Below are 56,128 nucleotides of genomic sequence, written 5' to 3'. Positions count from 1 at the left end.
GGCTCTAAGCAACCCGACCCTACCGGAAATCACCGATGGCTATGAAATCCAGCTACACCACTCCATGGGACACGATCTGCTGTTGAATCGCCGGCCAAGCACCATTATGAGCCATATGATATAGCCGCGGGTACAACGAGATGAGTTCTTCTTCGGTCATTTCCATTCTCTCAGGTCGATTAGCCCAGCCACTCCGAAATCCTTCGAGATCAAGGACACAGACACGCCACAAACTCGCTCAACGTCTCTGACAAATTGTTGCGCTTTCTCAGATAGGTCATTGAAAGTTTTTGCCGATCGGTTTTCGACGCCAAGATAGTCAACGAAGGTTAGAGCGATGTCGGTTGCGCCATTGACGTAGACGGACATCCTGATCTTTTCCCAGTCGATTTCGGCGATTCTCCGGGTCTTGCCGGATACGCTACCTTTCTCCGTTTTGTCGATCTCGTTGAGCGGCACGCCTGAGATCTTGGCGATTTCGCTGAGTGTCATCTCCACACCCATCGGGCCGGAGGGACCGCCTACGCGAATAGGATAAGTGCGTGCAACGAGCACAGCTCTGCGCACCCTGTTGTACGGCACACCGGCGTCTGAAAGGCAGCCTGCGACTGATGTTTCTCTCGAAGTGACGTGTGGGTAGCTTCCATGATGAATACTTAACTCGGTGCCCTGGGTGCCCTCCAACATGATGCGTTGCCCGCCTGCAAGGGCACGTTCGATCTCGACTCGAACGCTTTTCAGGTAAGGTTTAAGCTCTTCGACATCGCGTGCGAGTCTGACCTGCGGGCCCCATTCAAGGGTGGCGCCGCGGCCGAGGACCTTCCGCGCAGTTGCAGAGCCGACGCCTTGCTTAGTCGAGGAGATCTTCTCAAGAAGCTTCTCTTCAATGTCAATGTCGCCCTGTTCGATGATCATCGCTTGAGGGTCGACGGAAAGCCATCCTTCTGGCTCTAACCAAGGATGGTCATTTAATTCTTTGAGAAGAGTTGGCAGCGAGATAGTTGAGCCTGCTGCGATAAATATTCGCGCATTTTTGTTCGAGCCGGTCCCTGACGGAAGTTGACGGTAAGTGTAGACAGGGTCCGCAACTTTGTGTCCGGCGTTCGGGTCCGCCAACACGCACGAGGACGTCGTATTCCGTTGCCAGCAATGCGCAAATATTTCCTTTGCCTTCGCTCCCCCACTGCCCGCCGACGAAGACATCAACATAGCCGGCATACTTTGAGCTCGCGCTTAAGCGGCCAGCGGTTGCATAAGTCACGCACGACGATGGATCAGACCTTCCGGTGTCGACGATCACATCAGCGATTGCCTGGAGAGTCTCAACCGAGGCCTCGGTTAGATCTTCGGACGCCTCAGCATACGTTTCGAATTCCCTGGTTTCTCGAGAACGCGAAAGGTAGCGCTTTTCGAGAACAGCGCGAGGAGCTGTGAGATGAAAATGATGGACGCGATCAGTTCCAAAGCGCTCTCTCAGGCCATCGACTTGCCCTGCGATACGGGCTGAGTCCACAAGCAGGTATTCTCGCGTTGTCATTCGAAGCGCGTCTTCGACGACATCGGCAACCCAGCGGCCATTTGTTTCAGCGTCCAGTTCCGCTCCGGCTTTCTGAAGTTCTGCACGATCATCCGCAACACCCTTAACCTTGAGAATATAATTTCGCGTGGAAACTTTGTCTGCGGGGTAGCGTTCCCTTAAAGCATCGGAGAAAGAAGTTTTTCCAACGGCAATTGGGCCTGAAAGAACTATTATCGTTTTCAACTCTTGCTCCTCGACTCAGAGTGAATGATTATCACCATAGGTAGCAGCGTTGATGTGATTCGCTCAAGGGGACATCATGAATTCAAACATCGCTATCAAAGTAAAATCCGGCCCCAGCATCATGCTCGCCAGCGGCAATTGGTTCGATCTATTAGATCCATGGGGCAGTGCGTTTACGATCTTCGATATCGCCCAAGGACTTTCAAATATTTGCCGCTATGCCGGTCAATGTAAGAAGTTCTACTCTGTTGCAGAGCATTCTCTTTACGTCTATGAAACAGCTGAAAATTACAAGCTTGAGGCACTTCTCCACGATGCAACTGAAGCATTTCTTGGAGACATAACGCGGCCGTTAAAGCAGTTGTTGCCTCAATACAAAGAAATCGAGTCGAACGTGGAGGCGGCCATCTTTGAGCGCTTTCATCTTGACTTAAATGCTAGGCCGGAGGTTAAGCAGGCCGACCTTCGAGTTCTGGCGGCGGAACAAGCTCAACTGATGCCTGAAGGGACTGATTATTGGACGGTGCCCTCAAGAATCAAGCCCGCAGCTATCGACGTTCAATTCCTGTCGCCGACGGATAGCTCTGAGAGATTTTTATCGAAATTTTTCGAGCTAACAGATGAATCAGGTGCGATCTAGGTTTCAGATCGCGAGTGTAGATCGGCGGATAGTCTCTTTCCACACAAGTGCTTGCGTGATAAAACCTCTGCTTTAATCTGCAAGAGCAGAGGAAACGTCACCGTCCATGCCATCCACTAACGCCCAGCGGCTTCGTGCGCTGAAGCTCCTAGAAGCCCGGGGTATGCTCCGGCTGAAGGAGTTCGTTGCCGAAGGCATCGGCCCGGAGACGCTTGCGCGCCTTGTCCGGGAGGAGGCGGTCATCCGCCCGGCACGGGGCCTCTATCAACTCCCCGACGCACACGTCGAGGCTGCTCATACGCTGGCGGAGGCGGCGGTTCTGGTTCCAAAGGGCGTAGTCTGCCTAACCTCAGCCCTCCAATACCACGAACTGACGCTGCAGATGCCGTCGGCTGTATGGATGGCGATCGACCGTGCCGCCTGGCGGCCCAAGATCGATTATCCGCCTATTCGGTTCGTGCGCTTCACTGGGTCGGCACTGACCGATGGGGTCGAGCGTCACCGCATCGAGAATGTCGACGTTCCCATCACGGATCCGGCGAGGACAATTGTCGATTGCTTTCGCTACCGGACGAAGATCGGCCTCGACGTCGCGATGGAGGGACTGCGCGAGGGTCTCCGCCGTCGCCGATGCAAACCGGATCAAATCTGGCGTTACGCGCGCAAGGCGCGGGTCTGGTCGATCATGCGTCCTTACGTCGAGGCAATGGTGTCTGATGCCGCGTGAGCCTCGCAACATCGGCGCATCAGTGCGAGCGCGGCTCCTCGATCGGGCACGTGCCGAGCGATCGGATTTCCAGATTCTCCTGACGCGATATGCGCTCGAGCGTCTGCTCTACCGGCTAAGCGCGTCGCCGCACCGCGACCGCTTCATCCTCAAAGGTGCGATGCTCTTCGTGACCTGGGTCGCCGATCCGTTTCGGCCCACGCGCGATCTGGATCTGCTTGGCCACGGCGAAAGCGACGCCGAGGCAATTGCCGAAACCTTCCGGGCCATTTGTGCGCAGCCGGTCGCCGATGACGGTGTGACGTTTGATGTCGCCGCGCTGATGGCGGCCCCGATCCGTGAGGAGGCGGAATATGGTGGTGTGCGGGTCCGCACAACGGCAACCATCGCCGGGGCGCGTATTCCGATCCAGGTCGACATTGGTTTCGGCGACGCCATTACACCTGCGGCCGTCGAGATCGACTATCCCACCCTGCTGGACACCCCAACGCCGCGCCTTCGCGCATATCCGGTCGAAACGGTGGTGGCCGAGAAATTCGAAGCGCTCGTAACGCTCGGCGTGGCCAATAGCCGGCTCAAGGATTTCTATGATCTCTGGGTGATCTCCCGAACATTCGAACTTCGCCAGGCTCCCCTTGTCGAGGCAATTCAGCGGACCTTCGAACGACGCGGAACGGTCCTCCCGTCTGTTGTTCCGGTCGGTCTGACCGATGAATTCGCGGAAGCATGGACCGCTCAATGGCGCGCCTTCCTGGACCGGGACCGGATGGCAGCCGCACCAGATGCTTTCGCCGCTACCGTCGCCGATCTTCGCCTCTTCTTGATGCCGCTGGTCGTCGGATTGAAGGAAGAACGAATTTGGCCGCCGAGCGGGCCGTGGTCGCCGGGGGAAGCAATCAATGAGGCGTAGCGGAACGAGAAAATTTCTCCGTCCCGCATGGCGCGACTGACGAAGAAAGGAGCCGCTGTCGCGGTTGGGGGGAAGTATGGATAAGAAGCACTTTTATCGCGTAGGCAGCCACTCTGGCGCCTGGGACGATCTACCCACTGACCCAGATGAACTGGATTCTCTGACCAATAGTGCGCGAAAGCACATCGAGCCGTGGCTCTCTGCTGTCTTCCAAGCAGAGCACCTCAACCTACTGCTTGGCAGTGGGTTCACCGCAGCGATTGGTTATCTCGCGGGCGTAGGGGCCACAGGCATGGCCAAGGTTACATTTGGCACGTCTTATGACGCCGCCATCGATGCGCACGCCCAGGCCGGAGCGACGGCCATGAAAAGAGGTGCGGCAAACATCGAAGATCAGTTTCGAAGTGCGCTTGCTCTGCTCGAGGGCCTGGGGGTCATAGACAAGGGAGCGGAAAAAACTCTCAAGGATGGGATTGATGCCCAGATGTCTGGCTTCCTCACTTCATTATTGAAGACGGAAAGCGGGATTGTTGCTGGAAAGGATCCGACATCGAAAGATGCTGCCCAGGGCGCTCTGCAATCATTCCTGCTGAGTTTTGCGAGCCGCGCTGCATCCCGTGAACGTTTGCACGTCTTCACAACCAACTACGACCGCCTGATCGAACATGGTTGCGACTTTGCGGGTCTTCGGATCATCGACAGATTCGTCGGCGCGCTGAATCCGGTCTTCCGCGCGTCGCGCGTTGAAGTTGATGTCCACTACAATCCACCCGGCATTCGGGGAGAACCGCGGTTCATGGAGGGCGTCATTCGCCTGACTAAGCTCCACGGCTCACTGGATTGGTTTTTTGATAAGGACGAGCGGCGAATCTATCGCAAGGGCATCCCATTCGGAGCGCCTGCGGATCATACCGACATTCCCAAAAAACCCGTCGACACGGTGATGATCTATCCCAATCCCGCGAAGGACGTCGAAACAACACAGTATCCCTATGCGGAGCTCTTTCGCGATTTTGCGGCAGCAGCTTGCCGACCTAACGCCGTTGTCGTGACCTATGGCTATGGTTTCGGCGACGATCACGTCAATCGAGTGCTGCTCGATATGCTCACGATCCCGTCGACCCATTTGGTGATCATGGCCTATTCGGCTGACGATCGCCTCAAAGCATTCGTTGAAAAGACGCGAGATGCGCAAGTCTCGTTGCTGATCGGCCCTCATTTCTCGGATCTTGCAACGTTGGTTGCAAGCTACCTGCCGAAACCGGCGCTCGACTACATATCGGGCCGAATGACAGAATTGTTGAAGCATCGTCCAGGCGATCCAAAACTCAGCGACCCGCCTGCCTCACCGCCTCCAGCGACTGCAACCGGGCCGGTATGAGGCGATCATGACAACTCCAATCGAACGACTGTCGGGCCTTGTTGTCGGTGTCGTCGAGTCGGTTGCGCCGGATGAAGTTCGGGTGCTCCTTGAACTGGACGCTCCGCACTCCACAGCATTGAATACCGGAGTGCCGGCGGGGTTTCCGCGCCTCAATGGGTATGTGATCATCCCAAATGAAGCCGGTGCGACAGTCGCCTACATAACCTGGATTGGGATCGAACGCTCTCCTTATCCAAAGCGCTCTGGCCTGAAAGACTTTGGCCTGATCGATCTTCCATTTCCACTACGGAAGATGTCGCTATCGCCAGTGGGTACATTGACATCTCGGCGCGACCGCGCCTCGGGAATGACCAGATACGAACTCTCTCGTGGCGTGGTCGCGTTTCCGTCAGTGGGGGACCAAGTCCTTATCCCGACACCCCCGCAGGTCGAAGCCATCGTGGGCGCGAGGGACGACGATAAGAGAGTCAGAATAGGCTCCTCTCCGATGGCATCGAACGCGGCCATCATGGTCGACCCTGACAAGCTTTTCGGCCGGCACCTGGCGGTATTGGGAAACACCGGCAGCGGTAAATCATGCACGGTAGCGGGCCTGATTCGATGGTCCATGGAGGCCGCCGAGAAGGCCATCAAGGATGCCGGCAAGACGGGGGTGCCCAACGCGCGGTTTATCATCCTCGATCCAAATGGCGAATACGCCAGGGCCTTCGCTGATCGCGGAGACGAGCTACGGTTGTTTCGCGTTCCACCCGTTGCAGATGGAGAGCGGCCGCTCGATGTCCCTGCGTGGCTCTGGAGTGGGCACGAGTGGACCGCGGTCGCTCACGCCCAACCAGGGGCGCAACGCCCGTTGCTTATGCAGGGGCTGCGGGAGCTGAAGGCCGGTCAAACGGAGGGAGTGCCCAGGGAGGCGATGATCCGCCGCTACCTTGGTTCCTATTCGATCCGGATATCGGCGATGTTGAACACCGGCACGCAGGCCTTCGCGGGGGCTCCGAGACCGAGATTCGAGTGCGCGCGGCTCCTTGAAACGATCGCGTCAGATTGTTCGCAGTTTGGCGGGGAGGCCCTCGCTACAGCTAGCGGCGCTCTTGCCGCGATTTCCACCACGATCACAGGGATTGTCGATAGCCGACGATCTGGAAATTTCTTCAACGATTTTGCGATTTCCGACCTGGAAACGATCCGCAGCGCACTGGATACATTGGCTCAGACGCTGCCGGATATCGGTCACGCAGCCCTCATCAGTGAGGACGCTCCACAGTTCTTTGACGTAAACATTCTCGCCGAACATCTTGATCGGGTGGCAACCGAGCAGGGAGGTAACCTCGCAGGGTTTATCTCGACGCTCGGACTTCGGATTCGCGGAATGCTCGCCGATCAGCGGCTCGGCGCCGTAATTGGTCGCGACCCGCCGACTTCCTTCGAAACCTGGCTGAAGGATTATGTCGGCGACGATGGCGCGAGTAACGGCCAGATCGCGGTCGTCGATCTGTCTCTCGTCCCATCCGAAATCGTCCACATCGTTGTGTCCGTTTTGGCGCGGCTGATCTTCGAATCGCTTCAGAGATACCGCCGCGGCCATCCGAAGGGCCAGACCTTGCCGACAGTCCTCATTCTTGAGGAAGCGCATACATTCGTTCGGCGCGGCAAGGACGATGACGGCCCTGCCTCATCTCCGACCCAGCTCTGCCGCGAAGTGTTCGAGCGTATAGCCCGCGAGGGGCGCAAATTCGGGCTTGGGCTCGTCCTTTCGTCGCAGCGACCATCAGAGCTTTCTCCAACGGTTCTCGCCCAATGCAACACGTTTCTGCTGCACCGTATCGTCAATGATGCGGACCAGAATCTCGTCGCACGCCTCGTCCCCGACAATGTCGGTGGACTCTTGCGTGAGCTGCCGAGTTTGCCTTCCAGGCAGGCCGTTCTCCTTGGTTGGGCAGCGCCGATCCCGGTTCTGGTGGAGGTGGACGAATTGCCTGACGCACAGAGGCCGCAGTCGGCAGATCCGGATTTCTGGAACGTTTGGACGCTGGCCGAAGAACGGAATGTCGATTGGGACTCAATTTCGAAAGCGTGGTCGGGCTCTGCTCCGGTGCAACTGCCGGAGGAAGAATGATCCGTATTCTGCACACGGCTGATTGGCATATCGGTCAAACTTTACGTGGGTTCTCGCGGGAGCACGAGCACCGTAAGGTGTTTGAGCGGCTTGAAGAGATCGTCGTGGAGCGAGATGTCGACGCCCTCGTTATCGCCGGTGACGTGTTTGACAGCCAAAATCCCTCCGGGGAAGGGCAACAGCTCTTCTACAATACGCTCGTGCGGCTGAGACGCGCACATCCGCGCATGGCTATGGTGATCGCTGCCGGCAACCATGATGCCGCTGGTCGGTTGGAAGCGCCGCGGCCTCTGTTGGAGGCATTCAACATCCGCGTCGTGGGCAATGTTCGGCGGCGTGAAGGGCGGGTCGAGGCCGTACGCCATCTCGTTCCTATCGCTGACGCAAGCGGTGCGGTAGCTGCTCACGTGCTCGCAGTCTCCTACCCAACCGCAGCGTGCCTTCCGAATTTGACACGGCTGGATGGTGAAGCAGGCTCGCCCGTCATCGCTGGCGTGCGAAGCCTCTATGCCGAATTGGTCGATACGTTGCGAAGACCGATGGATGGTCTACCGTTCGTCCTAACGGGACACCTCCATGTCGCGGGAGGTATCGAATCGGAAGGCGCAGAGCGGCGAATTCTGGTCGGTGGCCAGCATGCCGTGCCGCATGACGTGTTCCCGGCAGAAGCGAGCTACGTGGCGCTTGGCCACTTGCATAAGGCTCAGGCTATCGGTCGTGATACCGTCCGATATTCCGGTTCACTGATCCCCTTGTCCGCGACGGAGCTGCCATACGCGCATGGGGTCACTCTTGTGAGCCTCGACGGTACAACGGTTCTATCTGAACACATCTCGATTGATCGGCCAGTTCCCTTCATCCGCCTTCCTGAAACGGGCGATATGCGGTTAAGCGAATTTGGCGACCATCTGACAGCAATGGACCTCTCATCGGACCTACCGCTTCATGAACGGCCATTCGTCCAGGTCAGGCTTGCCCGCGAAGGGTTATCGCCCGGGTTCAGAGAGGAGGTCGACCGCATCGCAGAGAGCTTTCCAGTGCGCATCGTCGATACCCGTGTTGCGGCAATGCTCGGGGCGTTGAATGACGTGACCCTCGCCGATCCGATGATGCGGTTGGCGGAAAGAGATCCGGAGGATCTGTTCAAGCTCGCATTTGAACGCACCCTCGGCGTCGCCCCGGATTCTGCTCACCTCGATGTCTTCCATCGGGCACGGGCGGAGACATAGCCATGCGGATCTTGGCTATCCGCGGCGAGAATCTGGCAAGTCTTGGCGCTCCCTTCGAGATCGATCTTGCCGCAGAGCCGCTTGCAGGTTCCGGCCTCTTTGCCATCACTGGCGAGACCGGCGCTGGGAAATCGACCATCCTCGACGCGCTCTGCCTCGCGCTCTATGGCGAGTATCCGCGCGTCTCTGTTAGCCGTCGTGAAAATACCCCCGATCCCAGCGGAGAGGCGATTTCAATTCATGATGGCCGAGCGATCCTGCGTCGCGGGGCTGGGAGCGGATATGCCGAGGTGGATTTCGTCGGGCAGGATGGCGAACGCTACCGCGTTCGCTGGGAGGCCAATCGGGCGCGGGGGCGAGCAAATGGGCGGCTGCAGAATGAGCAGCGCTCGCTGTATCGACTTGACGACGGCAGTGCGGTCGCGACCGGCAAGACTCTGGTCCGCGAGGCGGTGGAGACGAGAACTGACCTCACATTCGATCAGTTCCGGCGAACGGTGCTCCTCGCGCAGGGCGAGTTCGACGCCTTCCTGCTCGCCGCCGAGAGCGAGCGCGCGGAATTGCTCGAGAAGATCACAGGCACCGAAATCTACGCAACGATCTCGGTCCGCGTTCATGATGGCACCGACGCACGACGAAGAATTGTCGAGCAATTGGAGCAGCGTCGGAACGACATTGGACTTCTTAATGACGAAGCCATGCAGGCGCTGCTGGAGGAGCAAAGCCAGCTTGCTTCGACCATTGCTCAAAAAGGAGCTGAGCGCGATCAACACAGCGAGCGGTTGGATCATTTCAGGCGCGTCGCTGCTGCTCGCGGCGATCTCGCACGGGCTGAGGCCCAGGCGGTCGCAGCGCGCGCCGCACGCGAAGCAGCCGCCAATGAGTATCAATCTCTTGCCGAGTTCGATCTCGTCGAGCCGCTGCGTCCGCTAGCGGCTGATGTACAAAATGCACGACGGACGGCGGCGGAGGCCAAGACCCGTCTCGACGGCTTGCTCATTGCGCGCGAGGAAGCGCGGACGCTGGATGCAGTGTCTACAACGCAACTGGCGGACGCTGTAACCGCCAACGTAGCGGCAGTAGACGTCCTCAAGAACTTCGGTCCCCTTTGGAGCGAAGCCGAGAGGCTCGACGCCGAGCTGACGACAGCTCGGACGGAGTTTAATGATGCGGTGGAAAAATCGCAGCAAGCGGAAGCTACACTGCGCGATAAGGCCGATGCGCTGGCCATAATTGATCAGGCTCTCGGTCAGACATCAGAATCGTACCGCACAACCGCGGCGCAATTAAGCAATCAATCGGATCGCGTTCTTCTTGCTGATCGTCTTGGCGATGCGATGGACTTGTTGGCGAAGCGGGGAGCGCTCCAGCAGGAACACGCTACAGCCACGGTGGCGGCCATTGGAGCGGAAGAAACAGCGACGCGATTGCAAAGTGAAATAACCACCCTGTTGGAAAAGCTCACCGAGGATCGTGAGCGAAAGAATGGCCTAAGTCGTGAAATCGCTGATCGTAGAGCCGGTCTTGCCGGCATCGACGAGGCGACGCTCCACGAACGAGACATCGATCTGCAGCGCGCGCTCGAGGCTCTGCGCGAGGCAAGTACCGTCTGCGACCGGCATACTCGAGCATCGGCAGATCTAACACGGCGAGAATCGGAACACATACTGGCGGCGCAAGAGGTAAGCACGGCGAAAAGCCAAATTGTTGAAGCCGAAGCGGACCAGCTCCGCGATCGGACCGCACGTGGGGAAATTGTTCCAATCGCAGAGCTCGCCGACGAGGCTGTCTCATCTGAGGCCATTCATCTGCGCAGCCTGCTGGCCCCAAATTTGGCCTGTCCGGTGTGCGGCAGCACCGACCATCCGCATCTTGCGCATCCCAGCGCGCTGAATGAAATTGCTGCTAGGCTTCGCCGCCGACGCGAAGAACTCGATGCCGCGTTGACCACGACGGGCCAGCGTTTGGACGCCGCAACGCGCGCGCTCTCCGCTGGAGAAGCTCGCCAGGCGGAGACAAACCGCGGAATCGATGTGGCGCGCGGACAAATTCTGGCTGCCAACAGCGCTTATGGCGAACAGTTGTCGTCCTTGAACGATCTCTGCACGAAGGCTGGGATCGAGGAGGGTGTACCTCCCGTTCTCGATGACCAGGCTGCGTCGAAACTGGCGGCCCATATCTCAGTCGCGATCGCAGAACGATCAGCCATTGCATCTCCACTCGCGAACGCGAGCCGTCTTCGGACTGAGATTGACGGTTTGCAACGGGAGCATGACGCGCTCGGCGAGGCGATCGAGACGACCGCGCGGTCCATCGACCAAAGACGTTCTGATTTCCACGCCAAGCAATTGAAGGCAACGGAGTACACGGTTCAGGCGGCGGGCCTTGCTGAGCGCCTCATTTCCATTCGCCGTGAAATCACGCCGTTTCTCGCTGCAGCAGGTCTGGCCATCGACGACCTCGATGTCGATCCCACCGGTGTCAGCCTTACGCTGTCAACAATCGCGACGGAGTATGCTTCCCTGCGCAAACAGGTTGGCCAACTTGAAATGACGCTCCAGCGTTTGGCGCCCGAGCGTGCGGCGGCGGGCGCGTCGCTTGAGCACGCGCAGGTGCAGGTTACGACGACGGCGCTTCTTCTTGATCAACGTCGCATGGCCGAGGGAGAGAAGGCGGACGCCAGAGCTAAACTTCTCGATGGCGAGGCGACAGCAAGCCACCGGACTCGGATCAATGAGGCTTGCCGAACCACCCGTGAGGCGCTAGCGCTCGCGCGCGAGACGAAATACGCCACCGATGCAGCGTTCCAGGCGGCCGGCGCTCGTTGCGACGAGGCCGCCGCTGGATTGGAAACCGCCAAAGGGCGCAGTGCTTTAGCCGAAGAGGCATTCAACGCTGCGTGCCTGGATATTCCTCGCTCTTCAGACCAGGTTGCCGCGCTGATCGCAGCCGACCCAGCTTTGAGCAGAGCGTTGCGGGTCCGTATTCAGGCGATCGACCGAGGCGTGAACGATGCCGGCACCGCAGTGCTTACGCGCCAGAATGACTTACAGCGGGCGTTGGAAGGTTTCGACGAGACCACTGATGGAGAGGCGTTGGTCGCAGTCGTCGTTGCGTTGGCAACAGAAATCGGAGACCTGCAACAACGGACAGGTGTGCTTGCTGCTACGCTCGCGCGGGACGACGAGGCACGCCGTGCCGCCGCAAACCTATCTGCGGAAATTGACGGCGCGGAAGCGGAACTCGCAATATGGCAGGCAGTTGACGATGCGGTCGGCTCGGCCAGCGGTGATCGTTTCCGCCGCTTTGTGCAGGGCATTACACTCGACCACATGGTGCAACTGGCGAATGATCACCTCCGTGCATTGACCCCCCGCTATAGGCTCGCGCGGGGGGCAGCGTCCGATCTCACGCTGCATATCATTGATCGCGACATGGGCGACGAGGTCCGTGGGACCCGAAGCCTGTCAGGCGGTGAACGTTTCCTGGTCTCCCTTGCGATGGCGCTGGCTCTGTCAGGTCTCGAAGGACGATCGTCCTTTGTCGACACGCTGTTTATCGATGAAGGCTTTGGATCGCTCGATGCGGAGACACTCGACTTGGCAGTAGATGCGCTGGAGACCCTTCAGGGTAGGGGTCAGAAGGTTGGTGTCATCACGCACGTCGCTGCCATGATCGAGCGGATCGCCGTGCAGGTTCGCGTCGAAAAACGTGGGGCTGGGCGATCGGAGATTAGTGTTTCAGACGGGTCGACGCCGACGTGGCCTAAGTAATACACTGACACTGTATTTTCAAACATATCAATAGCTTGCTAATTTGACCGGAGTGTTTGTGGTTCGATTCCTATCAAGGCGTTAGATAGAGCCGGTGGATGGGTAGGCGTCTGCAAGGCTGGGCATGCTCAGAAGACGCCGAACGAGGATACTACTGGACGGGGAGCCGGTTATCGCTTCCGGTCGCAAGATATCGTCGACCCACCAGTCGAGCAGTTTTGCCACCGGACTGACACCGACAATTGATGCGCGCCGCAGGTCGTAGCCGAAGCAGACACAGTAATGTTGCGGCACGAGTTCGGTCTGATTGAAGACGGCAATACGGCTCCGGCAGGATGGGCATCGGTCACCCAACCTGCAGCCATGCCTTGTGCATATAACCCAGGTCGCAAGCCGCCGTCGCGGCCAATCAAAATCGCTCCGAAGGGGCCAAATTCAGCCACCCGTGGCAAATAGTTTTCAACACGCCGAGTCACAACTATGAATGCTGAACACGAAATCCAGCTCCTAAGCTGAAAGAGGAATTGAATATGAGCGGGACGGCTCACGAAATCTCAGACGTAACGCGGCGCGCGATCATCGACCATTTGAGCGTTGCCCACATATTTTGGTCCGGCCGCCTCTCGGATGATGAATTCCTTGCGCGACTCTACGATCTCTCGACCATGCCGTCGTACGACTATCGCTACAGCAATGCCGCCGGCGATATCCGTCAGCATATGGTTCGCAATCGAGATTGGGACGATAACTGGGTGTTCTTCGACGGCCGCTTCAATCTCCTTCATGCCTCGGATGGCGAGTTTCTCCGATTTTTATGCGAGACCCTCCATCCGGTCGTTCGTCTAGACGAAGAGCAGGTTTCGGAGTTGCTGAACATCTATAACGAGGCGCTGGCCGCCGATGGCTTCGTCCTCGTACCCGGAAAAACAATCTCAGGAAGGTCGCTTTTCGTCGCTCAGGCGGTGCATCGCGCGGTCGTCTTCGAAGAGCCGACCGGATGGCAAAAGGTTGATCGGCAATTGCAGGAGATGCGATCGAGGCTCGATTCCGCGGAGACCGAAGAGCAGTTTCAAGGCGTTGGCTTGCTTTGCCGCGAAGTCCTGATCACGGTTGCGCAGGAAGTCTATAATCCCGCCAGGCATCCCCAGATTGACGATCGCGTGCCTAGCCCGACAGATGCCAAGCGCATGCTCGAAGCTGTTTTCCAATCGGAATTGCAGGGCTCAAGCAATGATGAAGCCCGGGCGCATGCCCGAGCCGCCGTCAATCTCGCGCTGGCCTTGCAACACAAACGGCTGGCGGACTTTCGCACAGCCGCACTTTGTGCAGAGGGAACTTGGTCCGTTGTAAATATGTTGGCAATCCTTGCCGGCCGTCGCGGCCGCCGTGATCGATGACGGAAACTTAAGAACCCGCACCTAGCCCTGACTCCCGCATCTATTTCTATTTCATTCGCCCAACCGGAGTCCAATAGATTGAAGGTCAGCGTTCCCCATCAGCGTTGTTTCGAATAGCCGCTTGACCAATCGCCCAGGGCGCAGAGGAAAACGCGGCTCATGCTGCAGGAATCTCGACCTCCAGCTTGTTCTCAATCGCGGTGTAAATGTCGATGTCCGCACTAGGCGCCCTGACGGATACGACGAGCGCATAGCGTGCCGCTCGGTCCCAACGCTGCAAACCGGGCTTCTCCTTCCACCAGCCGCTAACCGGAAAGACGCCGATCGCATCGCGTTCAGCAAGCGCAGCAGCACTTCCGCGCCAGATGTCGGAATGAACCGACCCGCGATCTCGTATCATTCCGAGAAACCAGTTGTCGCCACCTGCAGTTGCGCCCACCGCGCCCCCTTCTTCTGCCTCGGCCGCCTTGTTGATCCTCGTTCGGAACTGCTGCAGGCTCTCGAGGGAGCGTTTGACTGCAAACCGCAAGGAGTGTGACGAATAGCGATGGCGGCGCGTCCATCCGCGTTCACCAGGATTCGGTTCGACGAAATATGACAGCGTGACGCGAAGTTCGACGTCGGCAGCACCAAGCTCCAGCAACTCGTCACGCGGCCACGGCAGCGCGTGCAGGTTCATGCTTCTAGTCTTGATTACCGATTTTTCCTTTTTGAACGGCAGTAGCACGTCCTCTACCACCAACGTGGCATCATCGGCGGCACTTTTCAGGGCACGAGAGAGGTCCGGCACGCCCCAGCCGTAGCGCCGCAGCATTGCCATTTTCATGGCTTGCGTCCCCGCGCCGTCGAAATGGTCTCGCATTGCAGGCGTCCACTCGGCAGAATGGATGGCGAGACCCCGTACCGTCTCCGGCCAAAGCGTTGGACGAGCGGAAATGATGTTTGCACAAAGGTTTGCGCCGAGTGCGGCGGCGGCGCTTGTATCGCCAAATGTATCAAAAAGTCGAATGTTTGGCCGGTAGTATGTGGTCAGCAGTTGCAAGTCGTCCACATGTGAGCTCGGATTCACCCCGTCGTGGGCGAAGTTTCCACCTTCGAAAACGACATCCGGTCTAACGGGCCATTGACGATCCCAAGTTCCCGAGGTTCTGCTTGCCGGTGATAGGTCGCCGGCTGGCGCGACCGGAGCCCAATCACCAAAGGCCGGATCAATGATGTTGACCTTGTCAGTGTAGGCTCCGACGACGAGAGCGTTCCAGGCCTGTGCCGGGCTTTCTGCCTCTTCCAAATCATTGCGATCCGGATACTCCGCCGCATGGATGTCCCCGCGGAGATTGCCAGCGGCGATGACAATCAGACGACGGAGAGCTCCTCCGCCATAGGTCAGTTGGTCAACGGCGGCCGACCAAGATGAGGGACGTCCACGAGCGGGGCCTATCTCACTTGTGACCGCCATACAAAAGACCCGCTTGCGAAGTGGCGCGCTTGCCTCCGCCTTGGTCATCCCGGTTTCAGTAATCGCACCATATAGCAGCGGATCATTGCCGCCATTTGGCGGGAGGATTTTTATAGTTTCAAGCCAGTAGGGTAATTCGACGGCACCTTGCTGCGTGAGCGCCTGCTGAAGATCACCATAGAGCGCCACGCCAGCCATCGAAGTGCCATGCCCGTTCCAAAACTGGCTGTCGCCAACTCCCCAATTATTGTCATATGCATGCTGGTGGGCAGCCGGCAATGCTGGAGCGATCAAAGGGTGTTCCCGTGTCGCTCCGCTATCGAGCAGGCATATCGCCGGCGCCAGTGCGTTCGGGGCGACAAGACGATCCACAAGGTCCCCCGCCCACTCCACCTGCTCGGCGGCCCCCATCTCCAAGAAGGTCGATGGCGTGTCCTTGGCGAGCCGGAGTTCAGCGACGGCGTCAGAATTGATCAAGAGGCGTGCGATAATAGCCTCTGTGCCATGGGCGAGCACAACATCCCGTTCGGGGAACCGAATAGCGTGATCCTTGAGCGGAATATTTAAACGTTCGGCTACTGTTCGAAACGATGCGAGTTTTCCGTCCCTGATCCAGACTTCCCACCATACGGCGAGATCTGGCTGCGGATAGAGGTCTGGTGTGTCGGTAAAGAGTGATCGGACGGCCGCGAGACGAACGTCTTCAATACGCGCAATCAAGTTTTGGTTTTTGGGACGCCCTGCCTTCGTTTCCTCATTGCGATAGGCGTCGACTTTTTTGCTGTAGAATTCGACGGAGCGCTCAGGGACGAAGACCGTGGCGGTGATACTCTCCTCGCCAGCCGCGACCTGAGGAACGGCGACGAGTTCAATGCCAGCCGGCTTGTTTTCCAAAGCCTCCACTGCGCCGCGTTCTGCCGCGGGGATATCAAACTGCAAATAAAAGCCGTGTTCGCCTTCGGCAATTCCCGCCTCCCTATTCGCTATAAGTTGCTGCGCGCCAGCAATCGCAGTCGCAAGCGATTGAGAGAGCTTAGCTGCGTGCTGTGCTCTTGCTCGAGCAGGGGGAAGACCGGAAATAACCGTACGTGGGGAGGTATAGGCCTCACCTTGGCCCCCACCATCCAAGAAAAAGTGAGATCGATTGCGAGGCGGTCTGGCCATGTAATGGTGGTCGCCTTATCGCATCGTGGCGTGACGTTCCGACAAGGCGCCAAGCAGAATTGAGGTTTCCACCGTCGGCTTGTCACTCAAGATAGCGATCTTTGCAGCTTCGTCCGCAGCTCGTGCTATCTCCGCCTGACTGAGTCCCTTGGCTGCATCGAGGATTTCCGACCAATTGATCTTCTTTGGCTTGAAGCGGGATAAATGCGTCTCCAGGATTCCGCGCGTGATGCGCTCGTCCGGTAGTTCGTATGTAATCACGTCATCGAAGCGGCGGAAGATCGCCTTATCGAGAAGTTCTGGATGGTTTGTGGCAGCGATGATCAGGCTTGGGCCATGGTCATTCTCGATGAACTGGAGAAAGGAGTTGAGCACGCGACGAATCTCGCCGACATCGTTCGGCCCGGACCGCTGCGATCCGATCGCATCGAATTCGTCGAAGAAATAAACGCCCCGTTGCGCGGCGACGGCATCGAATACCAGTCTTAAGCGCGAGGCTGTCTCTCCCATGAGTTTGCCGATAAGGCCGTCGTAGAGAACTGTAAAAAGTGGCAGCTTTAGTTCATGTGCCAATGCCCCTGCAGTCATCGTCTTGCCAGACCCCGGCGGGCCGACAAGGAGCAACTTGCGGCGAGGTGTCAGCCCATGGGCTTTCAGCCGCTCCTGATGCCGCTGTTCAGCGATCACTCTTCCAAGCCGTTCGTGAAGCTCGTCGGACAAAATCATGTCTGCTAGTCGCGTGTCCGAAAAACGTGCGGCGAGCAATTTCGTTAATTCGCCTTTCGGCTGTGTGATAGGCACCGGACCTGCGCCAATGCGTGCGACGGTCGACGTCTTGCCGCGAGCTGCGTCGATTAGCTCTCTGAGCTCTTGAGCGAGCTTGCCATGACCTTGCCGGGCTTCATGCGCGGCAAGCTGTGTCGCCACGGAGAGGAAGCGACCTTCATCTCCGTCTATATGGCTTTTCAGCAAAGCTACGATGTGTTGTGCCGTGGTCATTTTCTCGAACTAATCGTTGGTCAGCTTGTCGGTGCCATGGGCACCTTAGCGTCTATCCATTTCAATGTGTCAGATATTTCCATTACGCCGTTTCGGAAATGAACCTGTCCACAGATTCTCACTCAGGTTGCAAAGCCTATCGATATATCGCACGAGGCGTTTAACAATTCCTTGTGTCTCTGCCGGGTTGCTGGCCAGTTAGAGTTTTCTCCACGTATACGTTCCCGGCTGATTGACTTTCTCTCCCTTCGCGCCGGGCACCCCCTTCCAATGATACTGACCCTAGGCCATTCCGTAGGGCCACTTCTTGATCTCGATATCTTCGACAATCAGGAAGTGACCAGCTTAGGTGCTCCAGGAACTCTTGGCGACCTTCAGCGGCAGAACCTCACCGCTCTCACGCCAGAGCTGAAAGATGTTCTTCCATTCGGTGTCGGGTTCAGTGTGCAACCGCATCATGGCCCTCTTGGGATTATCTGCACATACGCCTATGTCGCTGTCGCGTTCCTGCCGAGCGTCAAAGTGGTAATGCTCGCCATCTGAATTGCCCTATTCTTTTCGAAACAAAAAGGGAACCTAGCAACTAAATCGGCCATTGAAAACCCTTGATTTCGCGCCTTTTGCGTGGGCCAGATCGTTCCATTTCAAGTACTTGGCATGGTGTAGTCGGTGGATTGAATCTCATCAAGGCGAGCATAGGCAGATTTTGACCTGTGAGTGCGATCAGGTCAGATCCAGCCTGTGTCGACTTGCGTTTTTCGAGAGGAAGTGCGCCTTAGCTTCCGGAGCTACGCCACCGGCTCCAAAGAACCCTTCGATCGTCTGCCAGAGTTTCAAGTGTTTGGTAGCGCAGCGTGCTGACGAGCAATTGAACCAGAATGTCGTGTCGCCGCCGTCACTCAACGGTATGGTTTTCACAGCCTTCAGATATCCTTCGACGACGTCTGGCTCTGGGTTGTGATGCTCGCCGTCACCGCAGAAAATATAGTGGCTGGCACGGATACTCTCGACGAATTTCTTTGAGTAGCTGTTGTCGGCGCCATGATGGGGCACTTTCAGCACGTCGACTTCGAGCCGCTTGTCGTCTCCGATTAATTTCGCCGCGGTCAGGTATTCGAGCAGGCTCTCATTGCCCGCGTCTCCTGTCAGAAGAATTCGGCGGCCATTCTCCTCGACGAGAAGTACGAGAGAGGCGAGATTGGGGGGAGTGACATCCTTTTCGATCGCGAGCGCCAATTCCTGCGCTCGGCGGGCGACGTCCATCGGCGACACTCCGGAGCGAAGGTCTTCGACATCGCGGCGGTGCCGATTGCGCAGGGTTTCGACGTAGTCTTTCTTTTTCTTCAGCCAGTCGATCCAGTCTTTGCGCAACTCATCGAGCTGTACCTTCGTTGGACCCAGCACGGTAATGGTCATAGAGCCTAACTCAATCGGCTTTTTCGGGCGCGCGACCATGAAGTTTCCGGCAAAGTCTGGATTGAGCGGTATGCTCAACTGATCGTCTCCGATCCGCCAGTTGACTTCGATGGCGTCGCCGACGCTGAGCGCGAGCATCTCGACACGCTCCGCATTCTTCACCATTTCCGGCGTACCCAACCCGGCGGCATTGAGGCCAGCCATCGCGTTGGCACTGGCCGCAAGTGCGCTACCCAGTTGCACGCTTTCGGACTTGCTGATGTCGTCGAGGAAGGCATTGTGCCAGAGCGCTCGAATCGCCGGCGGCCTGGGCATCGCGGGCTGTTTGAACTTCTTGCCCTTGAGCTGCATGTGGTCGAAGGCTCGCCACTTCATCTCGTCATCAAGCATCCGGAGCACGCCACCGATATGGTCGCGGTCGATGTGTGAGACATAAACGACGTCGATTTCCTTTTGCGCCGCCCTGAGTTCGGAGAGTGGGGTCGCGATGAATTCGTCATAGGCGTCCGGTAGGCCGGCATCGGCCAACAGACGCCGGTCATCGCTCGAGGTCAGTAACAGGCAGTCGCCGCTGGCGGCAGGGGAAACTTCGATCTGCATCAACTTTTGCCCTTCATTCGCTTCTGAAGACTGTCGGTCAGGTCATCCACGGGCTGGACCATTCTCACCACCTCCCGCAGGCACGCGCCCGGATCAATGACACCGAAACCAGAGCCGTTTTGCCATTCGTAGCCGGAACCCGGAAGCGGTTGTGAAGTGCGTTGGATGACCCCACCGATCTGGGCGGCAGTGAGTTGCGGGTTTAGCGAGAGCATCAGCCCGGCAACGCCCGAGACATAGGGGCTTGCCATACTGGTACCTGTCATTTCAATCCACTTGTTTTGCGAATCGAAACCGCAGGCCGCGACGATCCCAGTGCCCGGCGCCGCAATCTCTGGCTTCATCCTCCCATCGCGGGTCGGCCCTTGGCTCGAGGACGCGTTGAGCAGTTCCCGCGCCTCATCGAGATTGGCTACGCCGATGACCCGCGGACCGCATGCCAACGAACTCAGCGTCGAATGGTCGACGAAGGTATCCGGTCCAAAGAACGAGGGTAACCGCCACTGCGTGCGTACCCGACCGCGTGACGGGTCGTCCCGCTCGATCCACGCATCGTAGGCTCCGTTACGCACCACCTTGCCGGTAAGCTGCACCTTCCAGCCGCCGGCTGTAATCCCCACGATTGGCTCGCCCATATAGGGACTGAGATAGATCGAAATACGGTTATCCCCATTTTTGGGGTCACTCAGGACGTTGTAGATCGAAACGACTGTGCGATCGGCCAGCAGCAGGTTCTCCACCCTCTGGCCGGGAGAGACCGGCCCGATGCGAATGCCGTTAGGGGTAAAGAGCTCAACGTCGAATTCATCCTGTGCGCTGTACCAGATTTCGAGCTCATTCTCGGAAACGTCTTCGACACCGTTGCCAACCACGAGCCATTCCAGATCGCGCCGCAGCGCCGCCGCTGGGATTCGACCGCTGGAATGCACCCGCCCAGACCAGATGCCGGTATCGCCTTCGAATTCCAGCGCATCCTGTCCGGAGTTCCCGGCCGCGACGCAAATCGACCGGCCCGGCTCGGTCATCGATGCGTCGATCCAGCGTGAAAGAAGCTCCGAGCCATCGTGTGCGCCGCCATTGGTGCCGAGGCTGATATTGATCGAAATCGCCTCGATATCCTTGTCAGCCTCCGCCAACGCGAAGAGATACGCCAGACCGTCGACAAGGCAGGTCGTGTCGTAGAACGATTTGCGACGATCGTTGTCAGCGTCGGGGAGCGACAGGAGAACAGCGGCGATCTTTGCCCTTTTGCAGAGACCGGAGCGGCCCGCAGCGATGCTTGCAACATGGGTTGCATGAGAACCGCGGATTTGCTGTGACTGCGGCGCAAGATCGTAGGGTGATACCCGCGCCGCCTTGGCTTCTTTCAGCGCAAAGGCGATGTGCTCGGCCGTGATTTCAGACCCGCGGCTTTGGGCTTTGCTTGCCTTCCCCTCGCTGACGGCGAGTTGCGGTGGGTCGAAAGCATCACCGCCTTGATCCCAGATGCGGATGATACGTGAATTGCCGGCATCGTCCATGAAGTCTTCGTGGGCGAAATCAATGCCACCTACGTCGATTATCCCGATTAACACGTTCTTGCCAATGTCATCGATCGTTCGGTTCTTGCCGGCGACGCCGACTGTGCCGCTATTGTAGAGAACGTAGCGGTCGGCGGATGGTTGGCTGGGGGTGTTGGCGCCAATCTGAGGGTCCGGCGCCCGCAGCGTCTCGGCGAGCTCGATGGATTGCACCACGGGATCCGAGTCGAGCTTTTGGAGGTCCGCGATGCTTACGGTGGCTGTGCCGACACGGCCGTTGCGGCGTGTGACAAGATCAGGAGATTTAGCGCTCTCGCGATTCAGAAGGACAAAGACGCTGACCTCGACATCCTTCGGCAGGTCCTTCTGTTTCGGGCCGCGGGCGATTGCATCGATCTCACGCTTCAGTTGCTTGACGCTGTCGTCGGTCGTCAAGCTGACGATATCAGGCACTTTCAGTTTCTGCGCCGCCGGTTTGAGCCGCACTGCACCGTTCTGTTGTGCTCGCACTGCGTTTACATTGGAATCGCCGTTTGCCACGCAACGCAGACGGCTATTGAGTTTGCGCATGCGATCAAGTGGATTGGCCATCTCAGTTCAAGGTCCTTTTTCGATCCGAGGATTCTATTGCGACAAGCACTTTCTGAAGTGGACACACAGTTCTAGAAATCGGCCCATCGGCGCCATGAGATACTGAAGTCGCACGTGAGCGTTTGTGGCGCGTGACGCTTCAATCCGTTGGCAAATCACTCCACACGAACCAAGCGAGCTAGTTCAACCGGGTAGGCAGATTGAACTGCGTCGGACTGAGGTCCAGTTTCTGTTCAAAAACCTTGAGATCGGTAGGCTCCAGCACCATGCCACCTGAAACATCGCCTCCCTGCGGAAGGGCGCTACCTTGGATGTCTGAAAAGCTGGGAATCTTATTCTCCGGCCAATCGTCTATGGCGTCGAGCTGGATGCGCTTCGGTTCAAGGACAACACCAAGTGAATTCGGATCTAGCCGATATGCTGACGTCGCGAAAATCTCGCGGGTATTCGCAGCGTTTCTTTCAATGCTTTCAATCGAGGCGGAGACCGTTCCGGTCGGCAGAACGTCGAGCGTTGCCCCGTCCGACGTCTTGAGATTACGAGCGATTGCATTGAATTTTCCAACTGCGACAGCCAAAGTTTCTGGATTTTCGAGATTAACGCCCGGTGTGGCAACCGTCGCCGTGACAACTATGGGAACTGAAGTGCATAGACTGCCGGTGGGTCCAGCGTGGCATTGCAGTTCGTTCACGACCTTTGTTTCCAGAGTCCAGTCTGGTCCGTACGTCGCGACCGCCCAGTACATTGCCTTTGCTTTCCATTCCGCCACTCCGTTGGCCCGCATGCCATAGTAGAAGTTCCGGTGCGTGTCGTGAGCTGTGCGATTTTGCTTCGTGCAAAAATAATCATGAATGATGGATGCCTTCAGATAAGGCCCTTCGAATGGCCCTCCAATAATCGACCAGAAGGCCTGTGGAATAGATGCGCCATCTACTTTTTCACCGGCGGGAACGTCCCATTTGAGGCCATTCGGGTCATCGAAGCTGAAGTTGTTTGACAATTCAAATAAGGGTCGCGGATCAGCGTCTATGAACTGACCCGACGGTCCGCTCGAGAAATTGCCGAAGAACTCAGCCGCGTTGATTTCGATCGCGCTGCAACAAAGGAGAGCCGCGGCCAATAGTACGCGCTTAAAGGAACTGTCCGAACTACCGCTTTTAGCTAAAAGGTCACGTTGCATGTTTGAAACCCTCCCCAGTCTCAGCTCCGCAAAGTCCGAGCATGTCCCCCCAGAAAATAACCCATGATTGCAAATTCTATCGATGGCGTCAAAGAGCGTCAGGAGGTTGGATGGTTGATGCGCGCTTCTCACTTTCCGGAGGGGTACCAGCGCCAGGCGGTCCGACGATTGCGCCGCCCCAGCTGTCATCCAAGCTCTGCTATACGAAATCGGGGGAAAGCACCATGGTGAGCCTTTGCAACGGCCCGTTCAAGGTCGCCGAAACCACCGAATCCATTGCGTTGGCGCGCGGAATTCTACCCTGAGGCTGATAGCCGCCGCAGACGTTCGTTCGCTTCTGGCCCATCGGCAATCTGGTGACCGCGCGTTGGAACGCAGGCTGAGGGTGCTTGCGATCAACAACCCAAGAGCGGTAGCTGCGTGAACTGCGAGATTGTAAACCTTGCTCGCGAGGTTGGCTGAAATTGCACCCCCCAACCAACAAGGTTGATCTGCCGATCGTGCCGTGTTTTGAAGTAGGAAAATTGGCGGCGGGGCTTTGACAACAGGAATGGCAGAACAGTTTGACATGTTTTCGGAGCAAGCTCCGCGCGACCATGTGGTCACGCGTGGCTCCTCCAACTCTGTCAAACCCGACAAGCATGCCATCACCATGACTGAAGAGGACATGGTCCGACATCTGTCGGAGACAGGTCGATATCGGATCCTGCAGAAACTTATGCCGCGCGCAATCGCTCCCATCGCCCGGCCAGCGTACCCCCTCAAGGGCATCATTCTCGACACCGAGACCACGGGGCTCAACGCTCGCAAGGATGAGATCATCGAGATTGGCGCGATCGCTTTCACCTTCGATGCGACAGGAAGCATTGGTGACGTGACTGGCATCTATGGTGGGCTTCAACAGCCGAGCGTTTCGATTCCCACTGAGATCACCAGGCTCACCGGGATCACAGATGGTATGGTGGCCGGGCAGTCAATTGACACGGCGGCGTTGCAGGCGCTGATTGGGCCGGCCGATCTGCTGATCGCCCACAATGCCAGTTTCGACCGCCCATTCTGCGAGGTGTTTTCTCATCTGTTTTCCGGCAAGGCTTGGGCTTGCTCAAACTCCGAGATCGACTGGTCGTTGCGGGGATATGAAGGCACCAAGCTCGGATATCTGATCGGGCAAGCAGGATATTTTCATGAGGGTCATCGTGCGGTCGACGATTGCTTTGCACTTCTGGAGGTCCTGGCTCGAGAAATCGACGGACCGGCTTCCACCGCTTTCGCCGAGCTCTATGAAGCAAGCCAGAGGTCACGTGTGCGGATCTTTGCGGAGAACAGCCCCTTCGACATGAAGGACGACCTGAAGGCGCGAGGCTATCGCTGGTCCGACGCAAGCGACGGCCGTCCCAAATCCTGGTGGATCGAGGTTGGGGAAGAAGCGCTCGATGATGAGCTCCGCTATCTCAGAACCGAAATCTACCGCTATCCAGACGCCGATCCACCAATCAAACGCCTCACTGCCTTCGACCGGTTCCGGGCCTGATCGCTCCCTTCAGCCCATCTTCTGATCGTCCCCATGCTTTGAGCGCATGGCCGACCTGAGACCTTGTGCCTTATCGACGGGCGGGCAAGGGCCTATATGCCAATCATCGAAACGACGTTGGAACCGAAGCATGGTTGCTGGCGTCAAGAGACCTCACGAAAGGGGATCATCATGAACGTAGCACGCTCTTTCAATAACTGGCGCAAGTATCGTCAGACCGTCACCGAACTCGGCCGCATGAGCTCGCGCGAACTGCAGGACCTCGGTATCGATCGCGCCGACATCCACAGCCTTGCTCGCCAGTCGGTCGCTCGCTAAGCGGTTGTTTCCAAGCCAACCTGATTGACGCTACGCCCGCTGATGACGCGGGCGTTTTTGTGTCTGGCCTGCCACTAAGCCCTGAGCTGGAGATTTCTTTGGTCAGGAAGAGGCCGTGCATTTTCCGCATAGCTGCACTGCAGCAAAGTCTATTTAATGTGCGGCGAGAATGGGTATCCTGGTTTTCATCGAAGCGATGCACCTCCTCCCGCAGAGCTTCGAATTTCAGACGGCCCACTCCTCCTCCCAGGGACGTCTGTAGGAACAGCGACACTCCTCCTCCCAGTCGCTGTTCGGTTCTTTTCGAAAAGCCTGCCGCACCTCCTCCCGCGGCAGGCTTTTTCGTTTTCAGGCTCGGCGGGATCAAAGTCCCAGATCGAGTTGCGGTTCTTGCCCGCTTTCTTCGGTGTTGAGCGATGACAGGGTGATCCCTAAGAGCCGCACCGGACGTTTGAACGGGAACACCGAGGCGAGCAGGGTCTCTGCAATCTCCAGCATCTGGTCGACGTCGGAAACGGCTCCGGACACGGTCCTGCTGCGTGTCGCCTGACTGAAATCCGAGTATTTGATTTTGACGGTGATCGTCTTTCCCGTGATGTCATAGGCCCCGCAATACCGCCAGGCCTTCTCGGCCAACGGTCGGAGCTCGGCTTTGGCCAGGTCGAGATTGTCGATATCCTCGACGAACGTATCCTCGGTGCCGACGGATTTTCGGATGCGGTCAGGCCGGACCTGGCGCTCATCGATGCCCCGCGCGATGCCATAAAAATAAGCACCGGACTTTCCAAAATGCTCCTGCAGGAAGGCGAGCGACTTCGATTTCAAATCGAGCCCGGTTTCGATCCCGTATTTGCGCATGCGCTCAGCCGTCGCCGGCCCGACGCCATGGAATTTCTTGACGGGCAAGGCTTCGACAAAGCCTGGTCCGCTCTTCGGTGTGATGACGGCCTGGCCATTGGGTTTGTTCAAGTCGCTGGCCATTTTCGCGAGGAACTTGTTGTAGGAGATGCCGGCCGAAGCGTTGAGCCCGGTGACCTGCTTGATCTTCGCACGGATCTCCAGCGCAATCTCGGTGGCGATTTCCATGCCCTTCAGATTTTCCGTCACATCCAGATAGGCTTCGTCCAGCGATAGCGGCTCGATCAGCGGCGTATATTCGGCGAAGATTTCGCGGATTTGCTGGGAAACCGCCTTATAGACGTCGACGCGCGGCGGCACGAAAATCAGCTCCGGGCATTTCCGTTTTGCGGTGACCGACGGCATGGCCGAATGGACACCAAAGGCACGCGCCTCATAGCTTGCGGCGGCCACCACGCCGCGTGCTGCGGATCCGCCGACGGCGAGTGGCTTACCACGAAGTTCCGGGTTATCGCGCTGCTCGACCGACGCGTAAAAGGCATCCATGTCCACATGGACGATTTTGCGGATCGGCGTTGGCGTTTACCTCGAAGCTGACCTTGTCACCTTCTCTGAGCGAACCGCCTTGCTGCAAAGCGGACACGTGAACGAACACGTCCGTTCCACCATTCTCTGGGGTAATGAGGCCAAATCCCTTATCACCGTTGAAAAATTTGACAGTACCGGTCGCCATCTCAGTTCCTCTTCAGTCTTTGCGGCATGTTCACGCGCGAAACGAACCTAAGCGGGAGCAATTGCCAATCAACGGATGAACCTCGTCTATGAGAAGGCGCGGACTCTTTTGCCGCGCGGGACGAAGCTTTGCATAGCAGTTTGCGTTTGTTTGCTGCGCAGTACATATAGACATTTCCGCGGATATGCGGCATAAGAGTTATATTTGCTGCGCAGGGAATATCTATGGAAGAGTCCGTAGCCTTCGATATGTTGAGTGAGTTGACGGCCAGCCTCACGGAGGCAGGCGGGGAAATCACGTCCGAGCCCATGTCTGAGTCGCAGATGGGAAACTCTCACGCAGATTTCCTTATAGATGCGCGATTTTTTGATGCGCCTCTCAAACTTGTTGTCGAGGTCAAAAGATCAGCTTTTCCAAGAGACGTCAGGGAAGCAATCTGGCAGCTGAAGAAATACATTGCCGCCATGCCGCCATGCAATTCCAGAGTTCTCCCCCTATTGATGGCCGATACCATTTCCCCAGGCGCACGCGCACTCCTGCGCGAGGAGAAGATCGGTTATTTCGATCGTAGCGGCAGTCTCTATCTTTCGGCCGACAATCTCTTTGTTCTCGTCGAAAAGCCAGCCTCGAAGCAGCAGGCTCGATCGCTCAACAATCTGTTCGTTGGAAGTCGCGCAAAGGCCCTCCATGCCGTCTGGACATTTAAGGACCAATGGTTCGGTGTGCATGAACTGGCCGAGCGGGCATCCGTATCTCCCACAACTGCATCCCAGGTTCTTATCGAACTAGAGCGCCGCGAATGGGTGAGCTCCAAGGGTGCCGGTCCATCGAAGGAAAGGATACTCTCCAATCCCCGCGCGCTGCTTGACGAGTGGTCTTCCTATGTCGCTTCGATCAAGCCGAAGCCGCTCCGCTCGTACTATATGCGGATGACCAATATCGATGAGGCGATCCGTGAGATTGACCGCATCTGCGATGAGACGGGAGTTCGCTACGAAATTTCCGGGCTCATGGCCGGGCAGATCCATGCACCGCACCTCTCGAAGATATCCCAAATCCATTGCCGCATCGATCATGGCGGCGAAAGCCTTCTTCGAAAACTGGGAGCAAAGGCTGTCAAAGAGGGCTGGAATCTGGGAGTTATAGACTCTAATCCACGCCACGACTTTCTGTTTCGCCAACGGGTCGGTCATGTCTGGGTCACAGATCCACTTCAAACCTACCTCGATCTCCTGCAGCTTGACAGCGGTCGCTCAAAGGAACTGGCCGACCATCTTCGGCTGACAAAACTCGCGGTACCCGAATGACAAAGCCCCAGATACTGACTGAATACAGTGCCGATGTTACCCGCGACTGCGAGCGCGTCCTGGTTACGCTCTTCAGCGGCCTCGGCCCCTGGCGTGATTCCGTCTTTCTGGTCGGTGGGCTTGCACCGCGCTACATCGTCACCAAGAGGCCGCCTGACGTCCCGCCTCATGCAGGAACCGGTGATATCGATGTTGTCGTCGATCTGTCGATCCTCGCCGACACAGAGGCATACCGGACGCTCGAGCAGAACCTCAAAAAAATGGGTTTCGAGCGTGCGCAAAATGACAAGGGCAATAAGGTCAACTGGCGTTGGCAGACCATGACCGAGCACGGCATTCTCGTCATTCTGGAGTTCTTGGCAGACGATCCGAAGCTCCGGGGTGGCGCATTGCAGGAACTGCCGACGGAAGGAAATGTTTCTGCGGTGAATATCCCTCACGCGTCGCTCGTGTTCGGGCACCACGATCGGATGGAAGTCACCGCTGATCTGTTGGGTGAAAAAGGCCGCTCGACAGAATCCATCCCCTACGCCGATATCGTGGCATTCACATGCCTCAAGGCGTTTGCCTTTGATCACCGGCGTGAGCGCAAAGATGCGCACGATCTCGTCTACTGCCTCGAACACGGAGAAGGCGGGCTCGCCGGCGCAATCGCCAAATTCCAAGAGGCTCTGAAAGGCAACGATCGGGAGGTCATCGAACGTGCCCTGACGCTTTTGCTCACCCGCTTTTGTGATCCGGCGCCAGACGAAGGCTACCTGCGCGAAGGCAACGTTGCCGTGGCGCAGTTCGAAATTGAAGGTGCTGCAGACGACACGGAAATCAGAGAAGCCCGGATTTTGCGCCAGCGTGCCGTCAATGACATCATGCTCGAGTTTTTAAGCGCGCTTGGTATTGCGTTCAAGTGATGCTCGGAGCGCGGGCCGCAGGCGGTGAACTCGACGTCGAGCATCATCGCCCTCCGGCCAACGCGGCCAGAAAGCGCAGGATTTTTCCGCACCACAAATGGCCGAACACGGCCAAGACGACGAGGCAAGTGCCATTATATGTGCGGCTACCGCGCGACTCCATCAAGCAAGAAAGCATCAGTTGCCCGAGCTGCTTCCACTGGCGCAATGGTTTAACGCAATCTTGGATCGACCGCGCCAGGGTAGGCGCGTCTTTGAACGGAGGCACCGTAGTCGGTAGTCAATATGGTCGCTGCTCCGCTGGCCTATGCGAGTATTCCGACTGTTGCGACTTGTCACAAAGCATCGCGAAAGGCGCACCTAAACATACCACTTACTGGATCAGGCGCACGTCACTTGTAACCGGCAGCGTCCCCGGGGTAACGCTGAGCGCAACAAGCTGGGCGAGGATCGAAAAGACTTGTTTGGTGTTTTCGGCGCCCCTCTCTGGGACGCAATAAGCCGAGCCACGGTAGACTGTGGCGGCAAAGCAGTTGTGCGATCGTCCCCGAGTGACTTTGATAATCGATGTGTCGGTCGCCCGCCGAAGGGCCTCCTCCGTCTGGAGCCTGAAGGCATTGGGGTTGGATCGCATCAATGCTCCAAGATAACGAAAGACAGCAAAAGGCGAGCGCAGGGAAATGGAGAAGGTGAAGGAAGCTTCACCTTCTATATCGTTGTGAAACCTTACTACGAGGTCCTTCGGCGTCGCGCCCGTGCCCGACCAGTTCGCGCTGCAGATCTGGCCAGGGCCCTGACGGACTAGGTTGCGCTTGAAGGCGTCGTCGCTGTGTTCGGGTCGGCCCCTGATTTCATAATCACGATCGATGCCAACTTCTGGATGTCTGCAAGCGACGCTCAGGCCCGCGCCCTCATGGAGCATGAGCTATCGCACTGCGCGCAGGAGCTCGACGACTTCGGAGCCCCGAAGTTCCGCAAGCGTCGGATTCACCCGAAGCCGCGCACAACGCCAGGGTCGCAGAAGCCCAAAACAGCCTATTTTTGCGCCATTACGATGACCCGCTGGCAATAAATTTCATTTTTTTATGGACATCGAGCGTATATCCACCTACATAACGTTCAACGCCTCCGCCGAAGCGCTGGTTTCGAATGGAATATGAAGCGCCGAACGCAGACGTTACTGTCGATGATTGCCATTATGGCAGAGCCATACTTGGATGGCCAGATACGTGATTAAATCAATAGCGCTTTTCTACATTGAAAACACAACCGACACTTGGAAATGCACAGAAAATACTGTCGTCTCGACAAGCATCGGCTAAAAAAGGAGAATGCCTAGCCTCTTGAGCTCGGCGCCCAAATTATATGAATTCTGCAACTGAAAAAGACGCGCCGACACAATCGGCAACGACCAAGATCAGCCTCAAGAACATCTACAAAGTCTTCGGCGAGCATCCGAAAAAAGCCTTCGCACTACTGCGGGCCGGAAAGACCAAGTCTGAAATTCATGCAGCAACGGGCTGCTCGATCGGCGTCAACGACGCCAGTTTCGATATTCGTGCCGGCGAGATATTCGTGATCATGGGCCTGTCGGGCTCCGGCAAATCAACGCTGCTGCGCCTTCTCAACCGACTGATCGAACCGAGTTCCGGATCGATCGAGATCGATGGCCGCGACATCACCGGCATGTCGCGCAGCGAGCTGATCGCGCTTCGCCGCCGCGACATCAGCATGGTCTTCCAATCCGTTGCACTGCTGCCGAACCGCACGGTCCTCAACAACGCCGCCTTCGGTCTCGAAGTCGCCGGTGTCGGCGAGGCCGGCCGCACGCAGAAGGCACTGGCGGCGCTGAAGGCCGTCGGCCTCGATGGCTATGCCGACAGCCGCCCGGACCAGCTCTCCGGTGGCATGAAGCAGCGCGTCGGCCTTGCCCGCGCACTGGCCAGCGAGCCGACGATCCTGCTGATGGACGAAGCCTTCTCGGCCCTCGACCCGCTGATCCGCACGGAAATGCAGGACGAACTGGTTCGCCTGCAGTCGGAACACAGCCGCACCATCGTTTTCGTCAGCCACGATCTCGACGAGGCGATGCGCATCGGCGACCGGATCTGCATCATGCAGAACGGCAATGTCGTGCAGGTCGGCACGCCCGACGAAATCGTCACCCAGCCGGCCAACGACTATGTTCGCTCGTTCTTCCGCAATGTCGATGTCGCCCATGTCTTCAAGGCCGGCGATGTTGCCCGCAAGTCGCAGGTGACGATCATCGAGCGCGAAGGCGTGTCCGCTGCCGCAGCGCTCGAGCGAATGAAGAACTACGATCGTGAATACGCGATCATCCTCGGCCGCGACAAGACCTATCACGGCATGATCAGCCAAACTTCGCTGATCGAGAAGATGCGGGCCAAGGCAGCCGACCCCTATCGCGGCGCTTTCCTGACCGAGATCCAGGCCATTCCGGCTTCCGAGCCTTTGTCGAACGTGCTCGGCAAGGTCGCCGCTAGCCCATGGCCGGTACCCGTCGTCTGCGATCGCAACCGCTATATCGGCTCCATCAGCAAGTCGGCGCTGCTCGAAACGCTCGATCGCGCCAGCTGACCCCAAACACATCGGATATACTATGAACTTCGATATCGGAAACGGCATCGACGCTGCCGTCAATTACGTCCTCGACAATTTCTCACCGCTGCTGGACGCCATCGCCGCGACCATCGGCTTCGTCACGGATGGCATCCAGAATGCCCTGCTGGCTATCCCCATGCCTGTCGGCATCGCGATCTTCGTGATCCTGTCGCTCTGGCGTGTCGGCATCGGCTTTGCGGTGTTCACCGCGCTCGGCCTGCTGCTCGTCAATCACATCGCCCTCTGGGGCCTGATGATGGAGACACTATCGCTGGTGATCGCCTCGACGCTGATCGCCATGCTGGTCGGCCTGCCGCTCGGCATCTCCATGGCGCGCAAGGATTCCGTCGCCGCCTTCGTGCGCCCTGTTCTGGACCTGATGCAGACCATGCCGGCCTTCGTCTACCTGATCCCGGCCGCGATGTTCTTCGGCCTCGGTGCCGTACCCGGCGCGATCGCCACGGTGATCTTCTCGATGCCACCGGTGGCCCGCCTCACCAATCTCGGCATCCGCCAGGTGGATGGCGAATTCATCGAGGCCGGCAATGCCTTCGGCTGCACCGCTACGCAGTTGCTCTTCAAGGTGCAGTTGCCGAATGCCCTGCCCTCGATCATGGCCGGCATCAACCAGACGATCATGTTGTCGCTGTCGATGGTGGTGATCGCCTCGATGATCGGTGCCGGTGGCATCGGCAACACGGTACTGACGGGCATCCAGCGTCTCGATGTCGGCACCGGCTTCGAAGGCGGTATCGCCGTTGTCATCCTGGCCGTCATTCTCGACCGGATCACCCAGAGCCTCGGAAAACCCCGCGCCGCCTTCTGGCTGGGACTGTTCCGCAAGACCGAGCGCGAGGAACTGGCGACCGCTACCGCCTGACCCCCGCGTCAGACCAATGCGGGCAACGACCCGTCTAATGCGAACCTTCACAAAAGGAGCACATGTGTTCAAAACACTCGCAACCCTCGGCCTCGCCGCCGCCCTTCTCGTTGGCACCGTCACAGCGACCATGGCTGCGGATGCCAAGCCGGTGAAGATCGGCTGGGCCGCATGGTCCGACGCCGAATTCGTCACTAAGCTCGCTGCCAGGCTGATCGAGACCAAGCTCAACCAGAAGGTCGAGCTTGTGCAGGCAGACGTGGCGCCGCTCTACCAGGGTGTAGGCCGCGGCGATCTCGATGCGATGATGATGGCCTGGCTGCCGCAGACCCATGCGGACTATTATGCCAAGGTCAAGGAGAAGGTCGAGACGCTCGGCACCGTCTATGACGGCGCCAAGCTCGGCTGGGTCGTCCCGGACTACATTCCCGCAGACCAGATCGGCTCGATCGAGGATCTCAAGAAGGAAGACGTCCAGAAGAAGCTCTCCGGCACCATCCAGGGCATCGACCCCGGCGCCGGCCTAACGCGCCTGTCGGAGAAGGCCGAGAAGGATTACGGGCTGGGCAGCTACAAGCTGCAGATCTCCAGCGAAGCCGGCATGCTGACCACCGTCGATCGCGCCGTGCGCGGCGAAAAGTGGTTCGTGGCCACCGCCTGGAGCCCGCACTGGATGTTCGGCAAGCACCAGCTGCGCTACCTCGACGACCCGAAAAAGTCGCTGGGTGAAGCCGAGCACGTCGACATTCTGGCGCGCAAGGACTTCAAGTCGGAATATCCCAAGGTTGCCGACTTCCTGTCGCGCATGAAGCTGCCGATTCCCGATCTGGAAGCGGCGATGTTTACCGCGCAGCAGAGCTCCTATGATGACGCAGTCGACAAGTACATTGCCGACCACCCCGACCAGGTGAAGAGCTGGATCGGCGAGGAAGGCTGATCTCCGACATCATGCTCCCCAGCGCCATCGTGCTGGTGAGCATCTTCGCAAGATCGAGCAGGAGCGACAGTTGTATATCGACAGCCCGGACACGTTCTACACGACTGACGACACCATCGGCGGCCGGATATCGCTGGCGCGCGACGCGAACGGCCTGTCGGTCGAAGCCGCCGCCCTCGCAATCGGCATCGCGGCAGGCACCTGGATCGACTGGGAAAACGATCGTGACGCTCCCTTCCCCGACCGCCTCGTGATGATTGCCGAAGCGCTCGGGGTCAGCCTGGCGTGGCTCGTCAGCGGACGTGGCGAAGGGCCAACCTGGATCACCAGTGACAACGCTTCTGCCTTTCGTCCGGACTGACGGCCAACGGTCGCGCCAAACGATTTCAGCAGGACAAGGAACGACATCGATGGATACCAGCACAATCACATCCGAACTGACGCAGAGCATACCTGGGGCGCCGGCCCTGGAAGCAGGATCGACAACCGGCCAGCCGATCGATCTCTCCGCCATGCACGCCCTCTATTCGGATATGGGATGGCTGATCGCCGAGCGTTTTTCATCGCTTGAAGACCGCCAGAGGGTATTCGAGCTGATCGAGCTCGGCATGCGAAGCGGTGACCCCAAACTGAAGCATGCGGTATCGACCGGCTTGATCGAAGCGATGATTTCCCGCACCGGCGCGCAGCCGGCGAGGTGGCGACAGATCTCGGCGGAGCTCGGACCGTTGTCCGTTGCCTATATCCACGGATAGCTTTTTCCCCTGCCAAGTTCCGCCCATCTCGGCCGGCATCAGCGTGGATCGCAGATGCCGGCCTGTTCGTCTTCGGCCAGCCCCCTTCCTCGTGGCGTTGTTGCGTGGATCACCCGGCGACTGATATTGAGCGGTTGTTTTCAGTCTCCTGATCCGGATTTCGACGATGCCGCACACGTTCGATGCCGATCGGCGGGACAAGATTGCCAAGCAGAAATATCAAGTGACGAATTGGCCGGCATATATTGAAAGCCTGCGTCAACGTGGTGATTTGACCATCTGGGTGAAGGATGAGGCCCTGTCTTTATGGACGGCGCGGAGGCGGACATCGCGGGGTGGTCAGCCGAAATACTCGGATCTGGCGATTACGTTGTGCTTGACCCTGCGCGTCGTCTACGGGCTGGCGCTACGCCAGACCCAAGGCTTGATGCGCAGTGTCGCGGCGCTGATGGGGTTCGATATTGCCGTGCCTGACTTCTCCACCCTGTCTCGCCGGAGCAAAGGGCTGGCGTTGCCGTCGACAAAGTCCCGACCCGCAACATCAGGTCCGGTCCATCTGGTTGTCGACAGCAGCGGCTTGAAGGTCTTCGGCGAGGGCGAGTGGCTGGAAAACAAGCACAAAACCAAGGCCAAACGCAAAAGATGGCGCAAACTGCACCTTGGTCTCAATCTTGTCAGTGGTGAGATTGTTTGTTCCGATCTGACCGCGGATGATGTCGGCGATCCGACAGCGTTACTAGGACTTCTGGACCAGATCGGTGGCCCCGTCGAGAAGTTCATTGCCGACGGCGCCTATGATGGAACGCCAACCCGAGATCTTCTGGCGACACGCTTTGGTGAGATCGTGGAGGTCATTATCCCACCTCCCAAGACTGCCGTTGCCAGCCCTCAATCGGTGCTGGTTCCATCTGTCCGCGATCGCCATATTGCAGAAATCCAGACCAAAGGGCGGATGGCATGGCAGAAATCCACCGGCTACAACAAGCGCGGTCGCGCTGAGACCCAGATGGGTCGACGGAAGGCTGTGATCGGGCCCAAACTCAAAGCCCGAAATTTTGACAATCAGAAGACTGAAGCGAAGATTGGCGTCCGTGTTCTTAACAGGATGACAGAACTTGGCCGGCCCAAGTTCGAGCGCGTTGCATGAAAAATGCAGTGGATAGGGTTGCCTTGTCCAAAGTCTGATCCATGCAACAGTGCTGTTGGTGGGAGCCCAGGCACGTGATATTGCGGCACGGTGACAAATGCCCGATGTCACCGCATTTATTCTTCCACCAACCGCAACACTGGCGGGGCTCCACATGCGCGGAACGCCTTTAGGTCGACTTGAACCATCGGGCCACGCGGCGTGTGCATGGTGAGGGTGCTGATATCGACATCAATACCGGATTTGTGTACGTCGCGGATGGCGTCGTTCATTTGTTGAAGGGCTGCGCCTAGTCTTTCCTCAGCATGCTTCTGTCTTGCGAGGTGAGATGTCATGGTTGTCCTGATCGTTTGCTGTTCGCTTTCCGCTTATGCGGGTAGCTTTTTGGTCCGCGCTGGGGTTATCTCATCCCTGGGGAAACGTGCGCGGATCCACGGAAGTTTTTCGTTATAACAGTCGAGAAGACAGCCTCATCCGACACTATTCGTTTTCACTGTCGGATCGACTGGAGATCGAACTGCGGAGGCGTGATCATAATCGGCTCGGCTTGCCATTCAGCTATGTTTAACGCGATACCCGGGCCGGTTAACCTGACGGTGCCAATCACCCGTCCTTGTAGTAATAGCTATAGCCGTTGAGCGCCGGGGCGCCGCCGAGATGGGCGTACAGCACCTTCGAGCCCTCGGGGAAGAAGCCCTTGCGTGCGAGATCGATCATCCCCTGCATCGACTTTCCCTCATAGACTGGGTCGGTAATCATCGCCTCGGTGCGCGCCGCGAGCCGGATCGCCTCGTTGGTCTCCTCCGAGGGCACTCCATAGGCGGGATAGGCGTAGTCGGGGTTGATGACGATCTCGTCTTCACGCACCGACCGACCAAGGTTCACGAGTTCCGAGGTCGCATCGACGATCTTCCGCACCTGATCCCGCGTCTGCTGGAGGGTGCCCGAGGCATCGATGCCAATCACCCGGTCGGCCCTGTCTAGTGCGGCAAAGCCGACGATCATTCCGCCCTGGGTTGAACCGGTGACAACGCAGACGATGATATAGTCGAAGATGAAGCCGAGGTCCTTTTCCTGTGCCGCGACTTCCTCGGCGAAGCCGACATAGCCGAGGCCTCCGAACTTGTGTACCGAAGCGCCAGCCGGGATCGCGTAGGGCTTGCCGCCCGCATCCTCTACCGACTGAATCGCATCCTCCCAGCTCTTGCGGATGCCGATGTCGAACCCATCCTCGACCAGCCGGCTGTCGGCGCCCATCAGTTTCGTCATCAGGATATTGCCGACACGGTCATAGACCGCATCGTAGTGCGGTACCCATTTCTCCTGGATGACGACACACTTCATGCCGATCTTCGCCGCAGTCGCAGCCACCATGCGGGTATGATTCGACTGGACCCCACCGATCGACACCAGCGTATCCGCGCCGGAGGCGATCGCGTCGGGCACGATATATTCGAGCTTCCTGAGCTTATTGCCGCCCATGGCGAGGCCGGAATTGCAGTCGTCGCGCTTAGCATAGATGTCGACCTTGCCGCCCAGCGCCGCAGTCAGCCGCGGCAGGTGCTCGATCGGCGTTGGGCCGAAGGTGAGCGGGTAGCGTTCGAACTTTTCCAACAGTGACATCGATCAGGGCCTCCGTGCCGAATTTGTGGTCGAAGGCTAGTAGATATCGTTTGAAAGGTGCTCTCTAATTTTGCTTTAAAAGCTTTCTTTATCGGCGTAATTTTTCGGTGGTAGAATCCACTTCTTCAATAATACGAGGTAAAATGAAAGAGTCTTCCACAGAGGATTTCGATAGGATAGACCTCAAGATTTTGCGCGCCCTGCAATCGGAGGGCCGGCTCAGCAATGCCGATCTCGCCGAGCGCGTGAATGTCAGTGCTGCAACTTGCCACAGGCGAACTCAACGCCTCTTCGAGGAGGGCTACATTACCGGCGTGCGGGCGGAAGTCGCGCCGGGCGCCGTAGGCCTCGGCGCGATGGTCATGGTTGGCGTGGTACTGGATCGCTCCACGCCTGAGAGCTTTGGTGCCTTTGAGGGCGCGGTCATGGAGCTGAAGGAAGTACTGGACTGCAATTTGGTCGCCGGAGATTTCGATTATCTCCTGAAAATCCGCGTCCGCGACATGGCCGATTTCAACAAGCTCCACGGCCAGAAGCTGATCGCCCTCCCAGGCGTGCGCCAGACGCGCACCTTCTTCGTGATGAAGGAAGTCAAGGAGAACGCGAGGTTGCCCTTCTAGCGTCGTCGGCAGCTATTGTGGATGCAGCATCTATTGTCCGGTTCCGCGCAGACAGCGGATGTCAGGCGACTTTTTCTGACATCACCGGCCCCACGCTCTGTGCATCAAACATACGGTCTCACCGTTCACACGATGGAGGCACTCCATAGCGAGGTTATTTGTAGGTCTGCGATAGTTCAGTCTCCCGACCAAGCGGTACCAGCCGGGCAATCCACTCGGCGCCGTCGACGATCAGGTAGAACGGATCAAGCTTCAGGTGAACACCGCCTTTCCAATCACCGGCGTGGAGGGGACGGCCATGTCGCGTGGCTCCAGCACGCCAGCGTCAAAGGCCTGCTTGCCGGCGGCGATTGCCGCGGCAAAGGCGGCTGCCATCGCCGCGGGATCTCCGGCGCCGGCAACGGCGGTGTCGAGCAGAACCGCATCGAAACCGAGCTCCATGACCGCAGTTGCGTGCGACGGCCGGCCGATGCCGGCGTCGACGATCAGCGACACGTCGAGAGCGGGATCGAGATGCTCGGAATGAAGGAATGGGAAACAAAGGGCGTGAAGGTCGACCTAACTGATCTAATAAGGCGTCGCCGGTTCAGATCCTTTCAAGAGCAGGCATGGCGCATCGACTGATCACCTCAACCAGTACCCAAAGAGAACTAAGGTCGGTGGACTGCAATCACCACCGCGGTTACGCCTCTTCATCGCTTTGCCGGGATATGGCCCAGGACAGTCTCGATGATTTGAACGGCGTCGCCATCGCCATCTCCGCGCCAAGCGATGACCTGGTCTGGCCGAATGAGCACAAGCGGCTCGCGATAAATTGCCCGGAGTTGATCCTCTTTTATATCGACGACGGTAAGATCCATTCCGGCCATTCTAGCGGCTGTAACGAACTCGGTTCCTGGCGAGGAGGAGGGGCGAAGCCGCAGGAGGGTCCATTCAAACCCAAATCGGTCGAACAATGACGTTTGAGAATTCAACCAAATATGGGGCGCTCTGCCCCCCGGCGCGGCATTTGGAACGTAGACTTCCGGCAGGTCCGGAGCTCGTCCTTCCCCTTCGGCGAGGATTATCGGCGAATGGTCGTAGCGAGCGCCGAACGTCACGCCGGGTATGTTGAACTCGGACCGCCCATGGGCCTCCAGATAGGCGCCGGCTTCCCGTCGCAAATCCGATCCGAGATCCGAGTCCGCCTCGATGTCGGGTTTCGGGACGTAGTTTCCGATGGATTCGGCGAACGCCCGAGCGAAGCCGGTGTTTCGCACGGCCACCGGGCGTCGCTCCAGTTCATAGGTATCGAGAAGGAATGACGGTGCATTTCCTTTCACAACAGAAGCGAGTTTCCAACCTAGATTGACCGCGTCATCCACCGCCGTATTGTACCCCAAGCCACCGGCTGGCGTAAAAAGATGAACCGCGTCGCCTTGCGGCTTCGCGGACGTGAATGCTATGCGCCGGGTCTTCGCCAAAACCATCGGCGTAAGTCCGAATGACTACAGGAGCCGTTTCCAGACATCGTCGAAGCCATCGCAAACCATGCCTATTGGCGATGCTAAAGGGCACCCGCGGAGGGCTCTCGCGATGGAGATAGCGTTAGCTACCTCCCATCCGGGCGCGGTCAGCGGGCGAGGAGCGCGAGCGGTTTGAGTTTGCGTCTGTGGCATTGAATTTCTCTGCTACGAAATTGGCGATGGCCGCGGCTTCTATAAGCTGGAGGGTGTTCGGCGGCGGGACGATTCTATCGCCGAAGTCTAAGCCGACGCACTTCACGTCCGAGTGCATCGGGTCACAATCAAGCAGCTACGGCAAGAAGACGAGCACAGCGACTGAATCGGTCATCCGCCCGCGGTAAGGATAACCAAGAGACCTGAAAAATACCTCACCTGGGGTCGCCGTTAGGCTCTGACTCATTTTTGATGCAGTCGTAATGATGCTGTGTTGCTGGTTTCCACAAAGGAATCAGCATGATGAGCACGAAGCTCTGCGCTTCTGATTTGGTCCCGGCTGGCTTCAGTGCTGAACGCATTACGCGCGTCGGCGATGAGACCTGCATCCTGCTTTCCCGAACCGACGCAACGGCGGCTTGTCCAGCCTGCGGACGAATGTCTCGAACGGTCCGAAGTCGCTATTGTCGCCAGGTCGCGGACCTTCCCCTATCAGGAAGGCGCGTCAGACTTCTCGTGCGGACTCGGAGGTTCGCTTGTGATGCCGTGCTTTGTGGGAAACAGATATTCGCCGAGCGGTTTGGCGATGTATTGCCGCCTTATGCCAGACGAACCGGACGCCTCGAGCATGTTGTCCATCACTTGGCCCTCGCGCTTGGTGGACGCCCGGCGGCCCGTTTTGCCCAACGTCTAATGCTTCCCGTTAGCAACGACACCTTGCTACGCGTCATCCGCAGGCAAGGCCTTCCGCCATCAGCCCCACCCTCGGTGATTGGCATCGATGATTGGGCCTGGCGTCGCAATCATCGCTACGGCACGATCGTGTGTGATCTGGAACGGCGGCGGCCGGTCAGTCTGCTGCCGGAGGCTTGGCTGCGGCAGAACCCCCAAATCCAAATCGTTGCCCGCGACCGTGGCGGCGCTTACGGGCTGGCAGCTGCAAGGGCGTTGCCTGATGCCGTGCAGGTCGCTGATCGATGGCATTTGATGGAGAATGCCAGTCGTGCATTCCTGGACGCAGTCCGCAAATCGATGCGGCAAATCCGCAAGACGCTCGGCGCAACGCGCGTCGATCCGAAGCTGCTGACTGCGGCAGAACGCCTTCAATACGAAGGTTATCTCCGACGGGAACAGACCAACGCAGCCATCATGGCGCTGTCGAAGGACAGCATGACGATCAAGGAAATCGTGCGCCTCACCGGTCATAGCCGCGGCTTGGTCCGCCAGGTGCTCAGAGGACAACGAAACGATGTCTTTCGGTCCCGAGAAAGTTCGTTGGAAATGTATCTGGAATGGCTCGACGCACAATGGGCTGCCGGCAGACGGAACGGCACTGAACTATGGCGGCGGTTGAGAACGCAGGGCTTTCGCGGTTCGCGCCGAGTGTCGGAAGCGGGCCGACAAGGCGGACGCGGATACGTTGACCCGCACCTTCTCCGCCAGGACGATTGCTCGCCTCCTAACAACCAACAGAGACAACTTGACGAAATCCGAAACCGTCACCATCGCCGCGATCGAAAGCGGCGTCCCGCTGCTCATTGCGGCTCGCGATATCATTACCGACTTCCATGTGATGGTTCGGCGCAAAATGGAAAGCCAGCTCATGCCGTGGATCGACCGCGCCCGAGACAGTCTGGTCGCCTCCTTTGGCAACGGAGTAGTGAAAGACATTAAGGCGGTTCGAGCGGCGATCGCCTCACCATGGTCCAATGGGCAGACCGAAGGGCAGATCACCAAGCTCAAGCTGGTAAAACGCCAAATGTACGGACGCGGAAAGCTCGATCTTCTTCAAGCCCGGCTGATCGGTGCGACATGAAAGGGATGCATCAAATCTGCGTCAGAGCCGCCGTTTCATGCCGTTTGGCCTCGGTCCACGCCCTGCCGCTGCGCATTACGCCGACGTTCCAGTGATCGATTGGGCTCGATCGCAGCATGGCCTGATCGCGAATATAGCTGCATGCCTGCGCGCGCTGCTGAACGATGAGGATATCGCCGAGATGCCATCCGGTCTGTTCCGCAAGAAAACCGTCGCCCTCTGATTTTCCATCCGGCAGATGAACATCCACAAGCGGCGCCATATGTGATCGCCAGGACTGGAACTGTTCTTTCGGTGGCAGGTTATGCGTCGAAAATCGCAAGGGCACCAGCGCCGCCGCTCCAGGTGCGCCGGTCATTCCTGTCCCGCAGCGGGGTCATCTCCAGACTCCGTAACCATCCAATTCCTCCAGTGCATAAGCCGATCCGGGCTGCTGAAACTGAAGCAAACAATCGTTTTCGCGGCTGAACCGCGCAGCCATCGTACAAAAGCCGAATTGGCTAAAGCTTTACGTGCATAAGCTACTTATCATAATCCCTGGTGAGCAGAAATGGACGGACCGATAATTTTGAGGATGCGGCGATAACGACAATTGCGTCCTGTTCATATATCTAAATGAGTAGTGGTTAATTCCGAAGGAAGTTCGGAAATTCCAAAATACGCAGCTGCCGGTGCAATGTAGTTTCGGGGCGCCGGCAACATAAAACGATATTTATTCAAAACAAAACATGCACAAATAGGAGGATAGGTCGTGAACTATCGGAGAATTGTTCTTGCGCGCTTTGCGCAAGCGTTGGCTTGCAACAGGAATCATTCTACGTGCACCCGCTCAGGCGCCGGGAAGAATTCCACCGCCTATTGTGCAGATACATGCGAGACGCTCCTGATGCCGGACATCGGCAAATAATGGCGCGCGAGGGGTTGCGCGCAGCCGAGGCAATCTGTGTCGATGCGTAATGGCTTGAGGCTTGCATGCAACCCCTACCATATCCACCCATTGTCGAAATTGTTGACGCTGCCTTTCATATGGCAGAGCGGAGGCTAAGATGACCACGGCATGTGATGAGAAACATATCGAATTGAAGCCGATTTCGAACTGCAGACGAGAAGTCGAAGTCGCGATGGTGGAAATGCTCGTCAGTTTGCAGAAACGTGGATGGTCGGCTGCGGAATTGGCACTGGCGCTCGCAGATGCCTCCGAAGATCTCGTCATGCTGATTGCGACCAAAAGGCTTCGACCGAATTAGGTCGTGGTGACGATTTAACGGTTTGGGATTCCGCCAGAGGCGCAAATCAGATTCAAGGCTGACTTTTGGATATCGGCCGTGGATTGTGATGCGCTTCGGGATGACCAGTGGGAACGGATCAAGGATTGTGTGCCGGGCGGCACGAAGGGCAAACGCGGCCCGCGCACGAACAACCGGCTGTTCCTGGACGCGCTGTTGTGGGTGGCCCGTTCCGGCGGTCGCTGGCGTGACCTGCCCGAACGGCTCGGCGGGCACTGTAAACTTAACGCTGCGAAGACAAGATCTGGGAGTGAGGCTTTGGTTCATTCGGCGTGGCGCGATTTGGCGCCATGCTTGGATGGCAGTTGCTCGCAATTCTCGATGGTGGTGGATGGAATATCGTGGCGGGGAACGTTAAAGAGGTTGGCGATCGGGTCGTGTACGGAAACGAAACGCTGAAGGTGTCGCGCTGACTTGAAGCGCTTCATGATCCTCTCCCGCCGTCGGACGGGTTGATGAGAGGGTACTGTCACATTGATTGAGCGGTAAGGAAATTGAGGTAGCAGCGCACCCATGACCGTGAGTGCACCGACAAGGCGGCCAAGCGCCTGCTGACGCGACTTCTGAAGAAACAGGGCATGCCGCCAAAGCGTATGATCACCGACAAATTGCGCTCCTACGGGGCGGCCAAACGCCAGATCATGCCGAACGTGGAACACCGCTCGCATAAAGGCTTGAACAACCGGGCGGAGAATTCTCACCTGCCGTTGAGAAAACGGGAGCGAACGCGACAGGGTTTCCGGTCGGTTGGCTCATTGCAACAGTTCGTGTCGATCTTCTCCGCCGTCCGAAACCTCTTCGTCCCATCCCAGACCAACCGCTCCGCAGCACAAATTCGAACCCATCGACGCCAGGCAATGGCCGCGTGGGAAGCCGTGAGTGCACGGCCTGCCTGAAAAGCGCAGGCTCGGCCTCACGTGGCCGCATTCAAACAACGTGACAACGCCGGGCGAAGAGCTTTTCACGCCATAGGGCCATGCCTGGCCTTTTTGAGGGAACGAGCGTCTGACGGCTCAGGAAATAGCCCGCGTCAGGGAATTGAAATTCGGCATGCGCAGCGTCGCCCTTCGCTTTGGCGAGGAGTCCCTTCCGGCGCGCAAAGCGAAGGTCCGCGCAACGGCTGGATTTGCAAGCTATGGAGAGAAATCATGTTGGAAAATCCGCATGTAGCGCGGATATTTGAACATGAATTACCTATGAAAACAAAGCGTGTTGCAATGTCTGCACATAGAGCGGATAATTGGACATGATTCACGATAAACGGGCCGCGCTTTCCGCCTATACATCAAACTTGCTCTCCCAGGGGCGGGTGGTTTTTGATGGCCGAGAGGCGATCGAAGCGCTGGGCATCAATCGTGGCGCGTTCCTGGACTCAGCCGAGCGTTTGCAGCGTCGAAAACTACTCCTCAACCCGCGCCACGACTTCTATATCGTGGTCCCTCCACAATTCATGTCATTGGGCGCTCCGCCACCAACCTGGTACATTGACGCGCTGATGCGCCATGAGGGGAATTCCTATTATGTCGGTCTGCTTAAGGCTGCCGAACTGCACGGTGCCACGCATCAGGCCGTGATGGAGTTTCAAGTCGTGGCGGCCAAACGACTCCCCAAGATCAGGGCCGGTCGCAACCGCGTCGTCTTCTACTACCGAAAGGATATGGAGACCGTCGCCGCGGGCGTTGTCGACAAGAAAACCGAGACAGGTTCGATGAGAGTGTCGTCACCAGCTCTCACAGCGCTCGACATTCTGCGGTATTCTCGTGGCGCCGGCGGTCTTGATAACATCTTCACTGTCCTCAGGGATATCGCGCCGCAGATTGATTTCGAAAGCCTGACCAACCTGTCGCGCGTCACCGAACGGCCGGTCGTGCAGCGCCTCGGCTACCTTCTCGACAGGCTGGGTCACGGCCCACGCCTGGCGTCGATGCGTACCGCCTTGGAAGACCGCGGCAACCTGCCCTGGACGGAGCTGGACCGCAAAGAAGCCGGCGATCCCGACTTTTCTACTGAAGTGCTCGAGCGCGACCCGCGTTGGCGGGTCATCGTCCGCCGCTATCCGGAGGCCGATGAATGATACCAGCTCAGAATATTGTCGCGTGGGGCAATGTCGCGCCTTGGGCCGATCAACGTCAGATCGAACAGGATCTGATTATCAGCCGGGCGGTGGTCGCGATATTCACCGACCCCTTCTTGCGCGAAGCCTTGAGGTTTCGCGGCGGCACAGCCCTCAACAAACTGCACTTCCCGGCTCCGCTGCGCTACTCGGAAGACATTGATCTCGTGCGCACAGAGGCCGGGCCGATCGGCCCGGTCCTGGACGCCTTGCGTGTCGTCCTCGAGCCGTGGCTTGGACACGGTCAGTACGAGTCAAGTCCGGTCGCACCCAAGTTGAAATTCCGGATTGAGGCCGAGGACGGCGGCGGCGTCCCCATCCGCCTCAAGGTCGAAACCAACATCAGCGAGATCGAAGCGTATGATCCGCCGATCGACTTGCCGTTCGGCGTGACCAATCCATGGTTCACCGGGAATGCGTCCGTCCCGACATTCTCCCGTGAGGAAATGTTGGCCACCAAGCTGCGCGCGCTGCTGCAGCGGGAGAAGGGTCGCGATCTCTATGACCTGGCGCATGGCCTGGAGACGTTTGAGGGCCTGAATGCGGAGAAAGTGGCTGACTTTTTTGGCCGCTACGTCGCACTTTCGGGCCAGGTGATCACGCGGGCACAGGCTGAGCAACGGATGTTCGCGAAGCTTGCCCGGCCGCGCTTTCTGACCGACATGCAGCCATTGCTTCCGACACAGCAGGCCGAAGCGCTGACCGACCAAACGACCCTCCAGTCATTTACCAGCGTTTTTGCGGCATTCATCGAACGCTTGCCCGGTGACACGTGGTTACGCACCGCTGAAATGCGCAAGCGCTTCGGCGTGGTGTAGAGATATGAATTGGAACGATGACGTCGAGGGTGGCCTGGGATGAGCGACGGAACGAGAGAAGAGGAGCCGCCGACGCACTATCTTCGCCAGGACAATGATGGGTCCGGGACGCAGGTGTGGCGTATCCAAGACTCTGAGGCAGTGAGGCTGGGTGTTTCCAATCCCGAGCAGGGCGCGGGGACCTATATTAAAAGGGGCAAACGGGCCTCGATTTGGGCGGCATTTCGAGAAGACACTCCTTGGTTTACTCCTGGCGGACCCGAGTCCGGGCCGTTTCATCGCCTCGATCTCCCGCCAGCTCACTACTATCGTCGCATCGCCAGGCCGCTAAATGGCAGCTTCGCCCATCCTAAAAACCCCGACGCCGGCGAAGAGCGCGACACGATTGCCGTAGGTGCTGGTCAAGCGCGCGCTCTGACGCATCATCTCGATCGCATCTGCCAAACCGTCCATCCCCATACCGAAACGCTGGGTGTTTACGGTCACGAAATCCGCAACCTGCTGATCCTTGCAGCGACCGAGGTCGAAGCGCATTGGCGGGGGGTCCTGGTCGCGAACGGTAGGTCGGGCCAGAAACTCAACACGAACGACTATGTGCGGTTGCTACCGGTCATGCGCCTCGATCAGTATGCGGTCGGCTTTCGTCCCTATCCGTGGCTAACGCCTATTCGCCCCTTCGCCGGGTGGAATTCTCAAGATCCCACCAAGACTCTCCCCTGGTACGACGCTTATAACCGGGTCAAACACGATAGAGAAACACAATTCAGTGACGCGCGGCTCGAACACACGTTCAACGCCGTCGCCGCATGTGTGATTATGCTTGCAGCTCAATATACCCCGTCGATCGGCTTGGGTGGTCACTCGGATCTGAGCTCTTTTTTCCAGTTTGCCGAGACGCCGGAATGGACACCAGAACAAAGCTACGCGAGCATCTCACACGACCAAGATGGCCGCTGGGTGCCGGTTGATCACCCAGCGCTCGTACGCAAGTAATGAGACTGTATATCGGCAGCGGGGGAGGGGGCGGCGCGGGCAATCATGGACGACATCGATCAGGGTGGACGAGTCATCCTTGCGCATGTGAGTGTAGCTGCTGCTGAATGACGTCTGTGTGGACGTCGATGCGATAATATTTGAGCGTAGGCAAACGTACATCTTGCGCCAAACGCTTTCTCATTTATGAGGCATGATACATCTAGATGTATGAGGGTCTTATGGCAACCGGATACATGCTGTTGACAGGCGCAAGCCGCGGGATTGGCCACGCAACTGTAAAGCTCTTTCAGGAGAAAGGCTGGCGCATCCTCACAGTGTCGCGACAGCCATTTTCAGAGGAATGCGCCTGGCCGACAGCAAAGGAGAGTCACATACAGGCTGATCTTGCAGATCTCTCTCAGGTCGGCCCGCTAGTCGCAGCGGTTAGGGAGCGTCTTCCTGATGGGAAGCTTCACGCACTGGTCAACAATGCCGGCATTTCGCCCAAAGGCCCGGGCGGATCAAGGCTGGGTGTTCGCGGAACCGATGCTGAAACCTGGACGAAAGTGCTGAACGTCAATCTGATCTCGACGGCGCTGCTCGCGCGGGCACTCCTGCCGGAGCTTGAGGCGGCCAAGGGTCTCATTGTCAATGTGACCTCGATCGCGGGCTCGCGCGTTCATCCTTTTGCGGGCGTTGCGTATGCGGCGTCAAAAGCAGGCCTCGCTTCCTTGACCCGCGAACTCGCCCATGAGTTCGGCCCGCGTGGTGTGCGTGCAAACGCGATCGCTCCAGGCGAAATCGAAACCTCAATCCTGTCGCCGGGCACCAACGCATTGGTCGAGCAAGAAGTCCCGATGGCTCGGCTTGGAACGCCCCGCGAAGTGGCAGAAACAATATACTTTTTATGCAGTGACGCCTCCTCGTACATCAATGGCGCCGAAATCCACATCAACGGCGGACAGCATGTCTGATCTGCCGAGGGGAGGGGCGGTCGTGGAATGCGATCGGCGGGCACCGTAAACTTAACGCTGTGCGCAGATAGCCGTATTGGCGCGGAGCCGCCAAGCGAGCGGGAATTGGGTGGAGGCCGGATCACGGTCGATAACGTACGCCCTCGGCCGTCATACCCTCGACAGACGAAACATCCGTCACTCGATCCCCACTAGCGACCAGAAGCTCTCGCCTTCTTGGGAGCCGAGATACCGCTTTCCCGCTCAAGCTTTTTGCGAGCGAGTTTACGGACGCGCCTGATACCCTCGGCCTTCTCACGAGCACGTTTTTCGGACGGCTTTTCAAAACGCTCCCGAAGTCGCGCCTCCCGGAAAACGCCTTCGCGCTGCAACTTCTTTTTCAAAAAACGGAGCGCTTGCTCAACGTTGTTGTCACGTACCAGAACTTGCATTCTAATCTCCTAGGATCACTGACGCGCCTCATTAGATCCATGCGCATTGATGATCAAGGCTTGGAAGACCGTTTGCCTAGATTCTCTGTCTCTACTGTTTGATGGGCACGACCGCGAATGGGGCCAGGGGTAAGCTCTGCCAGCGGTTGATGGGTCAGAAGTTCATATCCTTTGAAGACCGATGAGCTTTCGGTGTCCATATTGTTCAAACTCCGATTTTTTGATGGTGCCATTTCCGTGGCGATCTGCTGATTTACAATCCATTGCCAATGGCTTCCTGAGGACCTATTGAAGATTGCGGATTCTCGCCTGCGCTGTCGCGACGATCCATTGCTTTGTTCTCAGTTCCGGATTTTCATGCCGCGTGACGTCGGTCACGACCGCGACGCTATCCGCCCCGTGAGCAAGGACGTCTTCGATCCGTTCGACATTCAACCCGCCGATGGCGACCAGAGGCAGGTCGCCGATGCGCGATTTCCATTCGCTCAGCCGCGTCAGTCCTTGCGGTGCCCATTTCATCTGCTTGAGAATCGTCGTGTAGACCGGGCCGAGTGCGATATAATCAGGCTTTGCTGCCAGTGCGGTTTCCAACTCACGTTCGTCGTGCGTTGAGAGGCCGAGTTTCAGGCCGCTCGCTCGGATCGCGTCGAGGTCCGCTGTCGCGAGGTCCTCCTGGCCGAGGTGTACGAAGCCGCAACCTTCCTCGATCGCAAGCCGCCAGTAGTCATTGACGATCAACTGACATTGATGTTTAGCGCAGACTGCTACTGCGCGACGGATCTCGGCGCATAGTTCAGTCTCCGGACGATCCTTGATGCGCAACTGCACCAGCTTGACGCCGAGGGGTACCAGCCGGGCAATCCACTCGGCGCTGTCGACGATCAGGTAGAACGTATCAAGCTTCATGTGAACACCGCCTTTCCGATCACCGGCGTGGAGGGGACGGCCATGTCGCGTGGCTCCAGCACGCCAGCGTCAAAGGCCTGCTTGCCGGCGGCGATTGCCGCGGCAAAGGCGGCTGCCATCGCGGCGGGATCTCCGGCGCCGGAAACGGCGGTGTTGAGCAGAACCGCATCGAAACCGAGCTCCATGACCGCAGTTGCGTGCGACGGCCGACCGATGCCGGCATCGACGATCAGCGACACGTCAGGGAAATGGGCCCGCATTGCTCTGAGCGCTGCCGGATTGAGCGGCCCGGCGGCACTGCCGATCGGTGCGCACCAAGGCATCAGCACCTTGCAGCCGGCCTCCAGCAGTCGTTCGGCCACAACCAGATCGTCGGTCGTGTACGGGAAGACTTCGAAACCTTCGCTGACGAGAATGCGAGCCGCCTCGACGAGACCGAAGACATCCGGCTGTAGCGTATCATGGTTGCCGATGACCTCGAGCTTGATCCAGTCGGTGGCGAACAGCTCGCGTGCCATCCTTGCGGTCAGCACCGCTTCCGCGACGCTGTGGCAACCTGCAGTGTTGGGTAGGATACGAACGCCGAGCGCGCGGACCATTTCGAAGAAGGTGCCCCCACTGCGGCCGCCAGACATCTCACGACGAAGTGAGACGGTGACGATTTCCGTCGCCGATTGCCTGACGGCCTCGGAGAGGACGGCAGGAGAGGGGTATCGGGCTGTGCCGAGCAACAGACGGGAGCTTATTTCGGCTCCATAAAGCGTCAGCATCCGTCAGCCTCCCTGCATCGGCGATAGGATTTCGATCCTGTCATTGTCGTTGAGCGAACGATCGAACCGGTCTTCGCGATGGACCAGCTCACCGTTGACGGCTGTGGCCAGCCAGTCACCCTCGTATTCCATCAGGACTAAAAGCTCCGACAGCGTCTCAGCCGCGACATCCAGAGCCTCGCCGTTAACGATCAATTTCATGGGGCGTTCCTTCCCGTGGTGTGTTGGTTGAAGACAAGTTCAGCGGCCTCGGCGGCCATGGCTGGCGCGAGCAGAAAGCCGTGGCGGAAGAGGCCGTTGAGCGAGATCACCTTTCCCTGACGGCTTGCGCGTGGAAGATTGTCTGGAAAGGCTGGGCGGATTCCGACACCCGTTTCGATTATGGTTGCATCGGCAAAGGCCGGAAATAGCGTGTATGCAGCGTTGAGGAGTTCCATCAGTGAACGGGCGACAATAGGCCCGTCGAATTCCGTCTCGATCATCGTCGCGCCGACCATGAACAGACCGTCTCCACGCGGGACGATGTAGACGGGGAAACGCGGATGGAGCAGGCGGACCGGCCGGGAGAGATCCACGTCGAAGCTTCTAAGGTAAAGCATTTCGCCGCGGACGCCGCGCAATTCCTTTACCTCGCCGATCTGCGCAGCACCCGTGCAATCGACGACACTGTCGAAGCTCTCCTCATGCGAGCTCTCGCCCACGAAGGTGACCCCCTGAACCGTCAGCTTGGTGCGCAGCAGACACAACACTCGCCGGGGATCGAGGTGGGCTTCGCGGCGAAAGAACAGCCCGTGCCGGAACCGCCCGGCAAGGGAGGGTTCCAGCGCCGCGATCGCCGGCTCTTCCAGCCATTCATAACCCGTCGTGCGGCAGGCAAAGCGTCGCAGTTCACCAAGATCGCGAGCAGAGGCGACCACGAGCGTTCCGTTTCGTCGCACCTCTCCCGGCACCATTGCCTCCCATTTGTCGGCGGCGGTCAGACCGCGCATGAGTACCGCGTCATCAGCACTCTCCCGCTCGCACCAGGGCGCCAACATTCCGCCCGCGAGCCACGAAGCAGCACGCAGGAAACCGTCATATGGATCCAGCACGGTGACCTCGGCATCTCGAGCGTGCAGTTCATGCGCCACCGTCAGGCCGGCAACGCCGGCCCCTTTGACAAGCACACGCATCTCATTCGCTCGTTTGCTGCAGGGTTTCTACCGGAATATAAAGGCCGCCGCCCTCGCGATAACGTGCTGCCATCGCATCCAGACCTTCCTTCTGTGCTTCGGCGCGGATATCGTGCGAGATGCGCATGGAGCAGAATTTCGGGCCGCACATGGAGCAGAAATGCGCGACCTTGTGCGCCTCCTTCGGCAGCGTCTCGTCGTGGAAGCTGCGGGCGGTTTCGGGGTCCAGCGAGAGGTTGAACTGATCCTCCCAGCGGAATTCGAAACGGGCGCGGGAGAGCGCGTCATCGCGCAGTTGTGCGGCCGGATGCCCCTTGGCGAGATCGGCGGCGTGGGCGGCGATCTTGTAGGTGATGACGCCGGTCTTGACGTCGTTGCGATCGGGAAGCCCGAGATGTTCCTTCGGCGTGACGTAGCAGAGCATAGCGGTGCCGAACCAGCCGATCATCGCAGCGCCGATGCCAGAGGTGATGTGGTCGTAGCCGGGTGCGATATCCGTCGTCAGCGGCCCGAGCGTGTAGAAGGGTGCCTCGCCGCAGACTTCGAGCTGCTTGTCCATGTTCTCCTTGATCTTGTGCATCGGCACATGGCCGGGGCCCTCGATCATCACCTGGCAGTCTTTCGCCCATGCGATCTTGGTCAGCTCTCCCAGTGTTTCCAGTTCGGCGAACTGCGCCACATCATTCGCGTCAGCGATCGAGCCGGGGCGCAGGCCATCGCCGAGCGAGAAGGAGACGTCATAGGCACGGCAGATGTCGCAGATATCCTCGAAATGCTCGTAGAGGAAGCTTTCGCGGTGATGATGGAGACACCACTTCGCCATGATCGAACCGCCGCGCGAGACAATGCCGGTCACGCGGTTGGCGGTGAGCGGGATGTAGTGAAGCCGCACGCCGGCATGGATGGTGAAATAGTCGACGCCCTGTTCGGCCTGTTCGATCAACGTGTCGCGATACACCTCCCAGGTCAGGTTCTCGGCAATGCCCTCGACCTTCTCCAGCGCCTGATAGAGCGGCACGGTACCGATCGGCACCGGCGAATTGCGGATGATCCATTCGCGGATGTTGTGGATGTTGCGGCCGGTGGAGAGATCCATGACGGTATCGGCGCCCCAGCGGGCCGCCCAGACCATCTTCTCAACCTCCTCCGCCATCGATGAGGTGACGGCGGAGTTGCCGATATTGGCGTTGATCTTCACCAGAAAATTGCGGCCGATGATCATCGGTTCGGCTTCCGGATGGTTGATGTTGGCGGGGATGATCGCCCGACCCGCCGCCACTTCCTGCCGGACGAATTCCGCCGTCACATGGTCGGGAATATGGGCGCCGAAGCTCTCGCCGCTGCGGACCATGGCTTCGGCCCTCGCTTTGCGGCCGAGATTTTCGCGGATGGCGATGAACTCCATTTCCGGCGTGATGATACCGGCGCGCGCATAGGCGAACTGGGTGACGGCCTTGCCGTCCTTTGCGCGCAGCGGCTGGCGTAGCGCGGGGAATTCAGGCGTCAGCCTTTCGCCGCTGGCAAAGCCGTTGTCTTCGGGACGGACATGGCGGCCCTTATAGGCCTCGACGTCGCCGCGGGCGAGAACCCAGTCACGTCGCAGTGACGGCAGCCCCTGTTCGATACGGATCTCGGCGCCCTCGATCGTATAGGGTCCGGACGAGTCGTAGACGACAACGGGCGGCTCGCCCGATGTCGGATGCAGGCTGATTTCGCGCATCGGCACGCAAATGTCGGGATGGATGTCCCCCCGAATGTAGATCTTCCTGGATGCCGGCAAGGGGCCGGTGGTGACGGTTGGGGCGGCGGCGATACTCATGGTTTGAGGCTCCAAGTTTTCGATTGGAGACCCAGTCCTCAGCCGGAATGATGGAAAGACGCCGGCACGGATTCCACGCGTGAATTCGAAACCTCTCGAGCGCTTGCACCGTCCCTACGCCAGTATGAACTGGATCAGGTTCAACGGGTCACTGCGCGCGATAGCAGTATCTCAGCCCCTTGCCGGGACCCCCCTGGTGAATGCCAAAAAGGGTAGAGGCTTGCCGAGGGGACTGTCAAGCGACAATCTGCGACGGCTTGGGGTCAGGTTACACTCAGGCTATCGTACTTGGTCGCCGCGATCAAACGAATCGACAAGTCAGTCGCCCGACCGGCACGCTTCCGCAAGGCAGGCGCTTTTGTCGCATGCAGTGGCTGTCGATTTTTATCCCGCGCAGTTCAGCAAGTATGCTGAGTACCGAAGCGCTATTGAGAAAGCAGGCGCGGAACTGGAAAGTCTAGTATTTTGTCCGTGTAGCTTTCGACCAAGGCGCTAAACGGCGTGCCGTCTCGAAGTTTCAGTACGGCACGATGTTCGAGCAGGAACGGCGGCAGGCTGAGGGAACTTGTTTCATGCGCTGTTAAGCCCTCCATGTCCCAGCCTTCGGATAGAGGGGACCAGAGCAACTTGGCAGACAGGTTTGTGCGAGTGAAATTAAGAGCCTGAACGGCTCTGCCAAACGCGATATCACTGGTCTTCAAAGCCTGATTCATCTCTGCAGTTAATTTTGCGGGTACATACCAATTGTCGGCTTCCGACAAGACGCGGTCGCCGCAGACCAGGCGGACGCGGCGATAAGCGATCAGCTCACCGGGTCCGACGGTCAGAAGTTCACGGATGTGCTCATCGGCCGGCTTGTCTTGCCCGCCCACACGCTGAGCTACAATCTTAGAACCTTCCGGTGCGAGCTTGTGCGCGGCGCACCAGCGATCAAGGGTCAACGTAGCACTGGCGTTACTCAGGAGATTGGCATTCAAGGTCTGAAGGACCGCAAGCGCTTCCACTCGAGATGTCGGCGAGTTCAGCCACTGAGACCCTATAGACGGTTCTTGCGCAATTGCGATCTGGGTGCCCAGGACGATGGCAGTCGCTGCAAGTGCGGCGATGCGAATGCGTTTCGAAGAACAAAATGACACGGAGAACGAATCCTTTCTGCAGTAAATTTGATGGGCGAACCCTGCGCGTCAAATTTCCTTGATTTTGGCAGGCGAGCGCGCGTTGCCAGCGTATTTGATGCCAGCAGCAAGATTTGAACTGCGCCTTGCGGGTACCGTTTAACGGTCGGGTTCCCGATAGACTTTCTTACCATCTTCCGATGTTCCTGCCGTGCTGGTTCACACCTGTTGAAGCCTGTGTGCCCGAGCCGTCCTTTGCTTGCGTCCCATCAAGGTCGTCCATGATGTCCTCCATCCGCGCGCCGACCTGTTGTAGGAGTTTGCAAGCGTTGGCGACTGAGCCGATGCTTCCATCCTGGAATATGGAAACTCGATAGACGTGGATTTCATAGGAGGAACGTGGCGCCCGGTCCACATTCTCCCAATTCACTTAACGGTTTAGCGCCTTTGTCGTCCTCTCGCTCGTTGCGGGATGTTCATACAGCTGGATCGGATAAAATAGGTAGCAACCGAAAGCAAAATCCAGGAGCAATTGTTCGAAAAAGGTCTTCTTCGTCGACGCAGAGCCCTCCTGCCGGTCGAGTGACAATTGTAGACCAGGCAGCGACACGCCGTCGATGGTTGCCAACCGCAGATGCGAGTAGCCAAGGCGCTTGTCTGATTTCTTTTGGTGATCCATGTCGTCGTGCTCCTTGTGCAAGCCTCCCGACGATGACGTCGCCGGCAAGATTCCAGCCATTCATGGGAAAAATCTTCCTGTTGCACTGTCGTAACTCATCATAACAGGACACTTTATGAAAACGACAAGCAACGCAATAGATGTGTCGGATATATTTCAAAGTATATCGTTTCCAATTTGGCAGATCTTACTCTCTATTGCGAGAAACCCGTCAGTTGTGGAATATATTATTGTATATAATTCTATATATATCGCATTTCGTGTCTTTGGCGGACGCGTGAAATGGCAACTCTCTAACGGCTACGCAAACGCTCGCTGGTCGAAACGGCAATCGGGCGATAAAAGTCCATCATCGGGCGGCGTCTGCGGGCGAGGTCGCGGCCTGGTCAGCAGACCGAAGGCGTCATCGGCTGCGCCGTTCTCAATCGCATGCTTGACTGCGCACGCCCGAAATTCGTCCGCCGCAAGGCACCCTCGGCATGATCAGCCGTTTCAAAGATCCCCATCCGTTCAATTCCAGATCTGTGCACTAACGCCCGCGGTCGTCGCCGATCGCATTTGTAGAGTTTGCTGTCTCAATGCATCACTTCTTCTCGGAGCTTAACGCGCCCGCAGAGAGGAACGCGCGGAAGTCGACCGTCGATTCAAGGAGTCGGACGCTGACGCTGACAGGGTCCCCATGGCAGGGGTACGGCCGTCAGCATTCGGTTGAGAATTCGGGCCATGATCGTTTTTACCCTCGTGTATTTGCACAATCTATGGTCAGCGATTGGACATGGTCATGAAATAAAATTGCATCGACAAGTGCAGATGACATGTCGTCGCCAACGACCTCTCCGGAGAGGTCTGCGCCGGAGCCAGGAGGTCTGCGAGGGCGAGTGTAGCGTTGCCGCCTCGACCGGCCCAGTTCAGCGACTGCCCGGTCCATTGCGGCGGCGCCGCTCTTGTTAATCTCTCCTGCCATCGGGTTCGATATTCCTGAAAAAATCCGGGGACTGATAGGGTTCTCTCATTCACGACGACGATTCTTTCAAGAATGAGAGACTTCACAAACAACGATGAATGGACCTCAAAGTGAAATAGATAGAAGCTTATCAAAACTGCGTCACGTTGCCTCGCGATCACGCGAGAGCTGACGAAGAGATTGGACAATATGGCATGTGTCGGCTTTGCATCATTGTGGTGCCATCTGTGAAAGACGCTCGACATTGGCGCTGTTGAAGACTGCGCACTTAAGTCATCAAATCAGGCACCAAAAAATTTGGGGTTCGCGCGAGTCAACGTAGCGGCGAAGGAGAGGGCTAGTCGTCAGCATCGAGATGGTCTTGATATCTTATGGAGATGTTCGGCCTTTTTCTGGCGGCCCTGGTAATTGTTTTCGGCCAGCGTGCTGAAAACCCGGCGTGAGGAGGGTGCAGCCGGGCACCGCTTTGTGGAGGAAGTGAAAATGAAAAAGTTTACCCTGGGCACCGCGATGGTGCTCGCCCTGTCGACGGCCGCTCACGCGGAAACGGTCGGCGTCTCGATGGCGAAATTCGACGACAATTTCCTGACCGTTCTGCGCAACGGCATGACCGATTATGCAAAGACACTGAGCGGCGTGACGCTGCAGGTCGAAGACGCACAGAACGACGTTTCCAAGCAGCAGAGCCAGATCCAGAATTTCATCGCCTCCAAGGTCGATGCGATCATCGTCAACCCTGTCGATACCGATGCGACCACGGCAATGTCGAAGCTCGCAGCCGATGCCGGCATTCCGCTTGTCTATGTCAACCGCGAGCCGGTCAACGTCGACACGCTGCCGGACAATCAGGCCTTCGTCGCTTCCAACGAACAGGAATCCGGCACGCTGGAAACCAAGGAAATTTGCCGCATTCTCGGCGGCAAGGGCAAGGCCGTCGTCATCATGGGCGAGCTTTCCAACCAGGCTGCGCGCATGCGGACCCAGGACGTCCATGACGTCATCAAGACCGATGAGTGCAAAGGCATCGAGATCGTCGAAGAGCAAACGGCGAACTGGGACCGCACCCAGGGCGCCGACCTGATGACCAACTGGCTCTCCAGCGGCATCGAATTCGACGCCGTGATCTCCAACAACGACGAAATGGCGATCGGCGCCATCCAGGCGCTGAAGGCGGCCGGCAAGGATATGAGCAAGGTCGTCGTCGGCGGTGTCGACGCCACGCAGGACGCGCTTGCCGCCATGCAGGCGGGCGATCTCGACGTCACGGTGTTCCAGGATGCCGCCGGCCAGGGCAAGGGCTCGCTCGATGCAGCGCTCAAGCTCGCCAAGGGCGAAAAGATCGAGAAGAAGGTCTACATTCCCTTCCAGCTCGTCACGCCTGCCAACGTCAAGGACTTCGTCACCAAGAACTGAGGCGAACGCCACACAGGATGCGGGCTTTGCCCGCATCCTCAGACTGCTGACAAACCCGTCGATTTTTTCGGCGGGTTTTGCTTTTTTGGCGATTGGATTCTTTGCCGGTCGTGTTG

The 56,128-nt window shown here is 58.1% G+C and carries 48 protein-coding genes, 9 pseudogenes and 1 riboswitch; of the genes and pseudogenes, 34 read left to right on the top strand and 23 right to left on the bottom strand.

Annotated elements, in window-relative coordinates; translation table 11 throughout:
• Window positions 1-156: 156 nt before the first annotated feature.
• Entirely contained in the window at window positions 157-1,203 is a 1,047-nt protein-coding gene (locus FFR93_RS37600) for an adenylosuccinate synthetase (protein ID WP_281407922.1), read from the bottom strand.
• Between the two features lie 223 nt (window positions 1,204-1,426).
• Window positions 1,427-1,762, bottom strand: a pseudogene (locus FFR93_RS42110) (adenylosuccinate synthase); the annotation flags it as partial.
• A 76-nt stretch (window positions 1,763-1,838) separates the two neighbouring features.
• Here FFR93_RS42110 and FFR93_RS37595 point away from each other — a divergent pair.
• The 8 genes from FFR93_RS37595 to FFR93_RS37560 all read left to right on the top strand — a co-directional run bounded on the left by FFR93_RS37595 (window position 1,839) and on the right by FFR93_RS37560 (window position 13,938).
• Entirely contained in the window at window positions 1,839-2,402 is a 564-nt protein-coding gene (locus tag FFR93_RS37595) for a hypothetical protein (protein ID WP_138396892.1), read from the top strand.
• Between the two features lie 106 nt (window positions 2,403-2,508).
• Complete coding sequence (locus tag FFR93_RS37590; RefSeq protein WP_138396891.1) at window positions 2,509-3,129, top strand: type IV toxin-antitoxin system AbiEi family antitoxin domain-containing protein; 621 nt, start codon at window positions 2,509-2,511, stop codon at window positions 3,127-3,129.
• Entirely contained in the window at window positions 3,119-4,039 is a 921-nt protein-coding gene (locus FFR93_RS37585; RefSeq protein ID WP_138396890.1) for a nucleotidyl transferase AbiEii/AbiGii toxin family protein, read from the top strand. Before FFR93_RS37590 ends, FFR93_RS37585 begins: the two co-directional genes overlap by 11 nt.
• A 76-nt stretch (window positions 4,040-4,115) precedes the next feature.
• Window positions 4,116-5,420 carry an SIR2 family protein gene (locus FFR93_RS37580; protein WP_138396889.1) on the top strand — a complete coding sequence of 435 codons (1,305 nt, stop codon included), beginning with the start codon at window positions 4,116-4,118 and terminating at the stop codon, window positions 5,418-5,420.
• Window positions 5,421-5,427: 7 nt separating this feature from the next.
• The gene (locus FFR93_RS37575) at window positions 5,428-7,539 is read left to right on the top strand and encodes a DUF87 domain-containing protein (RefSeq protein ID WP_138396888.1); all 2,112 of its coding nucleotides are present in this window, start codon (window positions 5,428-5,430) and stop codon (window positions 7,537-7,539) included.
• On the top strand, window positions 7,536-8,768 hold the full coding sequence (locus FFR93_RS37570) for an exonuclease SbcCD subunit D (protein ID WP_138396887.1): 1,233 nt from the start codon (window positions 7,536-7,538) through the stop codon (window positions 8,766-8,768). The genes FFR93_RS37575 and FFR93_RS37570 overlap by 4 nt, the downstream gene beginning before the upstream one ends.
• Window positions 8,769-8,770: 2 nt before the next feature.
• On the top strand, window positions 8,771-12,541 hold the full coding sequence (locus tag FFR93_RS37565; protein ID WP_138396886.1) for an AAA family ATPase: 3,771 nt from the start codon (window positions 8,771-8,773) through the stop codon (window positions 12,539-12,541).
• A 530-nt stretch (window positions 12,542-13,071) separates the two neighbouring features.
• Entirely contained in the window at window positions 13,072-13,938 is an 867-nt protein-coding gene (locus tag FFR93_RS37560; protein ID WP_018516676.1) for a hypothetical protein, read from the top strand.
• Window positions 13,939-14,095: 157 nt separating this feature from the next.
• Here the strand turns inward: FFR93_RS37560 and FFR93_RS37555 are convergent, their stop codons facing one another.
• Entirely contained in the window at window positions 14,096-16,558 is a 2,463-nt protein-coding gene (locus FFR93_RS37555) for a S8 family peptidase (RefSeq protein ID WP_138396885.1), read from the bottom strand.
• Window positions 16,559-16,573: 15 nt separating this feature from the next.
• Window positions 16,574-17,530: an ATP-binding protein gene (locus FFR93_RS37550; RefSeq protein WP_246661412.1), complete on the bottom strand. Its 957-nt coding sequence runs from the start codon at window positions 17,528-17,530 to the stop codon at window positions 16,574-16,576.
• Between FFR93_RS37550 and FFR93_RS41775 the strand changes: the two genes are divergently transcribed.
• On the top strand, window positions 17,444-17,659 hold the full coding sequence (locus tag FFR93_RS41775; RefSeq protein ID WP_246661413.1) for a hypothetical protein: 216 nt from the start codon (window positions 17,444-17,446) through the stop codon (window positions 17,657-17,659). The genes FFR93_RS37550 and FFR93_RS41775 overlap by 87 nt on opposite strands.
• 621 nt (window positions 17,660-18,280) lie before the next feature.
• Here the strand turns inward: FFR93_RS41775 and FFR93_RS37545 are convergent.
• From FFR93_RS37545 to FFR93_RS37535, 3 genes are all read right to left on the bottom strand, one after another.
• Window positions 18,281-19,573 carry an MBL fold metallo-hydrolase gene (locus FFR93_RS37545; protein ID WP_138396883.1) on the bottom strand — a complete coding sequence of 431 codons (1,293 nt, stop codon included), beginning with the start codon at window positions 19,571-19,573 and terminating at the stop codon, window positions 18,281-18,283.
• On the bottom strand, window positions 19,573-21,546 hold the full coding sequence (locus tag FFR93_RS37540; protein WP_246661408.1) for a S8 family serine peptidase: 1,974 nt from the start codon (window positions 21,544-21,546) through the stop codon (window positions 19,573-19,575). The genes FFR93_RS37545 and FFR93_RS37540 overlap by 1 nt, the downstream gene beginning before the upstream one ends.
• 316 nt (window positions 21,547-21,862) lie before the next feature.
• Complete coding sequence (locus FFR93_RS37535; protein WP_138396881.1) at window positions 21,863-22,864, bottom strand: DUF1353 domain-containing protein; 1,002 nt, start codon at window positions 22,862-22,864, stop codon at window positions 21,863-21,865.
• Between the two features lie 110 nt (window positions 22,865-22,974).
• Here FFR93_RS37535 and FFR93_RS37530 point away from each other — a divergent pair, with 110 nt between their 5' ends.
• The 3 genes from FFR93_RS37530 (at window position 22,975) to FFR93_RS37520 (ending at window position 24,713) form a co-directional block, all read left to right on the top strand.
• Window positions 22,975-23,169 carry a hypothetical protein gene (locus FFR93_RS37530; protein WP_138396880.1) on the top strand — a complete coding sequence of 65 codons (195 nt, stop codon included), beginning with the start codon at window positions 22,975-22,977 and terminating at the stop codon, window positions 23,167-23,169.
• A gap of 245 nt (window positions 23,170-23,414) precedes the next feature.
• A complete protein-coding gene (locus tag FFR93_RS37525; RefSeq protein ID WP_138396879.1) occupies window positions 23,415-24,395 on the top strand; it encodes a 3'-5' exonuclease in 981 nt (326 codons plus the stop codon).
• Window positions 24,396-24,566: 171 nt separating this feature from the next.
• Window positions 24,567-24,713, top strand: coding sequence for a DUF1127 domain-containing protein (locus FFR93_RS37520; RefSeq protein WP_138396878.1), 147 nt, complete (start codon window positions 24,567-24,569; stop codon window positions 24,711-24,713).
• Between the two features lie 363 nt (window positions 24,714-25,076).
• Here the strand turns inward: FFR93_RS37520 and dinB are convergent, their stop codons facing one another.
• Together dinB and FFR93_RS37510 are read right to left on the bottom strand one after the other, a co-directional pair.
• Window positions 25,077-26,141 (bottom strand): DNA polymerase IV, encoded by a 1,065-nt coding sequence (dinB, locus tag FFR93_RS37515; protein WP_138396877.1) that lies wholly within the window; start codon window positions 26,139-26,141, stop codon window positions 25,077-25,079.
• On the bottom strand, window positions 26,080-26,304 hold the full coding sequence (locus FFR93_RS37510) for a cold-shock protein (protein ID WP_245315061.1): 225 nt from the start codon (window positions 26,302-26,304) through the stop codon (window positions 26,080-26,082). Before FFR93_RS37510 ends, dinB begins: the two co-directional genes overlap by 62 nt.
• A 500-nt stretch (window positions 26,305-26,804) precedes the next feature.
• Here FFR93_RS37510 and FFR93_RS37505 point away from each other — a divergent pair, with 500 nt between their 5' ends.
• Complete coding sequence (locus tag FFR93_RS37505; protein WP_246661406.1) at window positions 26,805-27,611, top strand: hypothetical protein; 807 nt, start codon at window positions 26,805-26,807, stop codon at window positions 27,609-27,611.
• Window positions 27,608-28,519: a GSU2403 family nucleotidyltransferase fold protein gene (locus FFR93_RS37500; protein ID WP_077988025.1), complete on the top strand. Its 912-nt coding sequence runs from the start codon at window positions 27,608-27,610 to the stop codon at window positions 28,517-28,519. The genes FFR93_RS37505 and FFR93_RS37500 overlap by 4 nt, the downstream gene beginning before the upstream one ends.
• Window positions 28,520-28,892: 373 nt before the next feature.
• On the opposite strand, the gene FFR93_RS41770 is transcribed toward FFR93_RS37500, so the two are convergent.
• On the bottom strand, window positions 28,893-29,153 hold the full coding sequence (locus FFR93_RS41770; RefSeq protein WP_222059451.1) for a hypothetical protein: 261 nt from the start codon (window positions 29,151-29,153) through the stop codon (window positions 28,893-28,895).
• Between the two features lie 246 nt (window positions 29,154-29,399).
• Between FFR93_RS41770 and FFR93_RS41765 the strand changes: the two genes are divergently transcribed.
• The 8 genes and pseudogenes from FFR93_RS41765 to FFR93_RS41760 form a co-directional block, all read left to right on the top strand.
• Entirely contained in the window at window positions 29,400-29,591 is a 192-nt protein-coding gene (locus FFR93_RS41765) for a putative metallopeptidase (protein WP_245275163.1), read from the top strand.
• A 293-nt stretch (window positions 29,592-29,884) separates the two neighbouring features.
• Entirely contained in the window at window positions 29,885-31,117 is a 1,233-nt protein-coding gene (gene proV / locus FFR93_RS37485; protein WP_138396875.1) for a glycine betaine/L-proline ABC transporter ATP-binding protein ProV, read from the top strand.
• Between the two features lie 22 nt (window positions 31,118-31,139).
• Window positions 31,140-32,021: a proline/glycine betaine ABC transporter permease gene (locus tag FFR93_RS37480; protein WP_138396874.1), complete on the top strand. Its 882-nt coding sequence runs from the start codon at window positions 31,140-31,142 to the stop codon at window positions 32,019-32,021.
• Window positions 32,022-32,085: 64 nt separating this feature from the next.
• The gene (locus FFR93_RS37475) at window positions 32,086-32,958 is read left to right on the top strand and encodes a glycine betaine ABC transporter substrate-binding protein (protein ID WP_131706131.1); all 873 of its coding nucleotides are present in this window, start codon (window positions 32,086-32,088) and stop codon (window positions 32,956-32,958) included.
• Window positions 32,959-33,028: 70 nt separating this feature from the next.
• Complete coding sequence (locus tag FFR93_RS37470) at window positions 33,029-33,319, top strand: helix-turn-helix domain-containing protein (protein ID WP_011654142.1); 291 nt, start codon at window positions 33,029-33,031, stop codon at window positions 33,317-33,319.
• A gap of 49 nt (window positions 33,320-33,368) precedes the next feature.
• Entirely contained in the window at window positions 33,369-33,713 is a 345-nt protein-coding gene (locus tag FFR93_RS37465; RefSeq protein ID WP_138396872.1) for a hypothetical protein, read from the top strand.
• Between the two features lie 166 nt (window positions 33,714-33,879).
• Window positions 33,880-34,860 (top strand): IS5 family transposase, encoded by a 981-nt coding sequence (locus tag FFR93_RS37460; protein ID WP_018516653.1) that lies wholly within the window; start codon window positions 33,880-33,882, stop codon window positions 34,858-34,860.
• A 421-nt stretch (window positions 34,861-35,281) separates the two neighbouring features.
• A pseudogene (locus FFR93_RS41760) lies at window positions 35,282-35,448 on the top strand (DUF4158 domain-containing protein); the annotation flags it as partial.
• Window positions 35,449-35,463: 15 nt separating this feature from the next.
• On the opposite strand, the gene FFR93_RS37445 reads toward FFR93_RS41760, so the two are convergent.
• On the bottom strand, window positions 35,464-36,483 hold the full coding sequence (locus FFR93_RS37445; RefSeq protein ID WP_018481130.1) for a 1-aminocyclopropane-1-carboxylate deaminase: 1,020 nt from the start codon (window positions 36,481-36,483) through the stop codon (window positions 35,464-35,466).
• A 143-nt stretch (window positions 36,484-36,626) separates the two neighbouring features.
• Here FFR93_RS37445 and FFR93_RS37440 point away from each other — a divergent pair, with 143 nt between their 5' ends.
• On the top strand, window positions 36,627-37,103 hold the full coding sequence (locus FFR93_RS37440) for an Lrp/AsnC ligand binding domain-containing protein (RefSeq protein WP_018481129.1): 477 nt from the start codon (window positions 36,627-36,629) through the stop codon (window positions 37,101-37,103).
• A 252-nt stretch (window positions 37,104-37,355) separates the two neighbouring features.
• Here the strand turns inward: FFR93_RS37440 and FFR93_RS37435 are convergent.
• Window positions 37,356-37,601: pseudogene (locus FFR93_RS37435) on the bottom strand (hypothetical protein); the annotation flags it as partial.
• A gap of 194 nt (window positions 37,602-37,795) precedes the next feature.
• Window positions 37,796-38,572 carry an FAD-dependent monooxygenase gene (locus tag FFR93_RS37430; protein ID WP_246661405.1) on the bottom strand — a complete coding sequence of 259 codons (777 nt, stop codon included), beginning with the start codon at window positions 38,570-38,572 and terminating at the stop codon, window positions 37,796-37,798.
• On the opposite strand from FFR93_RS37430, the pseudogene FFR93_RS41755 reads away from it, so the two are divergent.
• Both FFR93_RS41755 and FFR93_RS37420 read left to right on the top strand, forming a co-directional pair.
• A pseudogene (locus FFR93_RS41755) lies at window positions 38,514-38,744 on the top strand (GlxA family transcriptional regulator); the annotation flags it as partial. The gene FFR93_RS37430 and the pseudogene FFR93_RS41755 sit on opposite strands and share 59 nt — an antisense overlap.
• A gap of 320 nt (window positions 38,745-39,064) precedes the next feature.
• Window positions 39,065-40,577 (top strand): annotated as a pseudogene (locus tag FFR93_RS37420) (ISL3 family transposase).
• A 37-nt stretch (window positions 40,578-40,614) separates the two neighbouring features.
• Here FFR93_RS37420 and FFR93_RS37415 read toward each other — a convergent pair.
• Window positions 40,615-40,922: pseudogene (locus FFR93_RS37415) on the bottom strand (AraC family transcriptional regulator); the annotation flags it as partial.
• 701 nt (window positions 40,923-41,623) lie between these two features.
• On the opposite strand from FFR93_RS37415, the gene FFR93_RS37410 reads away from it, so the two are divergent.
• Window positions 41,624-41,824 carry a hypothetical protein gene (locus FFR93_RS37410; RefSeq protein ID WP_026237248.1) on the top strand — a complete coding sequence of 67 codons (201 nt, stop codon included), beginning with the start codon at window positions 41,624-41,626 and terminating at the stop codon, window positions 41,822-41,824.
• A gap of 78 nt (window positions 41,825-41,902) precedes the next feature.
• Window positions 41,903-42,073: pseudogene (locus FFR93_RS37405) on the top strand (transposase); the annotation flags it as partial.
• Window positions 42,074-42,126: 53 nt separating this feature from the next.
• Here the strand turns inward: FFR93_RS37405 and FFR93_RS37400 are convergent.
• Window positions 42,127-42,291 carry a hypothetical protein gene (locus tag FFR93_RS37400; protein ID WP_245002818.1) on the bottom strand — a complete coding sequence of 55 codons (165 nt, stop codon included), beginning with the start codon at window positions 42,289-42,291 and terminating at the stop codon, window positions 42,127-42,129.
• A gap of 105 nt (window positions 42,292-42,396) precedes the next feature.
• Here FFR93_RS37400 and FFR93_RS37395 point away from each other — a divergent pair.
• The 5 genes and pseudogenes from FFR93_RS37395 to FFR93_RS37375 all read left to right on the top strand — a co-directional run.
• A pseudogene (locus FFR93_RS37395) lies at window positions 42,397-42,759 on the top strand (DDE-type integrase/transposase/recombinase); the annotation flags it as partial.
• A 350-nt stretch (window positions 42,760-43,109) separates the two neighbouring features.
• The gene (locus FFR93_RS37390) at window positions 43,110-43,937 is read left to right on the top strand and encodes a type IV toxin-antitoxin system AbiEi family antitoxin (protein WP_028734784.1); all 828 of its coding nucleotides are present in this window, start codon (window positions 43,110-43,112) and stop codon (window positions 43,935-43,937) included.
• The gene (locus FFR93_RS37385) at window positions 43,934-44,794 is read left to right on the top strand and encodes a nucleotidyl transferase AbiEii/AbiGii toxin family protein (RefSeq protein WP_131588217.1); all 861 of its coding nucleotides are present in this window, start codon (window positions 43,934-43,936) and stop codon (window positions 44,792-44,794) included. The genes FFR93_RS37390 and FFR93_RS37385 overlap by 4 nt, the downstream gene beginning before the upstream one ends.
• 39 nt (window positions 44,795-44,833) lie before the next feature.
• Window positions 44,834-45,787 (top strand): hypothetical protein, encoded by a 954-nt coding sequence (locus FFR93_RS37380; RefSeq protein ID WP_138396870.1) that lies wholly within the window; start codon window positions 44,834-44,836, stop codon window positions 45,785-45,787.
• Window positions 45,788-46,008: 221 nt separating this feature from the next.
• Entirely contained in the window at window positions 46,009-46,743 is a 735-nt protein-coding gene (locus FFR93_RS37375; protein ID WP_018486496.1) for an SDR family oxidoreductase, read from the top strand.
• A gap of 191 nt (window positions 46,744-46,934) precedes the next feature.
• Here FFR93_RS37375 and rpsU read toward each other — a convergent pair whose 3' ends face one another.
• From rpsU to FFR93_RS37335, 8 genes are all read right to left on the bottom strand, one after another.
• Window positions 46,935-47,174, bottom strand: a complete 240-nt coding sequence (rpsU, locus tag FFR93_RS37370; RefSeq protein ID WP_003554884.1) for a 30S ribosomal protein S21 — start codon at window positions 47,172-47,174, stop codon at window positions 46,935-46,937.
• 285 nt (window positions 47,175-47,459) lie between these two features.
• Window positions 47,460-48,080 (bottom strand): thiamine phosphate synthase, encoded by a 621-nt coding sequence (locus tag FFR93_RS37365; protein ID WP_138396869.1) that lies wholly within the window; start codon window positions 48,078-48,080, stop codon window positions 47,460-47,462.
• Window positions 48,077-48,850 carry a thiazole synthase gene (locus FFR93_RS37360; RefSeq protein WP_131588215.1) on the bottom strand — a complete coding sequence of 258 codons (774 nt, stop codon included), beginning with the start codon at window positions 48,848-48,850 and terminating at the stop codon, window positions 48,077-48,079. The genes FFR93_RS37365 and FFR93_RS37360 overlap by 4 nt, the downstream gene beginning before the upstream one ends.
• Before the next feature lie 3 nt (window positions 48,851-48,853).
• Window positions 48,854-49,051, bottom strand: coding sequence for a sulfur carrier protein ThiS (gene thiS / locus FFR93_RS37355; protein ID WP_131591212.1), 198 nt, complete (start codon window positions 49,049-49,051; stop codon window positions 48,854-48,856).
• Window positions 49,048-50,022: a glycine oxidase ThiO gene (gene thiO / locus FFR93_RS37350; protein ID WP_138396868.1), complete on the bottom strand. Its 975-nt coding sequence runs from the start codon at window positions 50,020-50,022 to the stop codon at window positions 49,048-49,050. The genes thiS and thiO overlap by 4 nt, the downstream gene beginning before the upstream one ends.
• A gap of 1 nt (window position 50,023) precedes the next feature.
• Window positions 50,024-51,841, bottom strand: coding sequence for a phosphomethylpyrimidine synthase ThiC (thiC, locus tag FFR93_RS37345; RefSeq protein WP_138396867.1), 1,818 nt, complete (start codon window positions 51,839-51,841; stop codon window positions 50,024-50,026).
• A gap of 93 nt (window positions 51,842-51,934) precedes the next feature.
• Window positions 51,935-52,046, bottom strand: a riboswitch (TPP riboswitch).
• A gap of 220 nt (window positions 52,047-52,266) precedes the next feature.
• Window positions 52,267-52,977 (bottom strand): hypothetical protein, encoded by a 711-nt coding sequence (locus FFR93_RS37340; RefSeq protein ID WP_138396866.1) that lies wholly within the window; start codon window positions 52,975-52,977, stop codon window positions 52,267-52,269.
• 409 nt (window positions 52,978-53,386) lie between these two features.
• A complete protein-coding gene (locus FFR93_RS37335) occupies window positions 53,387-53,635 on the bottom strand; it encodes a hypothetical protein (RefSeq protein ID WP_246661404.1) in 249 nt (82 codons plus the stop codon).
• A gap of 271 nt (window positions 53,636-53,906) precedes the next feature.
• Here FFR93_RS37335 and FFR93_RS37330 point away from each other — a divergent pair.
• Both FFR93_RS37330 and FFR93_RS37325 read left to right on the top strand, forming a co-directional pair.
• A pseudogene (locus FFR93_RS37330) lies at window positions 53,907-54,118 on the top strand (IS5/IS1182 family transposase); the annotation flags it as partial.
• A gap of 964 nt (window positions 54,119-55,082) precedes the next feature.
• Window positions 55,083-56,012, top strand: coding sequence for a sugar ABC transporter substrate-binding protein (locus tag FFR93_RS37325; RefSeq protein ID WP_138396864.1), 930 nt, complete (start codon window positions 55,083-55,085; stop codon window positions 56,010-56,012).
• Window positions 56,013-56,128: the final 116 nt, after the last annotated feature.

Source organism: Rhizobium sp. MHM7A, assembly GCF_005862215.1.
Taxonomy (GTDB): domain Bacteria; phylum Pseudomonadota; class Alphaproteobacteria; order Rhizobiales; family Rhizobiaceae; genus Rhizobium; species Rhizobium bangladeshense.
The sequence above is the reverse complement of the archived record's forward strand: the minus strand, read 5'-3'. Positions and strand labels throughout refer to the sequence as shown.

Bases quoted from the DNA above. Each gene is read 5' to 3' on its own strand.
- FFR93_RS37600 (WP_281407922.1), bottom strand. From the start codon at position 1,203: ATGTCTTCGTCGGCGGGCAGTGGGGGAGCGAAGGCAAAGGAAATATTT.
- FFR93_RS37595 (WP_138396892.1), top strand. From the start codon at position 1,839: ATGAATTCAAACATCGCTATCAAAGTAAAATCCGGCCCCAGCATCATG.
- FFR93_RS37590 (WP_138396891.1), top strand. From the start codon at position 2,509: ATGCCATCCACTAACGCCCAGCGGCTTCGTGCGCTGAAGCTCCTAGAA.
- FFR93_RS37585 (WP_138396890.1), top strand. From the start codon at position 3,119: ATGCCGCGTGAGCCTCGCAACATCGGCGCATCAGTGCGAGCGCGGCTC.
- FFR93_RS37580 (WP_138396889.1), top strand. From the start codon at position 4,116: ATGGATAAGAAGCACTTTTATCGCGTAGGCAGCCACTCTGGCGCCTGG.
- FFR93_RS37575 (WP_138396888.1), top strand. From the start codon at position 5,428: ATGACAACTCCAATCGAACGACTGTCGGGCCTTGTTGTCGGTGTCGTC.
- FFR93_RS37570 (WP_138396887.1), top strand. From the start codon at position 7,536: ATGATCCGTATTCTGCACACGGCTGATTGGCATATCGGTCAAACTTTA.
- FFR93_RS37565 (WP_138396886.1), top strand. From the start codon at position 8,771: ATGCGGATCTTGGCTATCCGCGGCGAGAATCTGGCAAGTCTTGGCGCT.
- FFR93_RS37560 (WP_018516676.1), top strand. From the start codon at position 13,072: ATGAGCGGGACGGCTCACGAAATCTCAGACGTAACGCGGCGCGCGATC.
- FFR93_RS37555 (WP_138396885.1), bottom strand. From the start codon at position 16,558: ATGGCCAGACCGCCTCGCAATCGATCTCACTTTTTCTTGGATGGTGGG.
- FFR93_RS41775 (WP_246661413.1), top strand. From the start codon at position 17,444: ATGACCTTGCCGGGCTTCATGCGCGGCAAGCTGTGTCGCCACGGAGAG.
- FFR93_RS37545 (WP_138396883.1), bottom strand. From the start codon at position 19,573: ATGCAGATCGAAGTTTCCCCTGCCGCCAGCGGCGACTGCCTGTTACTG.
- FFR93_RS37535 (WP_138396881.1), bottom strand. From the start codon at position 22,864: ATGCAACGTGACCTTTTAGCTAAAAGCGGTAGTTCGGACAGTTCCTTT.
- FFR93_RS37530 (WP_138396880.1), top strand. From the start codon at position 22,975: ATGGTTGATGCGCGCTTCTCACTTTCCGGAGGGGTACCAGCGCCAGGC.
- FFR93_RS37525 (WP_138396879.1), top strand. From the start codon at position 23,415: ATGGCAGAACAGTTTGACATGTTTTCGGAGCAAGCTCCGCGCGACCAT.
- FFR93_RS37520 (WP_138396878.1), top strand. From the start codon at position 24,567: ATGAACGTAGCACGCTCTTTCAATAACTGGCGCAAGTATCGTCAGACC.
- FFR93_RS37510 (WP_245315061.1), bottom strand. From the start codon at position 26,304: ATGGCGACCGGTACTGTCAAATTTTTCAACGGTGATAAGGGATTTGGC.
- FFR93_RS37505 (WP_246661406.1), top strand. From the start codon at position 26,805: ATGGCCGATACCATTTCCCCAGGCGCACGCGCACTCCTGCGCGAGGAG.
- FFR93_RS37500 (WP_077988025.1), top strand. From the start codon at position 27,608: ATGACAAAGCCCCAGATACTGACTGAATACAGTGCCGATGTTACCCGC.
- FFR93_RS41770 (WP_222059451.1), bottom strand. From the start codon at position 29,153: ATGCGATCCAACCCCAATGCCTTCAGGCTCCAGACGGAGGAGGCCCTT.
- FFR93_RS41765 (WP_245275163.1), top strand. From the start codon at position 29,400: ATGTCTGCAAGCGACGCTCAGGCCCGCGCCCTCATGGAGCATGAGCTA.
- proV (WP_138396875.1), top strand. From the start codon at position 29,885: ATGAATTCTGCAACTGAAAAAGACGCGCCGACACAATCGGCAACGACC.
- FFR93_RS37480 (WP_138396874.1), top strand. From the start codon at position 31,140: ATGAACTTCGATATCGGAAACGGCATCGACGCTGCCGTCAATTACGTC.
- FFR93_RS37465 (WP_138396872.1), top strand. From the start codon at position 33,369: ATGGATACCAGCACAATCACATCCGAACTGACGCAGAGCATACCTGGG.
- FFR93_RS37460 (WP_018516653.1), top strand. From the start codon at position 33,880: ATGCCGCACACGTTCGATGCCGATCGGCGGGACAAGATTGCCAAGCAG.
- FFR93_RS37445 (WP_018481130.1), bottom strand. From the start codon at position 36,483: ATGTCACTGTTGGAAAAGTTCGAACGCTACCCGCTCACCTTCGGCCCA.
- FFR93_RS37440 (WP_018481129.1), top strand. From the start codon at position 36,627: ATGAAAGAGTCTTCCACAGAGGATTTCGATAGGATAGACCTCAAGATT.
- FFR93_RS37430 (WP_246661405.1), bottom strand. From the start codon at position 38,572: ATGGTTTTGGCGAAGACCCGGCGCATAGCATTCACGTCCGCGAAGCCG.
- FFR93_RS37410 (WP_026237248.1), top strand. From the start codon at position 41,624: ATGACCACGGCATGTGATGAGAAACATATCGAATTGAAGCCGATTTCG.
- FFR93_RS37400 (WP_245002818.1), bottom strand. From the start codon at position 42,291: ATGAAGCGCTTCAAGTCAGCGCGACACCTTCAGCGTTTCGTTTCCGTA.
- FFR93_RS37390 (WP_028734784.1), top strand. From the start codon at position 43,110: ATGATTCACGATAAACGGGCCGCGCTTTCCGCCTATACATCAAACTTG.
- FFR93_RS37385 (WP_131588217.1), top strand. From the start codon at position 43,934: ATGATACCAGCTCAGAATATTGTCGCGTGGGGCAATGTCGCGCCTTGG.
- FFR93_RS37380 (WP_138396870.1), top strand. From the start codon at position 44,834: ATGAGCGACGGAACGAGAGAAGAGGAGCCGCCGACGCACTATCTTCGC.
- FFR93_RS37375 (WP_018486496.1), top strand. From the start codon at position 46,009: ATGGCAACCGGATACATGCTGTTGACAGGCGCAAGCCGCGGGATTGGC.
- rpsU (WP_003554884.1), bottom strand. From the start codon at position 47,174: ATGCAAGTTCTGGTACGTGACAACAACGTTGAGCAAGCGCTCCGTTTT.
- FFR93_RS37365 (WP_138396869.1), bottom strand. From the start codon at position 48,080: ATGAAGCTTGATACGTTCTACCTGATCGTCGACAGCGCCGAGTGGATT.
- FFR93_RS37360 (WP_131588215.1), bottom strand. From the start codon at position 48,850: ATGCTGACGCTTTATGGAGCCGAAATAAGCTCCCGTCTGTTGCTCGGC.
- thiS (WP_131591212.1), bottom strand. From the start codon at position 49,051: ATGAAATTGATCGTTAACGGCGAGGCTCTGGATGTCGCGGCTGAGACG.
- thiO (WP_138396868.1), bottom strand. From the start codon at position 50,022: ATGCGTGTGCTTGTCAAAGGGGCCGGCGTTGCCGGCCTGACGGTGGCG.
- thiC (WP_138396867.1), bottom strand. From the start codon at position 51,841: ATGAGTATCGCCGCCGCCCCAACCGTCACCACCGGCCCCTTGCCGGCA.
- FFR93_RS37335 (WP_246661404.1), bottom strand. From the start codon at position 53,635: ATGGATCACCAAAAGAAATCAGACAAGCGCCTTGGCTACTCGCATCTG.
- FFR93_RS37325 (WP_138396864.1), top strand. From the start codon at position 55,083: ATGAAAAAGTTTACCCTGGGCACCGCGATGGTGCTCGCCCTGTCGACG.